Origin of the sequence: Saccharothrix xinjiangensis, assembly GCF_039527585.1 — a bacterium.
Taxonomy (GTDB): Bacteria; Actinomycetota; Actinomycetes; order Mycobacteriales; family Pseudonocardiaceae; genus Actinosynnema; species Actinosynnema xinjiangensis.
The window spans coordinates 1-55,891 of sequence record NZ_BAAAKE010000036.1; the positions used below are offsets into that span (position 1 = coordinate 1).

The window sequence follows — 55,891 nt, forward strand, 5'->3', positions numbered from 1 at the left end:
TCGACGGCGATCTCCTCGACCCAGTCCGCGCGACCCCCTTTTTTCCGGGCTCCGGCGGCGGGCCGGCGGGCCCGGACACTCATGGAATCGACACTGAGCCTTGTTCATCGTGGTTGGCGGCGGGTTTCGGTGTGGTGCAGGACGAGGATGGCGGAGATGATCGCGGTGGCTCGGCGTGGGCAGCAGCGCAGCTTGGTCAGGACTTTCCAGTCCTTGAGCAGCGGGACGGCGCGTTCGCCGAGTGCTCGGATGCGGGCGTGCGCCCGGTTGACCGCCTCCTGACCGCGTGACAGCCGGGGGCGTGTGGCGTGGCGCTTGAACGGGGTGCGCACCGTTCCGCCCGCGCCTTGATACGCCTTGTCGGCGGAGGTCGTGACCTCGTTGGCGGTCAGCACTTCGACCAGGCCGTGAGCCCGGGCCGCGGTCAGGTCGTGGACGGCGCCGGGCAGTGCGGCGGAGGCCCGCCCCAGCCGCCCGGCCGGGTCGGCGAGGATCTGGACGTTGGCACCGTGGCGGCGGTGTTTGCCCGAGTAGCAGGGCTTCTGGTCGGTGACGCGGTCGACGGGGACGAGGGTGCCGTCCAGGATCGCGTAGGCCGGTCGCGCGGCACGCTCGCCGGCGGCGCGGACGTCGTCGGCCAGGGCCGCGAGACGGTCCACCGCTTCGCGGACGTAGCGCCAGGCGGTACTGCAGGAGACCCCGAACCCGGCGGCGAGTCGGGCAAAGGTGTCGCCGTTGCGCAGGTGGGCGGGAACGAGCAGCGCCTGGCGGCCGGGATCGAGCCGCCGCCAACGGGATCGACGGCGCACGCGCTCCGCACGGATCAGGTCGCCCAGGCGGACGAGGGTGTGGTTGGACAGCGGAATCGCGGCAGGGCAAGACGGCACGGCGAGGCTCCCGGTTTGGGCATCGGATCTTGGTCGACTGCTGCCTTACCGGGAACCTCGCCCACCTGCGTACATCCTCAATCTGCGCTGTGACCTGCACCGTCACGATGGAAAAGGCTCCTTGTTCCTCCCGGGAGGTTCGTCCGCGTCCCTCACAGGATTGCCGATCGGCGACGGGAGAGCGTCGTACTGGCGCAGGCACTTCCACTACCGCAGCCGCAATATATGCAGAAGATCGCCGGCGAAATAAGCGAAGGCAGTTGCACGCCGGTAAATCGACACTTGACCACGACGCACTTGCTTTTGCCGACCCGCCCTGGCCCAACACCCTCCGCGCGCCAAGGCTTTCGAACGCACCTCCGCTTCACGGAAATATCCGGTTTTCCCCGTGATCGAGTAGTGGAGATGACGGGTGTGGCAGTGCCCCGGCCAGTTCCGGCGCCGCCGCCGGGTCGCGGTCGGCGATGGGCGGTCCAGGAGCCCGCCGGCGGGCAGCACGGACCACGACATGGCCGACATCGCTCCACATTGGACCGCCAGCCGCGCCGCGCACTCCTCGACACGGCGGCGGGGTGCTCCCCGCGCGAACGGGGTGGACCCGGTGCGGAGCAGAATTCAGGCGAGGTCACCGCTCGGGTGACCGGCGCGGTTGAGGAGCGACGATGGCGCGACCAGGCGAGCTGCGGCGGGAACCGCTGATCACCGCGGCGGTGCTGTGGGCGTCGGGAGGCGCCTGGTACCTGGTTTCGGAGGCCGTCGCGGCGTCCGCCTTCCCCGGCTACGACTACGCGCACGACTACATCAGCGACCTCGGCGCCGTGCGGGTGGACCCGCTCGACGAGCGGCTGGTCGACTCGCCCCTGGCGGAGGTCATGAACCTCGGCTTCCTGCACCAGGGCCTGTTCTTCCTGCTCGGCGCGGTGTTCGCGGCCCGCGCCCTGCCCGCCGGCCGGTGGCGGTCGGTCTTCCTGGCGCTCGCGGTCGTGCACGCGGTCGGCAACGGTCTGGTCGCCACCTTCCACAGCGGTCAGCAGGCGACGGGCGCCGTCGCGGCCCTGCACCCCGTCGGCGCGGTGATGGCGATCCTCGGCGGCAACCTGGCGACCCTCGCCGCGGCCCTCCTGCTCCGCGGCCACGCCGCAGCCCGCTTCGCCCGGATCGCCGGCTTCGCGTTGGCGACCATCGGCATCGCCTCGCTGCTCGGGCTCGGCCTCAACACCGCCTCCGGGGCGCCCGTGCTGTTCGACGACGGCGCCTGGGAGCGCGGCTCCGTCTACGCGATCACCACCTGGCAACTCGTCGCCGCGATGGCCGTCTTCACCACCAGGTGCGCCCGGACGGGTGAGGCGGTCACACGATAGGTGGCGCACCGATCGGCGCGCGGCACGTCACCGGCCGGCGGAAGACCTGTTCGGCCCCGTTCACGTGACCTGACGGCGGGTACCCAGGACGTGCACGCCTCTCCGACATCGCGGGCGTGAAGGCCGTTCATCCAGAACCGGACCGGCATCCCGAGGTGACGCCTTGCCCGAATATATCGGAATAAATTTCATGTCCGGCGTGCCCGACCGGCCACGCCGACCTCCACCGGGGAGTCCGTCGCCCGCCCGGGGATCGGGCGCCGGGTGGGCGATGATAGCCGTGTTCGTCGTGGCCTCGGTGGTGCTGTTGCTGGTCGCCGCCCTGGTGCTCGCCCCCTTCGCGTTCACCGACCCCGACGTGCTCGACGGCCCGTTGCCGACGCTGCCGCTGCTGGCCCTGCTGATCGTGCCCCTGTCGCTGGCAGCGCTGACCGCGATCGCCGGCACCGCGCTGGTGGGCACCGGCCCGAAGGCCGGGCGCATGCGTCGCGAGCTGTCGCTGCGCTGGGACCCCCAGGCCGTCAAGAAGGGCGTCACGCTGGGTTTCGGCGGCCTGGTCCTCGCGATCCCCGCCGCGTTGGCGTGGACCGCCTGGAGCGGCGGCGACCGGACCGGCTCCGCCGTGGGCGAGGAGTTCACCGACCGGCTGCTCTCCCCCGGCCCCGCCCTCGTCGCGTTCGCAGCCCTGTGGCTGCTCGCCCCGCTGGCCGAGGAAGTCCTCTTCCGCGGCGTGCTCTGGAGGGCGCTGGAGCACTGGCGCTGGAACCGCTGGCTCATCTTCACCGCCACCACCGCGCTGTTCGCCGTCGCCCACCTGGAACTGCTGCGCACTCCCCTGCTGCTCCTGCTGTCGACCCCCATCGGCCTGGCACGGGTGGTCACCGGCAACCTGCTCGCCTGCGTGGTGGCCCACCAGGTCAACAACTTCCTCCCCGCCACGGCGCTCCTGCTCACCACCACCGGCGTGTGGTGACCGGCCCGGACCGATTCGGGTCGGCGAGCGGGTCGGGCAGGGTGATCCCTTGGTCCGGCCCGGGTTCCTCCGTCGCGTTCGACAAGGTCGGCGACGCTCGTGAGTCCCGGGGCGGAGGGGGTGCGGCGTGCCGGTGAAGTTGGCCAGGGGGCATGAGGCCGTGGTGCGCCATCGGGTGAACTTCTGGGCGCGCACCTCGCCGGGCGAGGCCTCGTTCGAGTACCGGGACGCCGTGTCGTGGGAGGTGCGGCGTCCTGCTGATGGAGAACCGGTCGTGCGGCACCGGCTCCGGTGCGTCGTGTGCGCGCGCGAGTTGACGTTCACCGTGCGCAGCGTCGAGGCGGCGGAGCGCAGGCGCGCGAGGTGGCGGTGGGGCGTGTGGGCGGGCGGCTCCCTCGTGGCGCTCGGGCTGGTGGGCCTGGTTTCGGAGGGCCTCGGCCTCGTGGTGGCGGGCGGCGCGGCGGCGGTCGTCGGGGTGCTGGTCGGCGTGCTCGCGTGGGCCGGCGGCCTCGGGGAGACCGGGGTGACCGGTCACGGGAACGGCCTGCCCGGCGTGCTGCCCAAGCACGCGGTCGTCCTGGACCCGCCGCGCCCGTGACCCGGTGCGCAGCCGGTCGATCCCGCCTTCGGCTCGGCGGCGGTCGGAGCAGGCGGGGATCGGGGCGGCGCCGGCGGCGAGGTCTTCGCGCGGCCGGCGCAGGCCGCGTTCCACGGCGTCGGGGTCTGTCTGCGCCGGTGCCGAGCAGGCGCGGTGGACTCGTGGATCCAGGTAGGCGGTCGGGCGCCGCCAGTAGACGGGATGACCACCGCTGGTGCGGGTCGACGCGCCCGCGCAGTTCGCGCGTCGACCACAGCGGGCCGCCCGGTCCGTGACGGCGACCATCGCGCGCCGCGTGCTCGACCGGGACGAAGTTGCGCTTCGCGCCCTCCACCACGCCGGGCGCGACCACGCTGCCGTCGGCCCCGACGACCTCCGGCAGCACCCGCAACGCGCTGCCCAGCGCGCGGGCCACGACGAGCAGCAGGTGCGCGGGAGCACCGGGGTAGCCGGGACGCCGGGTGATCAGGCCGCTGAGCCGGAACACCAGCGCGGTGCGCCGCTGCCGCTCGGTCCAGTCGAGGACCATCTCCTCGGAGTCGAACTTCGACCGGCGCAGACCCACCAGGAGGCCGACCGCTCCAACGGCGACCAGTTCGCCAAGATCGACCCCGTCCAACCCGGAGGAACGCCGCTGGGTGCGCCCAGCGGCACCGGCGGTGGGAGAGGTCCACCGCCTGGAGGACACCACGCAGGCCTCGAAGGTCACCGGCTCGGAAGCCCTCACCGGTCAGACAGCCGGGATCCCCGCTGGTCAGATGCCCCCGATGCCGACGATGTCGGGCGGCGAACTTGACGACAACGACAACGACAACGGCGAAGGCGAAGGCGTCGACGAGCACGGCTTACCCATCACCTCCGTGGACGGCGAGCACTGCCTCGACCTGCGCGACCTCCCGCCGGGCGCCGGCGAGCTCTGGCAGGAGAACATCCGGGACATCCTCGCCACCAGGAGCGAGCCGGTGCACACCGAGGTGGTCCAGCGGCTGCGCCGGTGGACGCGGCGGATCCAGTCCAGCAGGGCCCGGTTGCCCATGGCCCCGACCGTGCCCCGTTCGCCCGCGCCCGGGACGAGGACCACGTCCAGGTCGTCGACCTCGGCGATCGACCGGTCGGCCACGAGCGCCGCGTCGGCGGGTGCGGTCGCGGTGTGCGCCACGCCGGTGGCGACGAGTGCGGCGGTGGTCGCCTTGAGCAGGGTCCTGCGCGCTGTCGGTCGCGTCATGGCACCGGAGTGTCCCCACCGGCCGCCACCCGCGCCCGCGGCATGTCCGGCATCCTGCGGATCGCGTCCCCGCTCGCGCCGTAGTGGTCCAGCAACGCCTGCCGCAGCGCCTGCTCCGACCTGAACCCGCAGCGGCGGGCGATCGCGGCCGGCGGCAGTCCGCTGGAGCGCACCAGGTGCACCGCCGCCTCCGCCCGCGCGGACCGCACCGCGCGGGCCGGGGTGGTGCCCGGGTGGGCGGCGAACAGGCGGGTCAGGTGTCGGGTGCTCACGCCCGCGCGGGTCGCCGGCGCCGTGGGCGCCAGGTCCTCGGCCAGGTGGCCCGCGATGTGGCCGGCGAGGTCGCGGACCAGCCGATCGCCGGGCGGCGGGGCGGCCAGGAACGTGCTGATCCGGGCCTGGTCGGCGGGCCGGTGCAGGTAGGAGACCAGTTCGCGGGCCACGGCGCGGGCCAGCGTCGGGCCGTGGTCGTCCTCGATCAACGACAGGGTGAGGTCGAGCGAGCTGGTGACGCCGGCGGAGGTGCAGACGTTGCCGTCCCGGACGTAGAGGGTGCCGACGTCCACGGCCACGGCGGGGTGGCGAGCCGTTCGCCGTAGCCCCAGTGCGTGGTCACCCGCCGGTCGTCCAGCAACCCCGCCGCGGCCAGCACGTCCGCGCCGGTGCGCACCGACGCGATCCGCCTGCTGCGCGCGGCCAGCCGCCGCACCTGCGCCACCAACCGCCCGTCGGGCGCAGCCCGCTCGGACCCCGTGCCGCCCACGACGACCAGCGTGTCGAGGCGTCCGGTCACCGCCTCCAGGCCGCGCCCGGCGCCCAGCGCGACACCGGCCGAGCTGCGGGCCGCCCGGCGACCGAGGGTGCCCAGCTCGATGGTGCAGGGCGGGGTCGCGCCGCAGCGGTTGGCGATGTCCAAGGCCCCTGCCGGACAGGCGACGTCGAGGATCTGCACGTCGTCGTAGGCCACAGGAGGACACGCCGCCGATCATCCATGACGTGCGTCATCGGGCAACGCGAGCGGTGCGGGGAACCACGATTCCCCGCGCGGGAATCGAACCTGTCAGTCCACTGTGGAAAGAATATCCGCCGCGAGGCGCCTCACTGGCAGGAGAGCCGGAACTGGTGGACCACGAGCAGCTCCTGCGGCAGGGCGGCGCGGGCGGTCAGGTCCGCCGGCCAGGCCGCGGTCTCGTTGATCTCGGCGGCGTCCACCCCGCCGATCTGCTCCAGCGGCACCTGGTCCGGCCCGAGCTTCCACTCCGGGTCCACCGCCAGGCCCACGTGCGGCAGCTCCAGCAGCGACGCGTACCGCTTCGCCTGGTCGAGCAGGCGCGCCCGGCCGGGTTGCAGGTCGAGCACGACGTAGAGCCCTTCCCGGCCGGCGGCCTCGACCCAGGGCCGTAGCGACTCGACGGGGGCCTCGCCCGAGTAGTCGCCGTCGGGTCCGGGTGAGACCTGCGCGACGGTGGCGATGACCTCGAACGCCGGCACGGTCGTCGGCGGGTCGCCCCGCAGCGCCTCGACGGCGGCGCGGTCGGCCCGGGGGTCGGCGCCCCGCACGGTGACGACACGGGCTCCCGCGGCACGCGCCGCGACGGGCGCGTTCCGGAACAGCTCGGCGCTGGTCGCGATCGCCGACGCCTCGCCGTCGCCCACGTCGAGCACCGTGAGCGCGGTCGGGGGCGCGGCGACCTCCGCCGTCGCGGGGCCGGCCGGATCGGCGGTGCAGCCGGCGAGCAGCACCAGTGGCGCCACCACTGCCCAGAGCCGTGACGTCCACGCGGACGTCCGACCGCACAAGCGATTCCCCTTTCGCGGGCGTCGTCCCACCGTATCCGCACCGGGCGACCCCGGCAGGTCGGCGCACCCCGCCCTCAGACCGGGCACAGGGCGCAGAGGTGGGGACCGATCGCGCGGTCCCGGCCGCGCCACCCCGTGCCGATCGCCTCCGCCCACAGGGTGATCCAGGGCCGGCGCGACTCACCCTCGTAGGCACGGCCGCAGTTGTCGCAGATCAGGAGCAGCGCCACGGGGTCCTGGTCACCGGGTATGGCGGTCACGGTCACCAGCGATCCGAACGCGGCGGCCGCCCGCGCGCCGCCACCGGGTGACCGCCCTGGCCACCGCGCCCAGCCCCACGACCAGCACGACACCGCCGGTGACCGCGTCGCTGACGGCCGCGTGCCCCACCACCGGGGACATCCCCACGGGGGACATCCCCACCGACGACGTGACGACCAGCCACGCCCCGATCAGCGGCAGGACCGGCGCCAGCCACGGCGTCTCGCGCGGCGCCATGGCGTGGACCAGGGAGCACACCGCCACCGCGAACCCGGCGAACACGCTGTTCCAGCGGGGGTCGAAGTCGCCGTCCACGCCCTGGTGGCCCAGCGCGAAGGGGGCCATGAGCAGCCACAGGCCGGCCAGGAAGCTCATCGCGACCCCGAACGAGACCACCGCGCACCACCCGGGTCCGCCCCGTGCCCCCGCACCACGACCTGCCGCGGACCGCGTCCCCACGGGCGTCACCGCGCCTCCTCCCCCGACCCGAAGTCGCGGCCGCACGCCGTCGTGCGGCCTGCCTCGATGGTGGCACCGACTCCCGTGGGTGGACCTGACGCTTGTCTTGCGATCCGAGCGCGGGCCGCCAGGGCGGCAGGGCACCTCCGGGAGCGCCCCCGCCGCAGGTCGGGTAGGGTTCGGGACGTTGCCCGCGGGGGCATGGTGTGCCGGGAAGCCTGGTCGGCGACGTGATCCGACGACCCGAGGAGCCGCCCGTGCCGCGCACCACCGCCCTGTTCGACCGGGGATCCTGGCCCGAGGCCAAGCGCATCGCCGACATCCTCCGACTGGAAACCGTCGGCGGCGTGATCATGCTCGTGGCCGCCCTGCTCGGGCTGGTGTGGGCCAACTCGCCCTGGGCGCCCGCCTACGAGGCGCTGCGCGAGTTCGAGTTCGGCGTCGCCTCGCTGCACCTGGAACTGAGCATCGGCCACTGGGCCTCGGACGGGCTGCTGGCGATCTTCTTCTTCGTCGCCGGCCTGGAGCTCAAGCGCGAGTTCGTGGCCGGCGACCTGCGCGACCCGCGACGGGCCGCGGTGCCGGTCGCCGCAGCCTTCGGCGGGGTCGTGGTGCCCGCCCTGCTCTACGCGCTGATCAACCTCGGCACGCCGGGCGCGGCGTCCGGGTGGGCGATCCCCACCGCCACCGACATCGCCTTCGCCCTCGCCGTGCTCGCCGTGATCGGCCGGTGCCTGCCGACGGCGCTGCGGACGTTCCTGCTCACCCTCGCCGTGGTCGACGACCTGATCGCCATCGTGATCATCGCCGTGTTCTACACCGACGACCTCGCCGTGACACCGCTGCTGCTCACGCTCGTGCCGCTCGCGCTGTTCACCGTGCTGGTGCAGCGGCGGGTGCGCTCCTGGTGGCTGCTGCTGCCGCTCGCGGCGGCGACCTGGGGCTTCATGCACGCCTCCGGCGTCCACGCCACCGTGGCGGGTGTGCTGCTCGGCTTCGCGGTGCCGGTGATCCGCCGCAGCCCCGGCGAGGGCCCCGGCCTGGCGGAGCACTTCGAGCACCGCTTCCGGCCCCTGTCCACCGGCGTGGCGGTGCCGGTGTTCGCCTTCTTCGCCTCCGGCGTGGCCATCGGCGGCCTCGACGGCCTGACGTCCTCGCTGACCGACACCGTCACCCTCGGCGTGATCGCCGGCCTGCTGCTGGGCAAGCTGATCGGCATCACCGCCGCCACCTGGCTGGTGTCCCGCTTCACCCGCGCCCAACTCGACGACGACCTCGCCTGGATCGACGTGGTCGGCCTGGCCGTGCTCGGCGGCATCGGGTTCACCGTGTCCCTGCTGGTCGGCGAACTCGCCTTCGGGGAGGGCACCGCGCCCTACGACGACGCCAAGATCGGCATCCTGGCCGGCTCACTGCTCTCCGCCCTCGTCGCCACCGCCATCCTGCGCGCGCGCAACCGCGTCTACCGGCGCATCCACGAGGAGGAGACCCGCGACGCCGACCACGACGGCATCCCGGACGTCCACCAGCGGGACGGCGCCGACTGACCGGGTCGGCCACGGGCGCCACGGCTCGTGGCCGCCCGCCGCAGGCGGCCATTGACGTCGGGGGAACGGGCTCGTAGCCTCGCGGAAATCGCTTTCCACCAGCTTGGCGCGGAGTTCGAGCGGATTCGACACCGGGGGACGGCTCATGGGTGCGACGAGGCACTTCGGGAGAGTTGCGGCGGTGGCGCTGGTCCTGGCCGCCGCCCTGGCCGGTTGTGGTGACGACGGGGCTTCCGGGCCCGTCACGCTGAGGTACTCGTGGTGGGGCAACGCCGAGCGCGCCGAGCTGATGCAGAAGGCCATCGACCTCTTCCAGAGCAAGAACCCGGACATCAAGGTCACCCCGAGCTTCCAGGAGTTCGAGGCGTACTGGCAGAAGATGGCCACCGAGACCGCGGGCGGCAACGCGCCGGACGTGCTCCAGATGGACTTCGCCTACCTGCGCGAGTACGCCGACCGCGGCGCGCTCTACGACCTGTCCGAGCAGGAGTCGAACCTCGAACTCGGCGACCTGCTCGAAGGGCTCGAAGGGGCGGGCGAGGTCGACGGGAGCCGCTACGGCGTGCCGGTCGGGGCGAACACCTGGGGTTACGTCTACAACCCGGCGCTGTTCGCGCAGGCCGGGGTGGCGGCGCCGCGGGTGGGCTGGTCCTGGGACGACTACCGCGCCGCCCTGCGGCAGATCACCGAGCGGACCGGCGTGCACGGCGGCGGCAACTACATCGGCTCCTACTACAACCTGGAGTTGCAGCTGCGCCAGGAAGGCGGGCTGCTGTACACCGAGGACGGCCGGCTGGGGTTCGACCGGGACCGGTTGGCGAAGTTCTTCCAGGAGGGCGTGGACCTGGCCGAGGCGGGGTCCGTGCTGCCGGTCGAGAAGGGCGTGCAGATCAAGCCCTCGTTCGCCCTTGAGCTGGACCTGATCGCGGGCGACCTGGGCTGGGACAACTTCACCGCCCGCTACGCCGCCAAGGCCAAGGCCCGGTTGGAGCTGGGCCCGGTGCCCGGCGGCGACGAGCGCGCGAGCGGCCAGTACCTCAAGCCGGCGATGATGCTGAGCCTGTCGCGGCGCACCGAGCACCCCGAGGCAGCGGCCGAGCTGGTCTCGTTCATGGTCAACGACCCCGAGGTCGGGAAGGTCTTCGGCGCCAACCGCGGCCTGCCGCCGACCAACGCCCAGCGCGCCGCGGCGCAGCTGGAGGGGCCGCTCGCGGCGGTGGCGGCCTACGAGGACGCGGAGAAGGCCCGGTTCGGCCCGACGCCGCCCGCACCGCCGAAGGGCGCGGGCAGCCTGGAGCAGGCGTTCATCCGGATCGCGGAGGAGCTGCTGTACGAGCGGATCGGCGTGGACGAGGCGGTCGACCAGTTCTTCACCGAGGCCGACGAAACCCTCGGGTCGTGACGAGGGCGGACACGCGCCCGCCCGACGTCGTCGCGCGGCGGGCGTCCACGCGGGGCCGGTTGCCCGGCGACGGCGTGGCCGGCTACCTGTTCCTGTCGCCGTGGATCCTCGGGATCGTCGTGCTGACCCTGGGACCGATGCTGACCTCGCTGTACCTGTCGTTCACCGACTACGACCTGTTCGGCTCGCCGCGGTGGATCGGGCTGGACAACTACGAGCGGATGTTCTCCGACACCCGCTGGGTGAACTCGTTGAAGGTGACCGCGCTGTACGTGGTGCTCGCCGTGCCGGTGAAGCTGGCCGCGGCCCTGGCCGTGGCCGTGCTGCTGGACAACCGGCGGGGCGGGCAGGGCTTCTACCGGGCGGCGTTCTACGGGCCCTCGCTGATCGGCGGCAGCGTCAGCATCGCGATCGTGTGGAAGGTGGTGTTCAGCGACGACTCGGTGGTCGACCGGCTGCTGCGCTCGGTGGGCGTCGACACCGGCGGCTGGGCGGGCAACCCCGACTTCTCCGTGCCGATGCTGGTGCTGCTGGCCGTGTGGCAGCTCGGCGCGCCGATGGTGATCTTCCTGGCGGGGCTCAAGCAGGTGCCGCGGGACCTCTACGAGGCCGCCGAGGTCGACGGTGCGAGCAGGTGGCGGCGGTTCCGCTCGATCACGCTGCCGATGATCTCACCCGTGGTGTTCTTCAACCTGGTGCTGGAGGTGATCAACGCCTTCCAGGTCTTCACCTCGGCCTACGTGGTCGGCGGGCCGAACGGCCAGCCGGCCGGGAGCACCCTGTTCTACACCGTCTACCTGTTCGACCGCGGCTTCGGCGACTACCGCATGGGCTACGCGTCGGCCATGGCGTGGATGCTGCTGCTGGGGGTCGGGCTGGTGACGGTGTTCCTGTTCCGCACCGCACGCGGCTGGGTCCACTACTCGGGGGACGCGCGATGAGGCGACAGCGGGTGCACGGGGTGGTGTGGCACGCCGGTGTGCTGCTCCTGCTGGGAATCGTGCTGTACCCGGTCGCGTGGGTGGTGGCGTCGACCTTCAAGCCGTCGGCGGACATCCTGGGCGACCTGCGGCTGCTGCCGGACGCGGCCACCACGGCCAACTACGAGCGGGTGTTCGACGGCGTGGTGGGCATCGACGTGGCCCGCTTCTTCCTCAACTCCACCGTCCTGGCGGTGCTGTCGGTGATCGGCACGGTCGCGTCGTCCGCGCCCGCCGCCTACGCCTTCGCCCGGCTGCGCTTCCGGGGGCGCACGTCGCTGTTCGCGGTGATGATCGCGACCCTGCTGCTGCCCGTGCACGTGCTGATCATCCCGCAGTACGTGGTGTTCCAGCGCCTGGACCTGATCGACACCTACGCGCCGCTGCTGGTGGGCAAGTTCCTGGCCGCGGAGGCGTTCTTCGTGTTCCTGATCGTGCAGTTCATCCGCACCCTGCCGCGCGAGCTGGACGAGGCGGCCAAGATCGACGGCGCCGGGCAGTGGGGCACCTTCTGGCACGTCGTGCTGCCGCTGTGCCGACCGGCGCTCATCACCACGGCGATCTTCACGTTCATCTGGAGCTGGAACGACTTCTTCGGGCCGCTCATCTACCTCAGCACCCCGGACAAGTACCCGCTGCCGCTGGCGCTCCAGTTGTTCATCGACGAGACCACCGGCTCGGACTTCGGCGCGCTGATGGCCATGTCGGTGCTCGCGCTGGTGCCGGTGGTCCTGTTCTTCCTGTTCTTCCAGCGCTTCCTCGTCGAGGGCGTGTCCACCTCGGGGATCAAGGGGTGAGGAAGTTCGCGCTGCTGGGCGAGTGCCTGACCGCCGGGCTGCTGGTGCTGCTCGCCGCGCTGCCGGTGGTGACGCTGCTGCCCGCGCTGGCGGCCGGGTGCGCGCACGTCAAGGCCCACGTCGACGGCGAGAGCACCGCGGTCCGGGCGTTCTTCGGCCACGTGCGCGCGGCGCTGCCCGGCGGGTGGCAGCCGTCGCTGGGCGTGGTGGCCGCGTTCGGCGTGCTGGCCGCGGACCTGGTCCTGCTCGCGGCCGGGTTGGCGGGCGGCGTCCCGGTGGCCGCGGTCTGCGCCACCGCGGCGGTGTGCCTGGCGGTGGTCGTGCTGCGCGCGGCCGCCACGTGGGCGCCGGGCACGCCGTGGCGCGAGGTGCTGCGGGCGGCGTCGAGCCGCGGCGCGGCGGACGCGCGCGGCTCGCTGCTGCTGGCCATGGCGCTCGGCGTCCTGGCCGTGCTCACGTGGCAGCTGCCGGTGCTCTTCCTCCCCGCGTTCGGCTGCCTGCTGATGGCCGCGGTCGCGGTCGACCGCCGGCCCGGGGTCAGAAGTGGTCGGCCTCCGTCAGCGCGTGCTCGAACGCGTCCGCGTTCGCGACCAGCATCGTGAGCGGGCGCCCGAACTCCTCCTGGACGCTCAGGTCATCCAGCGGCACGGTGTGCTTGAGCAGCGCGACGCCGTCCACCACCGCCGCGCCGCCGACCAGCGAGGCGCCGGCCAGTTCGAGCAGCCGCCCCTGGTCGATCGCGTCGGCCCGGCCGACCGGCGAGGAGATCTCCAGCCAGCCCTTGCCACCCTCGTCGGGCACGTGGTGCACCGAGACCTGCTGGGTGCGGTCGCCCTCCGCGTCGAGCCGGAAGCGCAGCCAGCCGTCCGTCTCCTCCAGCACCTCGTAGCGCGTGCGGACGTAGTTGATCACGTCGGTCCAGCTGGTCACCCTCGTCGCCTCCTGCGTTCGGCCGCCATCACCGTAGTACCAGGCGGCGGGCTCCACCGGGTGCGGAACGGTCGGGGCGGCGCGTGCCGCCCCGACCTGGTCCGCCGGCGCCGGTCAGTGCTCGTCGCCCCGGCAGGCGCGCAGCTCGCGCCGCGACCGGCGGCGGTCGCGGCGGCGGTCCTCGCGGCGGAGGTGGTGCCACACCCACCAGGGTCGGGTCTTGTCGGTCCTGCTCATGCGGTCGCCTCTCGGCTCCGTGACGCCCCGGGGTGGGGCCGTCATGAGGACCGACGCACCGCGATCACCTCCGACGTCGAGCGGGAACCGGCCCCGACGTGACGCGGTCCCCGCCGGCGGCAGGGGCCGTGCGCCTGTTCCTCGCGCGGGGCCGCGCAGGAGCGCCTGCGCCGGCAGGCCGACCCGACGCCGTCGATTCGGGCCCGGGCCGCACACCGAGCGTGAGATCATGGACGCCGACCACGCGGCGCGGACCGTCATCGCCGTGGTCTTCGCCTGCGCCGACGTCGCGACCGCCACCCGGATCGCCGGCGGCGGCGCCGAGGACGTCGGCGACCTGCACGACCGGGCGCCGAGCCTCGCGCGCACCCCTGCCCGACCGGACCCGATGGAGGCGTCGAGTGGAGCTGGAACTCACCGATCAGCGGTGGGAGCACCTGAGGGAAGCGGTCGCCGGCGCGAGCACGCGGTTCGCGCGCCTGCTCGCGGACTGCCACCGGCCCGACCGGCGGGCGGTCGGCGACTGGTCGGTCGCCGAGACCGCCGCCCACACCGCCGTCGTCGCCCGGCTCAACGCGGGCCTGGTCTCGGCCGACCCGGCTCCGCTCGGCGTGCCGGACCTCGACGCCATGTGGCGGGAGGCGAGCTTCGGCGACTTCACCCGGATCAACTCGTTGTCGAACGAGCGCTTCCCGTACCGGGACGGGGGGTCGACGGGTCGCGACCTCGTCGAGCGGGTGGACGTCATGCTCGCGCGCAGCGCCGACCTCGACCCCCGCGAGCTCCGGACGTGGCTGGGCGGCGCGCGGCTCCCGGTCGCCACGATGGTGGCGCACCAGCTCAACGAGGTCCTGCTGCACGGGTTCGACATCGCCGAGGCGCTCGGCGCGCCGTGGCCGATCCCGCCGGAGGAGGCCGCGCTCGCGTTCGACCTGTTCCTCATGCCGCTGATCGGCGGCGACACCGGCGCCCTCTTCGGCGGCGGCGCGCACCGGGGACGCCGCGTCCTGATCGAGTTCCGGTCGGCGCACACGACACCGGTCCTCGTCGAGGACGGCGACGGCCGGATCGCGGTCACCGCCCCCGACCGCGCCGCCGACGCGACGATCACGTTCGAGCCGGCGGCGCTGCTGTTGCAGATCTTCCGCCGCACGCGCCTGCTCGCCACCCTCGCGAGCCGGGGGGTGTCGGTGTCGGGACCCCACCCCTGGGCCGCCCTGGACTACCTGCGGCGAACCCGGACGCCCTGAGCCCGTCGCCGCCCTCGGCCGGGTGGTTGACGCATCGGATTCGTGCGCTCGGTGTCGCGGAATGTGTCGATCGGGGGAGGGGCGGGTACCCGGTTCGGGTGAACCCGGAACAGAGGGGTCCTCGTTACGGGCCCGCACCCTCTCCCGAGCAGGTCGCCGCCGACATGCGCTTGGCGGTCGCCAGACTCCGGTTCCAGGTCGCCTCCACCGCCAACCACGCCGTGGCCGCCGCCCGAGCGGGTTTCCCGCCCCCGCCCGCGACCGGCAGGTCCGACCGGAACGGCCGGCCCCGAACGCGGTGACGCCGAGGGCTTGGTGAAGGCGGAGGACGCGACGAAGCCGGGCTGATGAGGCGGAGAACGCGGTCGAGCCGAAGCTGGTGAAGCGGAGAACTCGACGAAGCCGGGGCTGGTCAGGCGGAGACCGCAATGGAGCCGAAGCGGTGGAGCCGAGGTCCGCCGGACGGCCCGGCGCCGTTGCGCCACACGGCACCATTGGTGACCATGAGTGATTCCCTAGCTCTTCTCGGTGACGACGTGACATGATGAGCGGCCACAGGCCTCGCTCGAAGCGGGCGAAGGCCGGAGTCGGCGCGCTGCCCCACGGCGCCGGAGGACGTGCTCATGGTTGATCAAGTCGAGTTCGACGAGCCGATCGCGGTGCGGACGGTGCGGCACGGCGACGCGTTGGTGATCCAGGTCGAGGGCGAGGTCGGCATGGACACCTGCGACCAGGTGCGCGCGGAGGTCGTCGAGCGCCTGGAGGAGCGGCCGGGAACGCTGGTGCTCGACCTCAACGGCGTGGAGGTGTTCGGCTCGATCGGCCTGTCGCTGCTGGTCGAGGTCCGCCACCGCGCGGAGGCGCGGGGAGTCCCGTTCGCCGTGGCCGCCGGGCGGCGCGTGGTGCTGCGCCCCCTGACCGACACCGGTGTCGCCGACCTGCTCGTGCTGCGCCCCGAGGCGGCCGAGGCCGTGGTCGCGGCGCGCGAGGCCGGGAGGATCCTGCTCGGTGGCGCTCCTCGCGGCCCGGGGTGATCGGGGGGCCGGCTGAACCCGCTGGTCCGACCGCTGAATTCCGAACGACTGTTTGCACGCTCCGTCATCAGGGCACTCGATAGTGGTCCCCTGGTGCGACCGGAGGTAGGTCCGTGTCACAGTCGGTAAGCGAGAACGTAGTAGCCGGTCGGTACCGGCTCGTCGAGCCGATCGGGTTGGGCGGAATGGCCGAGGTCCACCGCGCCTGGGACACCCTCCTGCGACGGCACGTCGCGGTCAAGCTGTTCCAGCCCGGGTTCGACCCCGAAGCCGCTCGGCGGTTCGACAACGAGGTCCGCGTCCTGGCCGGGCTCTCCCACCCCGGGCTCGTCTCCGTCTACGACGCCGACACCGGCGCGGACGCGCCGTTCGTCGTGCTGCGGCTCGTGGAGGGCGAGACGGTGCGCGAGCGGATCGCCCGCGGGCCCCAGCCGCTCGACCAGGTGCGCCGGCTCGGCGCCCGGCTGGCCGACGCGCTGGCGCACGTGCACTCCCACGGGCTGGTGCACCGCGACGTCAAGCCCTCCAACATCCTGCTCGACCACGAGGACAACCCCTACCTCGCCGACTTCGGCCTGGTCCACCTGACCGGCGCCACCCGGCTGACCCGCACCGACCAGCTGGTGGGCACCGCCGCCTACCTCGCCCCGGAACAGGTGCTCGGCCAGGACGTCGACGACCGGGCCGACGTCTACGCCCTCGGGCTGGTCCTGCTGGAGTGCCTGACCGGGCGGCGCGAGTACGGGGGCGGCGAGGTCGAAGCCGCGATCGCCCGCCTGCACCGCCCGCCGGTCCTGCCCGAGCACCTGCCCACCGACGTCGAGCAGCTGCTGTCGAGGATGACCTCCACCTCGGCGGGCGAACGGCCCGCCGCGCACGACTGCGCGGAGGTGCTGGGCGCGGAGATCCCGGGAACGGAGATCCCGGTCGTGCTCCCCGTCGGCGGCACCGTCCCGATGACCACCGACACCACGGCCGACAGCGCAGCCGATGGCGCGATCGACGGCACGGTCGCCGCTGCGGTCGGCGCCACGGCAAACGCCTCAACCGGTGCCGCAGCCAGTGCCCCAGTCGATGTCCCAGTCGATGCCGAAGCCAGTGCCCAGGCGGACGACGCAGCCGACACCGCGGCAGCTCTCGCAGCCGGCCCTGCGGCCAGTGCCGCAGCAGCTCCCGCAGCAGGCACCGCGACCAACACCGCGGCCGCCGACACCATGGCCGACACCGTGCCGAACACCGTGGCCTACGCGCCGAAGGGCGCGCCCCGGCGCGAGCGGCGCATGCCGCGCAAGACGCTCCTCGCCTCGGCGGGCGTGCTGCTCGGGGCGGTCGCCATCACCACGGCCGCGACCTCGGTGCAGGACCCGGCGACCTCCTCCCCCGCCTCCTCCACCGCGCCCGCCGCCCCGCAGCAGCAGCAGCACTCCTCCGCGCCGCCCGTCCAACCCGGCGCGCCGCAGCAGGTGGTCGACCACCGGCAGGTGGCGGTCACCACGCAGGTGACCGGGGCACCGCAGCCGACCACCACGTCGCAGGGCACGCCGCTGCCGACGACGACACCGGCCACCACGCCGCCGCCCGTCACGGGAACCAGTGCCGAGCTCACCTCGGAGCCGCCGGCCGCCACCACCACCCCGCAGCAGACGTCGGCCACCGTCGTCCCCACCACCGACGACTCCGGGAGCAACACCGGGACCGGTGAGCCGACCGCACCGAGCCAGGGCGACTGACCGGCGGGTCCGAACTACCCGCGGTACAGCGGTACAACGGAATCGGTTCCGCGCACCCAACTTTTCCCTTGTAACACCGGGGTTTCCGGAATCACTTACGGTAGAGGGGTATGGTACTTTCGGTGACCGAGGTTCTTTCGGGCACCACCGCAGGGGAGTCGATGTGAGTCGATGTCCGCGACCCACGACCGCGAACCGGACCGCCTGCGGCGGCTCACGTGAAGTGGCGTCCCCATCACCCCCGCGGGCGTGGTGGACGTGACGGGCCATGGGTGGACGGGGTGAAACCGAGCACCCGGCCGTAGAAGGCGAGTTCGGCCTCCAGGCACGCCCGCACGGTCCTCGCGTCCTTGAAGCCGTGGGACTCGTCCGCGAAGGCGATGTACTGGTGGTCGATGCCGTGCGCCACCAGTTCGCTGATCAGGGCGACGGCCTGGCCCGGCGGCACCACCGGGTCGCGCAGGCCCTGGAGCAGCAGCAGGGGGCAGGTCTCGGCGGTGACGTGGCCGAGGGGCGACCGGCTCCGGTAGAGGTGCGCGCTGGCCTGCGACGGCCCGATCAGCGAGTCGAAGTAGCCCGCCTCGAAGTCGTGGGTGTGCTTGGCGAGGGATTCCACGTCGGTGACGCCGAAGTAGGACGTGGCCGCGGCGAACACGGGCCCGTTCCGGGCGATCCCGCTGGTGACCGCGACCAGGGCGGTCCACCCGCCCGCCGAACCGCCGCGGACGGCGAGGCGGTTCGCGTCGGCGACACCCTGCTCGACCAGCGCGCGGGCGGCCGACACCACGTCGTCGGCGTCGACGACGCCCCAGTTGCCCCGCAGCCGGTCGCGGTAGGCGCGGCCGTAGCCGCTGGAGCCGCCGTAGTTGACGTCGAGGACACCGATGCCCCGGCTGGTGAAGTAGGCCTTGGCGAGGTCGAGCGCGCCGGTCTCGTGGCCGGTCGGCCCGCCGTGCGCCCACACCACGTAGGGCGGCAGCTCGTCGTCCGGGCCGCGGAAGCGGGGGTTGGCCGGTGCGTAGCGGAAGGCGTGCACCGGCTGCCCGGCCGCGTCGGTCAGCTCCACGGCCTCGGCCCGGGGCAGGTAGGCGGCGTGTGGCGAGGGGGCGGATTCCGCGCGCACCAGCTCGTGCCCGCCCCGGTCCACGTCGACCACGACCACACCGCCGGGCGCGTCGAGCCCGTGCGCGACGGCGCACACCGACCGCCCGGACACCGACAACGCGGGCACGAAGGAGTGCTGCGGCACGGGGACGTCCCGCAGCCGCCCGCCGTCCGGGTCGAGCACGCCGAGCCGCAACGCGCCCCGGCCGTGCAGCACGGCGAGGTCCCCGCCCTCCAGCACGGCGAACGGCCGCCCGCCGAGGGTCCACAGTGGATCGGCGAACTCCTCCTCCGCCGGGAGCAGGTCCCGCACCCGCCCGTCGAGGTCGACCAGGTGGAGGTTCCACCAGCCGGAGCGGTCGGAGGCCGCGAACAGCGAACCGGCGTCCCGCCACACCGGGGCCAGCACCGACTCGGCCGGTCCGCCGAGCAGGCGGCGGCCGCGCACCGGCCCGTCCGGGTCGAGCCGCGCGACGTGCAGGCCGGCCGCGTCCCAGGGCATGTCCGGCCTGTTCCAGCCCGTCCACGCCAGGTGCTCGCCGTCGGGCGAGGGGGTGGGGAAGGCCAGGAAGTCGGTGTCGACGACCAGCTCCCGCACCGCCGCGCCGTCCTCCGCCGCGGCGCCGTCCAGCGGAACCGCCACGATGGCCCGTCGCGGCAGCAGGTCCGGCGCGTGCGCCTCCCGCACGCACCAGACCTCGGCGCCGTCCGGCGACAGCGCGAAGTCCGCGTAACGCGACTCCGAGGTCGCCTCCGGTCGGGGGGTGAGGGGTACCGCCACGTCGGCCACGTCCGACTCGACCAGGTAGAGGCGCTGGTCGTCGTGGTTGGCGAACACCACCGCCCACTCGCCGCCCCCTCGGGGCGGCACCGGCAGGTAGGACCGGCCGCCGTACTCGTGGACCCTGGTGCGCGCCTGGAAACCGACGGGCAGCACCGGCGCGCACGTGCCGTCCGGCCCTCGGCGCACCACCGCGGTCCGGCCGCCGTCGACCGGTGCGTTCTCCTGCCACCAGACCACCGGGCCCTCGATCACCGGGAAGGCCACGCCGACCCTCGCGCGGGCGACGTCGGCGGCGGTGATCGGCGATTCCCATTCACCGTGCGAAACGATCTCGCGTTCTGGCACCTGCTGCTCGCTTTCCTCTGACAGCCGTCCCACCACGAAATCGAGAATACCGCGGAATCCGTTCGAGGGGGATAACAAATGATCTTGAGTCCGCGCCAGGAGCAGATAGTCGTGTTGATCGCGGAAGGGCTCCAGGACAAGGCCATCGCCGAGCGGCTGGACATATCGGTGCGCACGGTGGATTCCCACCTCCAGCGGCTCTACCAGCGCTACCAGCTGCACAGCAGGGCGGCGGTGGTGGCCAAGTGGTTGCGCGAGGGCGGGCAGGTCCGGCCGGACGACGACGCCCGGGACCGGGGCTGAGCGGTGCCCGGGACCAGGGCCGGGCGCGCCCGGAACCGGCCGCCGCTCCACCCGTCGGGCGGAACGGCGGCCGGTCGGCGGGGACCTCGATCAGCAGAGCGCCATCACGGTCGCCTGCACGAACTTGTCGCCGGAGAAGGACGCCAGCACGGGGCCGAAGGCCTCGGCCGCGGTCTTGGGCGCGGGGGTGGGCGTGCCGACCGTGAACTCGTGGTCGGTGGCCAGCTGGGCCTTGACCTGCTCACCCGGGCAGTGCGCGCCGCCGTTGCCGACCAGCACCTCGGTCAGCCGGGAGACCATGTCGCCCAGCTTGTGGTCCGACCAGGTGGCCACGGTGCCCTCGTCGTCCTCGAAGGCGAACCGCTCGTACAGGTGCGCCTCGGCGCGGTCGTCGCCCTGGACCATCAGCATGTAGACGCGGCGCTCGACCAGGCTGTCGGAGATGGTGGCGAGGTTCGTCGCGACGTTCTCCGGCGAGCCCATGTAGGTGTGCATCTGGCAGTCCCACGCCGCCGGCTTGCACGCCGCCACGGCGGACGGGCTCTGGGTCTGCTCTGCGTGTGCGGTCTGGGTAACCAAGATGAACTCCTCGGTGTCGTCGGAGCGCCTGTGAATTCCTGGGGCCTTCCCGATATTAGGACCCGGAATTTGGCGAGTCGACTGGAGATTTTCCCCGTAAGGGGTTCTACTGTCACCCGAACGCGCCAGAACGCGAAACGCGTTGACCACCCGCACGACTGCCATTAACGTCCGGACCACGGTCCGCGTTGACCACTGCGGAGACAGAATGCGCACACTGCTGACCCGGTATCGAACGGCCCTGCGCTCCCCCGGCATGGCCCGGGTGATCACCGCCGCGTTCGCGGCGTACCTGCTGTCCGGCATGATGAGCCTCAGCCTGCTGCTGACCGCGGAGCGGACCACCGGCAGCTACGCCACCGCCGGCCTGGTCGCGGGCGCGTACGCGGCGGCGCTGGCCTTCGCCGCGCCGGCGTGGGGCCGTCTCGTCGACCGCCGGGGTCCCCGGACCCCGCTCGCGCTGGCCGTGGCGTTGCAGGCCGTGGCGGTGAGCACCGTCGTCTTCGCGGCGAACTCCGGGACGCCCGCGCTGCTCGTGGCCGCCGCGGGGTTGGCCGGCGCGTGCTCGCCGCCGACCTCCACCATCGCGTCGCGGGTGATGGCGGGGGTGCCGGACGAGGCGGTCCAGCGCACCCTCTTCGCCCTGTCGGGTTTCATCACCGAGTGCGTGTTCGTCGTCGGCCCCCTGGTCGTGGCGGCGCTCGTGCTGCTGTTCCACCCGCTGTGGGCGGTCGGCCTGGCGGCGGTGGCCTCCGCCGCGGGCGCGCTGCTGCTGCGGGGCTCGACCGCGGTGCGGCGCCTGGAGGAGGAGACGGCGCGCACCGCCGCCGGCGGGTCGTCGGGCTGGAACGCCGCCCAGGTCCGCGTGCTGACCGTCGTCGCCCTGGGCGCGTTCGCCATCGGCGGCGTGCAGGTGTCGATCGTCGCCCACGCGCAGGGGTCGGGCAGCAGCGAGGGCGTGTTCGTCGCCCTGGTCGCGACCGGCGGGGTGGTGGCCAGCTTCCTCTACGGCGGGCTGTCGCTGCCCGGTTCGCTGCCCGCGCAGCTCGCCGCGTGCCTCGGGCTCTACGGCCTGCTGATCCTGGCGCTGGCGTTCGAGCCGGGCCTCCTCGTCAGCGCGGCGCTGCTGCTGCTCATCGGCGCGGCCACGGGGCCGGCGGACGGCATCGAGGCGATGCTGATCGGGAAGTGCACGCCCCCGGCGGCCCAGGCCCGCGCGTTCGCGGTGCTGGTGACGGCGAACTGGATCGGCTTCGCGCTCGGCAGCGCCGTCGGCGGCGCGCTGGTCGAGCGCGCGTCGCTCGCCGCGGGCGTGGTCGCGACCGGGCTGGCGGCCCTCGCGGCGGCGGCGCTGGCGCTGTTCTCCCGCGTTCCCACCGGTCCCACCTCGGCAGCGGCCCGGTGAGGCCGGTGACCAACCCACCCGGAGGTCTGTTCGCGATGACGTGGTACCAGGGGTTCTTCGGCTCTCCGCGTGAGGTCGCCAAGCAGCTCTACGGGCTCCCGGCGTCGGTGGTCGCCGACCCGTACTACGCGCTGCTGCTGCACAGCGGCGCGGGCGCGGACGTGCGGGTGTTCGTCCGGGCGCGACCGGGTGACGCCGACGGCGAGGTCCGCGACTGGCGGGGCGACGCGCTCGGTGACCTGCCGGAGAGGCTCGTCGCCGCGTGCTGGGCGGAGCCCGGGGACGGGCGCCGGGTGAGGGGCGTGGTCGACGGCTTCGCCGACTACTCGGTGCGCGCCGGCCTCAGCTGCCCGCCCACCGCCCGCGGCGCGTTCGGGCACCAGCTGCGCCGCCACGAGGGGCAGGACCTCGTCCGGGCCCTGGTCGTGTCCTGCCCCGCGGAGGTGGGTGGCCGATGAGCGCGCAGCCCGTCGGCGTTCCCGCGTTGTGGCGGTTCCACTGCCTCACCGGCTCCTACCGGCAGGTCGCCGTGGGGCTGTTCGGGTTGCCGCCGGCGGTGGTCGCCCACGACTGGTACCTGCTGCTGCTGGCCACGGACGGCGGCACGGGCGCGTACCTGTTCACCAGGACGGGGGACGGCTCGCGGGTGCTGTGCCACGAGTGGTCGGGCCAGGGGTTCGGCGACCTGCCCGCCGCCGTGGTGCGGGAGGTGTGGGAGACGGGCGCGACCGACCGCGCCGAGGAGGTCCTGCGGTCGCGGTGCGCCCTGGTCGCCTCGGGCCCGTCGCTCGCGCCGATCTCGCCGCGCGGCGCGTTCGGCAGGCCTTTCGACGACCTGCGCGGCCGATGGGCCCACGCGCTGGTGCTGGCCCGCTGAACGACCCCTCGGCCCGCCGGCGACCGCCCCGGCGGCCTGCCGGCCTGGGCGCCGCTCCCCCGGCCCGCCGACGACCTCGTGCCCCGGAGCCGGTCGGCCGCGGGGCACGAGGTCGTCACCCGGTCAGGCCACGCCCGCGGGCACCTTCTCCGCGGTCGGCTCGGCCCCGGCCCGCGCCGCGGTCGAGGTGGTGGCGCGGAAGCCGCGCAGGCGCAGGCTGTTGCTGACCACGAACACGCTGGAGAACGCCATCGCGGCCCCGGCGATCATCGGGTTGAGCAGGCCGGCGGCGGCCAGGGGCAGGCCGGCCACGTTGTAGGCGAAGGCCCAGAACAGGTTGCCCTTGATGGTGCTCAGGGTGCGCCGCGCCAAGCGGATGGCGTCCACGGCGGCCAGCAGGTCGCCGCGCACCAGCGTGAGGTCGCCCGCCTCGATGGCGGCGTCGGCGCCGGTGCCCATCGCCAGGCCCAGGTCGGCCTGCGCCAGCGCGGCGGCGTCGTTGACGCCGTCGCCGACCATCGCCACGACCCTGCCCTCGGCCTGGAGGCGCGCCACGACGTCGACCTTGTCCTTCGGCAGCACCTCCGCGATGACCTCGTCGATGCCGACCTCGGCGGCGACGGTGCGGGCGACGGCCTCGTTGTCACCGGTGAGCAGGACCGGCGTCAGGCCCAGGTCGCGCAGGCGCCGGACCGCTTCGGCCGAGGTGGGCTTGACCGCGTCGGCGACCGCGAGGACGGCCTTGGCCTCGCCGTCCCAGGCGACCAGGACGGCGGTGTGCCCGCGCTGCTCGACCGCCCGCTTGGCCTCGGCCAGGGCGTCGCCGGGGTGGACGGACCACTCGGCCAGCAGCCGTTCGCGACCCACGACGACCGCGTGCCCGTCGACCACGCCCTGCACGCCCGCGCCCTCGTGGTTGCGGAAGCCCTCGACCCCGGGCAGGTCGCCGACCCGTTCGGCCGCGCCGGCGGCGACCGCCCTGGCGACGGGGTGCTCGGAGGCGTGCTCCAGCGCGCCCGCCAGCCGCAGCACCTCGTCCTCGTCGACCCCGTCGGCCGGGTGGACGGCGACCAGGCTCATCCGGCCGGTGGTGACGGTGCCGGTCTTGTCCAGCACCACCGTGTCCACCCGCCGCGTCGACTCCAGCACCTCGGGGCCCTTGATCAGCACGCCGAGCTGGGCGCCCCGGCCGGTGCCCACCAGCAGCGCGGTCGGCGTGGCCAGCCCGAGGGCGCACGGGCAGGCGATGATCAGCACCGCCACCGCCGCCGTGAACGCCGCCGACACCCCGCCGCCCGCGCCCAGCCAGAACCCCAGCGTGCCGACGGCCAGGGCGATGACGATCGGCACGAACACCCCGGAGACGCGGTCGGCCAGGCGCTGGGCCTCGGCCTTGCCGCTCTGGGCCTCCTCGACCAGCCTGGCCATCTGCGCCAGCTGCGTGTCCGCGCCGACGCGGGTGGCCCGCACGACCAGCCGCCCGCCGGCGTTGACCGTCGCGCCGACCACGGCGTCGCCGGGAGCGACCTCGACCGGCACCGCCTCGCCGGTCACCGTGCTCGCGTCCACCGCCGAGCTGCCCTCGTCGACCACGCCGTCGGTGGCGATCTTCTCCCCCGGCCGGACCACGAACCGGTCGCCCACCGCCAGCTCCTCGACGGGGACGCGGGTCTCGCGGCCGTCGCGCAGCACCACCACGTCCTTGGCGCCCAGTTCCAGCAGCGCCCGCAGCGCGGCGCCCGCCCGGCGCCTGGCGCGCGCCTCGAAGTAGCGGCCCGCCAGGATGAACACCGTGACGCCGGCGGCCACTTCCAGGTAGATCGCGCCCGCGCCGTCGGTCCGCTGCACGGTCAGCTCGAAGGGGTGGGTCATGCCGGGCCGCCCGGCGGTGCCGAGCAGCAGCGCGTACAGCGACCAGCCGAACGCCGCGATCGTGCCCATCGAGATGAGCGTGTCCATGGTCGCCGCGCCGTGCCGCAGGTTGACCCACGCCGCCCGGTGGAACGGCCACGCGCCCCACACCAGCACCGGCGCGGCCAACGTCAGCGAGATCCACTGCCAGTAGGTGAACTGCCACGCCGGGACCATGGCCAGGACGACCACCGGGACCGCGAGCGCCGCGGAGCCGATCAGCCGCTGCCGCAGGGACCTGATCGGGTCCTCCTCGGCGGCGCCGGCGCGCTCGGGCTCGGCGGCGGGCAGGGTGGCGCCGTACCCGGCCGCCTCGACCTGCTCGACCAGGGTCCGCGGGTCCACCTCCGGGGGGAAGGTGACGTGCGCCTTCTCGGTGGCGTAGTTGACCGTCGCGGTCACGCCGTCGAGCTTGTTCAGCTTGCGCTCGATCCGGTTCGCGCACGAGGCGCAGGTCATGCCGGTGATCGCCAGCTCCAGCCGGGTGTCAGCCATGGCCGTGCCCTTCCTCGTGCCCTTCGTCGTGCCCTTCCGCGTGCCCGGCGGTCGCGGTGAACTCCGCGGTGCGCACGGCACCGCCGTGCCGGAAGTTCAGGAACAGCCGGTACGCGCCCGCGGTCGGCAGCTCGGCGACGAACACCAGCTCCGGCCCGGCGGGGGTCTCGCCGTCACCGGGCCTGCCCCGCGGCCGGAGGTGCGTGGAGACCAGGTCTTCCTGGCGCAACGCCACCAGGGCGCCGTAGGAGCCCAGGTGGGGTTCCAGGTCGGTGACCGGCCGGCCGTCCCGGCTCACGGTCAGCCGCACCGGGGACGCCCCACCCGCCTCCAGCTCGCCGTCCAGGCGCACCTCGTACTCGTCGACCCGGGCCACCCGCGACGGAGCCCCCCTGTCCCGCCCGGCTGCCGCGTCGGCCCCGTCGCGGCCCGCCGCCTCGACGGGCAGCGGGCCGACGGCGCTCCCGACCGCCCAGCCGACACCGGCGACCAGGGCGAGCGCCACGCCGTAGGCGGAGAGCCTCGCTGCTGTGTTCATGTGGATGTCCTTCATGGTGGTGGAGGCCGGAGGGCCGGCACATCCCCGCCCCTCTCGCCCTGCGCCTCAAACATACCCCTAGGGGGTATTAGAACTCAAGCTGGCCACCCCTCCGGCGAGGCCGCCCGCGTATCGTGATCCCCGTCGACCTGCGGAGAGGACTCGCCATGCCCGGTTACGCGGACCGCCGTGACGACCACCTCAAGCGGTTGCGCCGCATCGAGGGACAGGTCCGCGGCCTCCAGCGGATGATCGGGAACGACGAGTACTGCATCGACGTGCTCACCCAGATCGCCGCCGCCACCAAGGCGTTGCAGGCGGTGTCGATCAACCTGCTCGACGAGCACCTCCGGCACTGCGTGGCCGAAGCCGCCGCGGAAGGCGGCGAGGTGGCCGAGGCGAAGATCGCCGAGGCCAGCGCGGCGATCGGGCGACTCGTGCGCTCCTGACCTGCCGGACGACTCCCCTCCCGGACCCATGCCACCGGGGTTCCACCTCGGCGGTATCCGCACACCCTTCTTCAACCCGGGAGCGGTAGCGCCAATTCCACAATAATATGATAATCGTTTCCACTATGACTCGACCGGCCGATGACCACCCCGATGTGAGGTTGACGCCGCAACGACGAGCCGTGCTGGACGCCCTGGGCGATTCCGCCGAGGGGTGCACCGCGGCGGAGCTGTTCCGGCGACTCCACGAGCAGGGCAGCCCGGTGGGGCTCTCCACCGTCTACCGGGCACTCGCGTCCCTGGTCGACGCGGGCGTGGTGGACGCCGTCCGGGACGAGGAGGGCCGGCAGCTCTTCCACGCCGGCCCCGTCAACCGGCCCGGTCACTACCTCGTCTGCCGGCAGTGCGGTCGGCACCTGCCCATCGAGGCCCGCCCGGTGCTGCGCTGGGCGGCGGACAAGGCGGCCGAGCACGGCTTCGCCGCCGGCGAGCCGCTGGTCAGGCTCACCGGCAGGTGCCCGCGGTGCGCGGGCGAAGGCCTCCCGACGACGTTCCGGACCTGACCGGGCCATGCGCCCGCGGCTCCACCCGGAGGATTCCTGTCCACTTCACCAGGAATTACTTCAACATCTTTTCACAAATCCACACCCTTTTCCAATTGAACACGATGATCATTCATTTGTACACGTAGATCAAGTACGCCGATTCGCCGCAGTTCAGATTCCACAGCATTCGTCCGATTGACGTTTCCGCAGGTCGGATCGATCAGGAAAGAGTGCCAGTCGAAAACGGTTTTCGTTATCTAAAAATAGCGGAAGAATCCCCCTGGAATGTCTTCGGGAAAGTGCTACTGTTCTTACAGCGGCCGCCCTTGAAGAACGACTCCGCAAGGCAAACCAAGGAGGCAAATCCCATGGCTGACGAACTCTGCACCGATTGCGCCGGGTGCCCGGAAGGTTGCGTGCACAGCACCTGTCCGCAGCACGCCTGCACCTGCCCGGGTTGCCCCCCGCACAGCTGATCGGCCGACGACCTGGGGCAAAGCCGCGCCGTGCTCCGGCGACCACTGCCGGAGCACGTGCGTCGCGCTACGCCGGGGAACCGCCGCGCAACTCGGCCAGGCGGACCGCGATGCCGTCCAGGACGCGCTCGACGCGGTAGGTGTAGAGGTCGTCGTACTTCCGGTGGTCCTCGCACGCCACCGCCATCAACGCCAAACCGCGGTGGTCGACCGAGTCGCGGTACTCGGCGATCATCCGCTCCGCCTCCTCGCACGGGTGCGAGGGCGAGTCCTTGCCGTCCTCCGCGGCGATCTGCTGCACCGCGGCGTCCACCAGCGTGGAGTAGACGAACGGCGACTCGTCGCCGAAACCCGCCGCGGTCAGCAGGAGCACACCGCGGTCGATCAACCGGAGCATGGCGGGCACGGCGGGTCCGTTGACCGCCAGCCACTGCGCCACACCGGTGTGCTGCCGCAACACCTCCCGCAACCGGTGCAGGACGACCTCGAACCAGTCGCGCCACTCCTTCTCCGGCACCACGTCCAGGGCCTCGTGCAGCACGTGGTCCACCACCGCGGCGATCACCGCCTCGCGGTCCCCGACGTGGTGGTAGACAACGGCCGGCCAGGACTCCAGCTCGTCGGCGAGTTGGCGCAGCGTCCACGCGCCCAACCCGTGCAGGCGGGTCAACCGGACGGCCGCCGCGACGACCTGCTCGGCGTCCAGCGGTCGCTGGTTGCGCAGAGACCTGGGGCCCCTCCCGGAGCCTCCCTTGAAGGTCATCAGCCGCCTCCCCCTCCATGACCAGCGGCGGGCATCGTCCCCGGTGCCGGCTCGGATCCTTTGCACCCCAACGATCCTCCGGAGCACGCCCGCCTGTCCGATACCCCTCATGCGTATATTACGCACAACGATTTTCATGTCAGGGAGAGGTGTTCGCCGCGGCGGCCGGCCGGTCAGCCGCGGTGCTCAGCAGGTCAGCCGCGGTGCTCAGCCGGTCGCCCCGCCGAGCAGGCGGGTCAGGGCCCTCCGGTCCACCTTCCCCACCGGCGTCAACGGCATCTCGCCCAGCACCCGCATCTCGTCGGGCACCTCGTGCGCGGCCAGCCCGCGGTCGACCAGGTAGACCGCCAGGGTCTCCCGGGTGGGCGCGATCCGGCCCGAGGGGACGACGAAGGCCACCGAGCGCTCGCCCAGGACCGGGTCGGGCGCGGGCAGGAGCGCCGCGGACCGGATGCCGGGGTGCGCCCGCAGGTGCCCCTCGACCTCGGGCGCGGCGATCTTCTCCCCACCTCGGCGGATCTGGTCCTCGCGGCGTCCGACCACGACCAGGTGGCCGGACGGGAGTCGCCGGACGAGGTCTCCGGTGCGGTGGAAGCCGTCGAGGAACGCCGCCGGGTCGTGCTCCGCTTCCCCGTGGTACCCCCGTAGGGTGTAGGGCCCCTTGGCGAGCAGCTCACCCACTTCGCCCGGCGGCACATCGACGTCGCGCTCGTCGACGACGCGGATCTCGTCGGCGGGCGAGATCGGCCTGCCGCAGGTGGTGCGAACGGCCTCGGCGGGATCGTCCGACCCGGTCAGGCAGATCAGCCCCTCGGCCAGGCCGAAACCCCGCTGGACGGCGCAGTCGAAGCCGTCGAGGACCTGCCGGGTGAGGTCGTCGGGCAGCCGGGAGCCGACGACCTGCACCACGCGGAGGGTGGACAGGTCGGCGTCGGTGACGCGCGACTCCTCCAGCCACAGCGGCGCGAGCCGCGGGTCGATCGCCGTGACCGTCACGCCCTCCCGCTCGACCAGCTCGAAGCAGCGGGCGGGATCGGGGTCGTCCGCGAGCACGACCGCGCCGCTGGCGCCGAGCGCGCCGAGCACCCCGGGGCAGGTCGTCGTGTGGTGGAGCGCCACCGGCAGGGCCGCCAGGTAGACCGAGTCCCCGTCCAGCCCGGACGCCTCGGCGACGGCCCTGGCCGCGCACTGGTGGTCGTCGTGGGTGCGGGGGACCAGCTTCGGCAGCCCGGCGCCCTCCTCCGAGACCACGAGCAGCGCCAGGTCCTCGGAGCCCGCCGGGCCGGTGACCGGTTCGGCGGACGGGTCGGCGGCCAGGTCGTCGAAGGCGGTGAAGCCGCTGTCGCCGGGGTCGCCGACGACGACGACGTGCTCGACCGCGGGACCGGCCGCCCGCACGGCGGCCGCCAGTTCGCGGTGGTCGAACCGCGCGCGCACGTCCGGGACGACGTAGGCGACCGCGCCGGACAGCCGGGCCAGGTGGACCACCTCGGCGTACCGGTGGTCGACCCGGAGCAGCACCGGCACCGCGCCGAGTTCCAGCAGCGCGAACCACAGCACCAGGAACTCCGCCCGGTTGGGCAGCTGGACCAGCACCCGGTCCCCCGCCGCCACACCGAGGTCGCGCAGGCCGCGGGCCACCCGCCCGGCGCGCTCGGCGAGTTCGGCGTAGGACAGCCGCACCCGGTCGTCCACCACGGCCGTCCGGTCCCCGAACGCCGCGACCAGCCGGTCCAGGAACTCCGGGTAGGTCTCGCCGCGCCAGTACCCGGCCACCCGGTACCGGGCGGCGTCGTCGGCCGGCCAGGGGACCACGTCGGCAGCCATCCCAGCACCTTCCTCGTCCGGTGCGCCCAGGGCGCATTCGACGCCGACGCCATTTGAGCGCGAAAAAGCGAAGCCACCGGTCATCCCGCCGGACCCACCTGATCGACGCCCCATCTATACGGGTGCGTATTGCCATTGTCAAGACCCTCCAGGCCCAACCCCACACGAATTGCCATTGCCATATGTGCATGTGTTCATGTGTCGCCCGTGGGCGACGTCACACCAGGTCCTGGCAGGTGGAGCCCGCTCCGGGGGTCGGTGGGCCCGCGCTCGCGGAAAAGCGCCGGACGATCTCGCGGCACCGCCGCCGGCAGGAATCCGGAAAATGGCCGGGACGTGCCGGGGAAAGATCCGGTTTCTATTTTCCACCCCGCTCGCCCCAGGCCGAGCCGAACCCGGGACAAGATTCCCGTCGACGTGCCATGGTCATTTTGCCGCCACCGGGCCGCTGACCCGACCAGGTGACCGGTGCCGGCGGACGGGTGAAAGGGCTTCACGCCTTTCACCTCGGCGCGCACCGTGGCAATGACGCCCTTGACCGTTCCCGCCACGGAGGCAGACATGACCACGGAAACCACGTCCTCGCCGCAACCGCACGCGGGTGGTTGCAGTTGCTGTAGCGGCTGTACCGGACCGGGCTGCGGGTGCTGCTCCAGCTGCTGACGGACCGACCTCAGGCCGCGCGGCCGCGCCCAGGCCCGGCCGCGCGCCGAACCGCCCGCGCCGAGCACCGCTCACGCCGAGGCCGCCCGCGTCGGGCACCGCTCACGCCGGAGCACCGCCCGCGTCGAGCGATTCACAGGTGATGACAATCGTTTCCGGCTAGGCTCGCGGCCACCCCTCGGGACCACCGGAGACCGCCGAACGATGAGCCACGACACCACGGACCACGACACGACCGGCCAAGGCTCGACCGGCCGGGGCCCGACGAGCCACGACGCGCTGCGCACCGACACCTCGGGCGCGACCGGCTACGCCGTCAACGCCCAGTACTACGACCTCATCTTCCCCGCCGCCCAGCGCGACGCGATGCGCGCGGCGCTGACCACCCTGCTGGCCGGGGCGCGGCGGGTGGTGGAGATCGGCTCGGGCACCGGCCAGTTCACCGAGACCCTGGTCGCGAACCTGCCGGCGGGCGGCGAGGTGTTCGCCGTCGAACCGGCGCCCGTGATGCGCGCGGCGCTGACCACCCGCCTGGCGGCGCTGGGCGACCCGCCGGTGACGGTGTTGCCCGAGGAGGCGCTGACCGCCGAGGTCGACGGCCCGGTGGACGCCGTGGTGGCGCTGCACGTGCTCACCCACTTCTCCCCCGCCGACCGCGCGGCGCTGTGGGACCGCTGGGCGCCCCGGCTGAACCCCGGCGGCGTGGTCGTGGTGGACGTGCAGGCGCCGCAGACCCCGGTGGCGGTGCCGGCGACCACCGTCCCCGGTCGCACCCTCGGCCGCCGCCGCTACGACAGCGTGAGCGAGGCCGCGGTGGACGGCGACGGTCTGGTGTGGACGGTGACCTACCGGGTGCACGAGGGCGACCGGCTCGTGTCGCGGGAATCGGTGTCGTTCCCCTCGTTCGTCGTGCCCGACGAGGTGTTGCACGCGGAACTGCGCGGGGCCGGGTGCGAGCCGGTGCCCGAGCCGCCGCCCGGCGTGCTGGCCTGGCGCGCGAACCGATCCCGGCCGGGCGTCGCGTGACGCCACCACCTCCCGGACCGGCGGCCGGTCGGGGATTTCAGGCGACCGCGCCGGCGATGTGGCCCGTTCGGCCGCATCGAAAACGATAGTCATGTGCAAGGCTCCGGACGCGGTCCGACCGGGCCGCAGCACCGCACGATGGGAGTCCACCGCCTTGCGCACGACTGCACGCATCGCCCTGCTCGCCGTAGCCGCGATCGGCCTGTCCGGTCTGGCCACCGCGCCCGCCACCGCCGCGCCGATCACCGTGATCGACAGCGGGCACGTCGACATCTTCGGACTCGGCTACGAGGAAGGCGAGTTCCACTTACACATCCACGACGACACCGCCGGGGCCGAGCTCGAACCCTCCGAGGCGCTGCTGGTGGCCAAGTCCGAGTCGCGGACCACCGTGCCCGCCGACCCGGCCTACGCCTTCCTCGGCGCACCCGGCCGACCGGTCTGGGTGCTGCCGCAGGGCCGTCCCACGGCCGACATCCTGTGGCCCAGCATCGCGGCGGAGGAGATCGAGCCCGGCGTCTTCGTCGACGGCACGCTGCGCCTGAGGGTCGAGTGCGTCCACGGCCCCGGCGACTTCAACATCTACACCACCGACGCGGCGGGTGTGCCGACCGTGCTGGTGAACAGCGGCAACGGCCTGCCCGACCGCATCGGCCTGGTCGCGGGCGAGCACCAGCACGCGAACTGGGCGTTCGAGGCGCCCGGCTACTACTCCGTCACCGTGCGGGCCTTCGGCACCCTCGCCGAGACCGGCGAGCGGATCTCCTCCGAGCCCGCCACCTACCACTTCAAGGTGAACCGGTGACCGACCGCACCCCGTCGACACCCGCGCGGCCCTGATCGGCCACGAGGTCGCGGCGCCCGTCTTCGCACGGGCGCCGCGACCTCGTGGCAGTGGAGCCCGAGCGAGCTTGAAATGAAAATCGTTCCCACTTATGGTGTGCGACATGGAGACCCCTGTCGTCCTCGTGGCCGGGTTGGGCGAGCGCACCGCCGCCGAGCAGGTGTGGCAGGCGCTGCCCGGCTCGCTGCCGGTCCGCCACGACCTGCACGGGTTGGCCGACGGGGTGGTGGGGCAAGACCTGCACGGGTTGGCCGACGAGGTCGTGGGGCACGATCCGCACCGGTTGACCGGCGGGGTGGCGCGGCACCGGGTCGACGGCGTGACCGACGGCGTGACCCGCGGCGAACTGCTCGCCGACCCGTTCCCCGGGCCGCGCGAAGAACCGGCGTGACCGCCGGCCCGGCGACCGACGCGGGACGTCGCGCCGCCCCGGTCCCCGGCGCGCCGACGTGACCCGGTTCCCGTTGCCGGTGCGCCTGCTGCTGGTCAACCAGTTCGCCGTGAACACCGGGTTCTACCTGCTCATCCCCTACCTCGCCGGCCACCTGGGCGACCTGGGCATGTCCGCCGCGGCGATCGGCGTGGTGCTGGGCGTGCGGACGCTGAGCCAGCAGGGGCTGTTCCCGCTCGGCGGCGCGGTGGCGGACCGGGTGGGCCCGCGGGCCGCGATCCTCGCCGGCTGCGGCCTGCGCGCGGTGGGGTTCGGCCTGTTCGCGGTCGGCGAGTCGCTCGGCGTGGTGCTGGCCGCCTCGGCGCTCAGCGGCCTGGCCGGGGCCCTGTTCAACCCGGCCGTGCGGGCCTACCTCGCCCTGGAGGCCGGCGAGGCGCGCACCGAGGCGTTCGCCCGGTTCGCCGTCCACGCCCAGGCGGGCGCGCTGGTCGGTCCGGTCCTGGGCAGCGTGCTGCTGCTGTGGGACTTCCGCGCCTCCGCCGCGGTGGCGGCCGGGATCTTCGCGGTGCTGACCGCCGCCCAGGCCGTCGTGCTGCCCGCGCGGCCGCCCGCCCGTCGCGGCGGCTCGGTGCGCGGCGACTGGCGCGAGTGCCTGGCCGACCGCCGGTTCGTCGCGTTCACCTGCGCGCTGAGCGGCATGTTCGCCCTCCAGAACCAGCTGTACCTGCTGCTGCCGATCCAGGCCCGGTCGGCGACCGGGTGGGCGGGGGTGGTGGCCGTGCTGTTCGTGGTCTCCGCGGTCGTCACCGTGCCGCTCCAGGTCCCCGTCACCCGCCGGCTGACCGACCGGGACCGGGGACCGGTGATCGCGACCGGCCTGGCCGTGGCCGGCGCGGGCTTCGCCGTGCCCGCGGTGTGGTCCGGCCTCGTCCCGGTCCTGGTGGCCACGCTCGCGCTGGCGGTCGGCGTGCTGGTCGCGCAGCCGTTCGTGCACGACCTGGTCTCCTCCTTCGGGCCGCCGAGCCTGGCGGGCACCCGCTTCGGCGTCTTCTCCCTGGGTTCCGGGGTCGCCGCCGCGCTGGGCAACGCCGCGATCGGGTGGGTCAGCGGGTTCGACGACCGGATCGCGTCGCTGCTGTGCGTCGCGATCGGGTTGGCCTGCGCCGGGGGCGTGGTCCGGCTGCACCGCCGCGGCGCGCTCACCCCACCGCGGCCGGAGGCGACCCGCTGAACCCCACGTCGTGGCCCGTCCCCCGGGGCGGGCACCAGTGAAAGGAATGAGCATGTCCCTCAACCGCCGCGGCTTCATCGGCCTCACCGCGGGTCTGTCCGCCGCCGCCCTCGCCGGGTGCGGCGGCGGCACCGCCGCCACCGCTCCCACCGCGCCCCGCGCCGGCGGCAGGCTGCGCGCCGCGTTCGCCGGCGGCGGCGCCAAGGAGGTCCTCGACCCGCACCTGGCCAACCTGTTCGTGGAGGCCGCGCGGTCCAAGGCGGTGTTCGACAAGCTCGCCGACCTGGGCGGCGACGTGTCGCCGCGGCCCCGCCTGGCCGAGCGCTGGGAGTCGAGCGCCGACCTGACCCGCTGGCGGATCACCCTGCGGCAGGCCGCGTTCCACGACGGCAGACCGGTGCGCGCCCAGGACGTGCTCGCCAGCTACGCCCGCATCCTCGACCCGAACCGCGCGTTCCGCGCCAGGTCGAGCCTGGCGCTGATCGACCTGCCCAACAGCCGCGCCGTCGACGACCGCACCGTGGAGTTCGCGCTCCGGCGCCCGTTCGTCGAGTTCCCCAACGCGCTGGCCGCGTTCGGCGCCTACGTCGTCCCCGAGGGCGCGGAGGACTTCACCGCACCGGTCGGTTCGGGACCGTTCAGCTTCGTGTCGTTCGAACCCGGCAGGTCCGTGCTGCTCAAGCGCAACCCCGACTACTGGGAGGGCGCGCCGCTGCTCGACGAGCTGGAGTTCGTCATCGCCAACGAGGAGTCGGCGCGCACCAACGCGCTGCTGGGCGGCCAGGTCGAGTACGCGCACGACCTGACGCCCACCACCGCCCGCAGCCACGCCGGCGGCGACCGCATGACCGTCCACCGCTCGCCCAACAGCGCCGTGCAGGCGTTCGCGATGAAGGTGGACCGGCCGCCGTTCTACGACCCCGACCTGCGCGAGGCGATGTTCCTGCTCGCCGACCGGCCGCAGCTGGTCGAGTCGGTGCTGGCGGGCAGCGGGCAGGTCGGCAACGACCTGTTCGGCAAGGACTACCAGCACTACGCCGCCGACGTCCCCCAGCGGGAGCGGGACCTGGACCGGGCGAAGTCCCTCATCCGCAAGGCCGGCGCGGAGGGCCTGCGGGTCCGGCTGGACACCTCCACCGCGGCGGCCGGGATGGTCGAGGCCGCCACGGTGTTCGCCGACCAGGCCAAGGGGTCCGGGCTGACCGTCGAGGTCGTCACCGGCAACAAGGACAGCTACTGGTCGGACACGCTGAAGGGCGGTTCGCTGTCCAGCTTCCGCTCCGGGGCCATGCCCATCGAGACCCACATCGCCCAGCGCCTGCTGAGCGGCTCCGGCACCAACGTGACCAAGTGGGCCCGACCGGAGTTCGACGCCCTGTACGAGAAGGCCGTGTCCACCTCGGACGCGGCGCTGCGCGGCGAGGTCTACCGCGAGATGCAGCGCTCCCTGCACGCCGAGGGCGGCTACCTGATGTGGGGCTTCGCCGACTGGATCGTCGGGACGACCCCGAACGTGGGCGGCATCTCCACCGCGCCCGCCAACACCCTGGACTGGGCGCGGTTCGACAAGGTGTGGCTGGGGTGAGCCTGGCCGCCTACGCGTGGCGGCGGCTGGCGCTGGGCCTGGTCCAGGTGCTCGCCGTCGTCACCGGTGTCTTCCTGCTGGTGCAGGCCCTGCCGGGTGATGCCGCGGTGGCGCTGGCCGGCGACAACCCCGACCCGGGGCGCATCGAGCGGATCCGCGCGGCCATGGGTTTGGACCGGCCCGCGCCGGAGCGGTTCGCCGAGTGGCTGGCCGGCCTGGCGCGGCTGGACCTCGGCGAGTCGCTGGTCTCGGGGCGGCCGGTGGCGGAGTTCCTGCTCGACGGCGTCGGCCCGACAGCCGTGCTGGCGGTGCTCACCCTGGTGCTGCTGCTGCCGATCTCGGTGCTGGTCGGGGTGCTGGCGGCGCTGCGCGAGGGCAGCGCCCTGGACCGGGTCCTCACGTCGGTGAGCGTGGGGCTGCACGCCATCCCCGAGTTCGCGCTGGCGGTGGTGCTGATCGCGGTGTTCGGCGTCCAGCTGGGGTGGCTGCCGCCCACCGCGGTCGGCGTCGACCTGCTCGCCGAGCCCGCGGCGCTGGTGCTGCCGCTGCTGGTGCTGCTCGCCCGACCGATCTGCTCGATCAGCCGCCTGGTGCGCGCGGGCATGGTCGACGCGCTCGCGTCGGACTACGTGCGGCACGCCCGCCGCCTCGGCATCGGCGAGAGGCGCGTGCGGCTGGCCCACGCCCTGCCCAACGCGCTGGCGCCGGCCGTGCAGCAGGTCGCGCGGACCGCGGACTGGCTGCTGGGCGGTGTCATCGTGGTGGAGGCGGTGTTCGTCATCCCCGGCCTGGGCACGACCCTGGTCGACGCCGTGGCGGGGCGCGACCTGCCGGTCGTCCAGGGCCTCGCGGTGGTCTTCGCGGTCACCACGGTGGTGGTGAACCTGCTGGCCGACCTGGTGGCGTTCCGCCTGTCGCCGCGAGCGGAGGTGGCGGCGTGAAGCGCGTCGGCGTCGGCGCCCTGCTGATCGCGGCGCCCCTGGCCCTGGCGCTGCTGGGGCCGCTGTTCGTGCCCGAGGAGGCGACCCGGCACGCGCCGTTCGTGCCGGGAGGCCTCCTGGGCACCGACTTCGTCGGCCGCGACACCTGGCACCAGGTCCTCGCCGGCGGCCGGACCGTCGTGCTGGTGGCGCTGCTGGCCACCGCCGCCTCCTACCTCGTCGGCGTGCCCTACGGGGTCCTCGCGGCCACGGCGCGACCGCGGCTGGTCGACGAGGTCCTGATGCGCCCGCTGGACCTGCTGCTGGCCGTGCCGTCGCTGCTGGTGCTCATCCTCGTGGCCGCCATCACCGGACCCGGGCTGCCGGTGCTCGTCGCCGTCGTGGCGCTGGTGAACTTCCCCGACGTGGCCCGCGTCGCGCGCGCCGCGGCCCTGGAGGTCGCCGGGCGCCCGGCGCTGGAGGCGATGCGCATGCAGGGCGAGTCGTGGTGGCGGACCTCGGTCGTCTACACCGGCCGGTCCGTGCTGCGCACGCTGGCCGCCGACCTCGGGGTGAGGCTGACCGGCGCGCTGTACCTGGTCGCCTCCGCGAGCTTCCTCGGCGTCGGCGTGCCGCCCGACGCGGCCGACTGGGCGGTGATGGTGGACCGCAACCGCGGCGGGCTGTTCCTCCAGCCGTGGGCCGTGGTGGTGCCGGCGGTGCTGATCGTGTGCCTGTCCGTCGGGGTGAACCTGGTGTTCGACCGCGCGCTGAGGCAGGTGCGGACGTGAACCCGGTGGTGCGGGTGGAGGACCTGCGCGCCGAGGCGGGCGGGCAGCGGCTGGTCGACGGCGTCGGCTTCGCGGTGCCCGCCGGGCGGGTGCTGGCGCTGGTCGGCGCGTCGGGCAGCGGCAAGACCACCACCGGCCTGGCGCTGCTCGGCGAGCACGCCGCCGGGGTGTCGGTCAGCGGGCGGGTGGAGGTGCGCGGCCGGGTGGGTTTCGTGCCGCAGCAGCCCTCCTCCGCGCTCAACCCGGTGCGCCGGCTGGGCGCGGTGTTCCGCGAGATCGCCGCGTCGCACGAGGGGGACCCCGACGAGCTGGTCGCCACGGCCCTGCGCCGGGCGCGGGTGTCCGCCGACCTGCTGCGCCGCTACCCCCACCAGCTCTCCGGCGGCCAGCAGCAGCGCGTCGTGCTGGCGCAGGCCCTGGTGGGCGACCCGGCGGTCCTGGTGGCCGACGAGCCGACCACCGGGCAGGACGCGCTGACCCGCGCCGAGGTCGTGGCGGAGCTGGCCGCCGTCGTCGCCCACGGCACGGCGCTCGTGCTGCTCACCCACGACGTGGAGGTGGTGCGGGCGCTGGCCGACGAGGTCGTGGTGCTGCGGGACGGGCGCGTCGTCGAGGCCGGGCCCGCGCACGAGCTGCTGACCGACCCCCGCCAGGACTACACCCGCGCGCTCCTCGACGCCGTGCCGCCGGTCGCCGCCGAGGTGCCCGAACGGGCTCCCCGCCTGCGGGTCCGCGGCCTGACGGCCCGGCACCGCGACGTGGCCGTCCTGCGCGACGTGGACCTCGACGTCGGCGAACGCCTGGCCGTCGTCGGCCGCTCCGGCAGCGGCAAGACCACGCTGGGGCGCTGCCTCGCCGGTCTGCACCGGCGGTCCACCGGCGAGGTGCTGCTCGGCGACCGGCCGCTGGCCCGGTCGCTGCGCCGCCGCCCGCGCGCCGACCTGGCCGCCGTGCAGTACGTGTTCCAGGACGCGCGCGCCTCGTTCGACCAGCACCGGTCCGTGCTGGACCAGGTGGCCAGGACGGCGGTGCGCCTGCGCGGCGCCCGGCCGGAGCACGCCCGCGCCGACGCGCTCGCCGCGCTGGGGCGCGTCGGGTTGGACGAGCACGCGGTGCTGCGCCCGCCGCGCGGCCTGTCCGGCGGCGAGCTCCAGCGGGCCGCCCTCGTGCGCGCCCTGCTCGCCGAACCGGAGGTGCTCGTGTGCGACGAGATCACCTCGGGCCTGGACGCGGTGACCCGCGCCGGGCTGCTCGACCTGCTCGCGGGCGTGCCGTGCGCGCTCGTGCTGATCAGCCACGACCTCGACGCCGTGGCCCGACTCGCCGACCGGGTGGTGGTGCTGCGCGCGGGACGGGTCGTCGCGCACGGCCCGGTGACAACGACCCTGGACGGGGTGAAGGAGAGGATGCAGTGAACGACCGCAGCCAGGCGGTGGGCCGCTACCAGGTGAGGCCGGCGACCAGCGCCGACCTGCCCGGCGCCCGCAGCGTCATGCTGGACACCTTCTACCACGAGTTCGGCCACGGCTACCGGCCCCGGTGGCACGCCGACGTGGTCGACCTCGCGGGCACCTACCTGGAGCCCGAGCGGCACGCGCTGTTCGTCGCCGTCGACGGCGACGAGGTCGTGGGCACCTCGGCCGTGCGGGCGCAGGGACCGGCCAGCCCGCCCCACCCTGCGTGGATCGCCGAGCGGTACTCCGGCGCGGCGACCGCGCAGCTGTTCCGCGTGTACGTGCGGCCCGCGCACCGGCGGCGGGGGTTGGCGCGGGCGCTGGTGGACGCCGCGGTCCGGTTCGTCGCCGAGGCACCGGGGTACGAGCGGATCTACCTGCACACCGACACGCGGGTGGCCGGCGCGGAGCCGTTCTGGCGGTCCGTGGCGGTCGAGGTGTGCGACGCCCGGGACGGCGACCCGGAGCGCCACCAGACCGTGCACTTCGAGATCCCCGTCCCCGCCGGGGCGGTGCGGTCGGGCTGACACCGGTCCGGTGGGCCGGACACCCCTCGGGTGTCGGCCCACCAGGTGGTGGCGACCGTCAGCTCCCCGGTTCGCCCGAGCGATTCGCCCGTGCCGGGCCGTAGCACCGCAGCAGTTCGCCGACCTGGTCGGCCAGCGGGCCGTCGTGGTCGCGCAGCCAGGCCGGCGGCGCGGCCGAGCCGGCCTCGGACAGGAAGAACACGGTGTGCCGCCAGGCGTCGCGGGCGAGCTTCGCCGTCGCCTGCGGTCGCGTGCTCGTGGGCGCCCGGCCGGCGAACCGGACGGCGGTGTCGAACGCGCGCCGGGCGAGCGCGGGCCAGTCGCCGCGCACCCCGACGCGGGCGACGAGCGTGACGAGGTTGTGCGTGGTGAGGACCTGGGCCTGCTCGATGATCGCGTGGTTGCCCGCCACCGACCACCCGGACACGCCCGATCGCCCCCGGCACAGGGCGTCGAGGTCGCCGACCGGGCCTTGGCGGAGGGCGTAGTGGCGCGCGTAGAGGCTGCCGCGCAGGTGGTCGCCCGCCTGTTCCGCGGCGCGGGAGAACTTCGGGGAGAAGCGCCCCTCGTAGATGTCCGCGGCCAGCTGCTCGACCCACGGCAGGTCGACCTCGGCCTCCCGGCCCAGCTCGGCGAGTTCGCGCACCAGCGTGTTGGGCAGGGTCGTGCCGGGGAACGCGTCGAGGGCGAGTTCGCCCAGCCTGCGCAGCGCGGCGAGCGCGTCGTGGCGGGTGCCCTCGCCGCGGGCGCGGTGCCGGGCGATGGCGCGCACCCACGGCAGCTCGTCCACCCGGACCTGGTGGCGGAGGTCGAGCAGCAGCAGCGACCGCCGGTTGCGGAAGGCGAGGCAGGTCGCCGCCACCAGGGTGCGCAGCGCCTCGTCGGGGTAGGCGGCGGCGGTCGTGGTGGCCGCGATCCTCGGCACGAGCCGGGCGAGCACCTCGGCCGAGGGCACCACGCCCGCGTCGACCAGCTCCTCCACCGTGCCGGCCAGGGCGCGGGCGACGACGCGGCGGATCGCGGCCGGCACCGGGACGCCGTCCACCGGCGCGCACAGCTCCGCCACGTCCGGCACGCCCCGGTCGGGCGGCAGGGAGGCCAGGCGGCGCACCACCTCCCGCGCGGTGGTGTGGTGCGCGGGCACGTCGAGCTGCGCCGCCTGCCGGGACCGCAGTTCGCCGTGCCGGGCCGAGCCGGGCTCGCCGCGGCGGCGCACCATCGACGCGACCGCGTGCCGCAGCAGGCCCCGGGCCCTCGGCGTCAGCTCGCGACCGGCCACGACCTCCTCCAGCGCGTGGCGCAGGACGGCGAGGTTCTCCTTGGGCCTGCGGTGCTTCGCGCAGCGGGTGTGGTTCGCGGCCAGCAGCCGGTAGCGCTCCAGCAGCGCGACGCCGCGCTCGTGCCAGGGCTCGTCGGCCGACTCGCCGAGATCGCCGTCCAGCCACCACCGCAGCAGGTCGTCGGCGAAGGGGTTCCACACGGCCAGCGCCTCGCGCATCGCCTCGACCCGCCCGTTCGGCTCGCGCGCGGCGAGCGCGGCGGCCGCCTGGCCCGCGGTGCCGCGCCACACCACGGCCGGGTCGCCCGCGGGCGGGGCCGGGGCCGGTGCGAACCCGAGCCGGTCGGCGAACGGCGCGATCTCGGCGAACAGCTCGCGGGCGGCGTCCTCGTCACCGGCGCGCAGGAGCCAGGCGAGCACCGGCAGCGCCGCGTGCTCCGGCAGGTCGACCCGGTACTCGCCGGTGTCGAGCATCCGCAGCAGCTCCGCCAGGCCGTCCCCGGCGAGGTGGTGCGCCATGAGCGCGCGCCGCCGCTCGGGCAGGCCGAACCGCTCGCACACGGCGAGTTCGTGCGCCCGCAGCGGGCCGCCCGCGGCGGCCTCCCCCGTGGCGAAGCCGCCGTGCACGACCACCGGCGTGACCCACGCCGGCAACCCGGCGACCGGCGCGCGGGAGCCCGGGGTCAGGCTCCCGCCGGCGATCCCGCGCACCACGTCGCGCCAGCGGCGGACGCGTTCGTCCGCACGCCGGCGCGTGGCCTCGTCCTCGTGCGTCAACGCCGTCACGAAAGCGCGTGCCCACTGCTCGACGGCGTAGCCGCCCCGGATGTCCTCGCTCATCGCCGGCGTGGCGGGATGCGACCCCGCGCCCTCCAGGGTGAGAGCCTGGTGCTCTTCGCTGAGCTACACGCCGTCGCGGTGGCGCGCACCGCGAGCGAACCCTACGTCATGCCGGGAACGGTGTCCGCCGATATCCCGATCGCGTTCCTCGTGGTCAGCGGCTCGCGCAGGTGAGGATCGGTGTGGCCGAGCCGCTGCCGGCGGCGAGGTAGCCGAACGTCGCCGAGGCGCTCGGCGCCAGGCGGCCGTTCCAGTCGGCGTTGCGCACCGAGGCCGTGGTCCCGGCGCCGGTGGACACGCCGCCCCAGACCTGGGTGACGGTCTGCCCCGAGGCCGGGGTCCAGGTGACGACCCAACCGGGGATCGACGTCGCGCCGGCCGTCACGGTGACCTCGGCCTGGAAGCCGCCCTGCCAGGAGTTGACCGTGCGGTGCGTGGCCGTGCACGCGCCGGGAGGCGGCGTGGTGGTGGTCGTGGTCGTGGTGGTCGTGGTCGTGGGTGTTGTCGTCGTGGTGGTGGTGTCGTCGCTGATGCTGCCCGGGACCGACCGCAGGGCGTTGAACCAGGTGGTGGCCATCTTGCTGTAGCCACCGGCGTTGGGGTGCACGCCGTCGGCCAGGTCGGCGGTGGTCAGCGCCCGGTACATGTCGACCAGGTGCACCTTCTTGCCCGCGTTGGCGTTGTTCTGCACGATGCCCGGGATGGTGGCGTTGAAGGCGCGCACGGTCTGGTCGCCGGAGGACAGCGGGACGATGGTGGCGACGAACAGGTGCGCGTCCGGGGCCTGGGCGGTGATCTTGTCGATCAGCGCCGACAGCCGCCGCGGCGCGCCGCCCGGGTCGCCGCCGTACATGTCGTTGGTGCCGATGTGCAGCAGGATCGTCCGCGGGGTGTAGGTGCGCAGCCAGTTGACGACGTTGCCGTCGACCTGGGCGATGGTCCACCCCGAGTGGCCCTCGTGGTCGCGGTCGCCCAGGCTGCTCGGGCCGTTGGCGCCCGAACCCACGAAGTCGACGGCGTAGCCGCCGGCGGTGAACTTCTGCCACAGGTCGACGCGGTAGCCGCCGGGCACGTTGAAGCCGTCCGTGATCGAGTCGCCCAGCGGCATGACCCTGACCGCCGCCGCGGGCGCGAGGCCGGGGCCTGCCTGCGCGGCGTTGATCGCGGGCGTCGCGACGAGCGCCGCCGCGGCCGTGAGCGCGGCGACGGCGGCGGACAACCTGGTTCTACCGGCCATGGTCGTTCCTTCCCTGCTGTCGGTCTGGTCCGGCACGGCGGCAGCGCCGAAGTCGTCCTCTGTGGACCGCAGGGGCTGGTTCCCCGTCTGGTCGAGGCCGATCCGAAGCCTACGGAAAGTTTCGACGAAATCAACGTTCCTTTCGAAGTGCCCGTCTCGCCGTTGCGCCTCCCGGCGCAGGGCGTCCCCCCGGGCGAGGGAACGGGCGGTCGACCGGCCTCCCGGGCGGAGACCGGTCACCCGACTGATTCGGGCCCGCCGCGCGCGGACCTAGCGTCGTGGGCATGGACCTCGACCGTGACGATGCCCGAGTGATCACCCTGCACCACGACCGCGCGCCCTTCGAACCTCGCCCGGACGGCCTGCTGGACCTGCGCCGGCTGGAGGGCGTGGAGGACGGGCACGCGGTCACCCTGGCGCAGTGGGCCGCCCCCGTGGACCTCCCCGGCGCGGTGGCCTACCGCCGCTACCGCTCCGGCGGCCTGGGCAGCGACCGGGAGGTGGGGTGCGTGGTGCTGGTGGAGGTCCGGTTCGACCGGCCGGGCGTCGCCGAGCGGTGGGTGGACCTGGTGTTCGAGGCGCTGGCCGGGAACAGCGCCCCCGGTGGCGTCTCGGCGCGCTTCCACGTGTCGCTCGACGGCACGCGGGTGCTGAACTACGCGGAGTGGGAGACCGCGCGGGCTCACCGGGACGCCCTGGCGGCCGGCGACGGCTCGGTGGGGACCGGTGAGGCGTGGCGGCGCGTGCGGTCGTTCCCCGGCTTCGGGGCCAGTGATGTCCGGCGCTACCGGGTGGTCACCGATGAGGCCGGATCGCAGCGGGGGTGAGGCCGGTCCGGGTCACGGGCAGGGCTGGTCGGCGAGGTTCGGCGGCAGCCCCGGGTTGTCGCCCAGCCGGGCTCGGCAGAGCGCCCGGCCGACCGCGGCGCCGGTGAAGTCGGCGCCCTCGAAGTTCGCGTCCGCCCCTGTCGCCCCGGCCAGGTTGGAGTCGACGAACAGCGCGCCGCGGAAGTCGCCGCCGAGGAAGTCGACGTGGTGCAGGTCCGACCGGCTGAGGTCGAGCTTCCGGCCGCTCCGGTCCGGGGCGCGGCCCAGCACCCGGACCGCCGCCTGCACCACCGGGTCCGCGAACGCGCCGGGGGGTCGGGCCGCGGTCGAGCCCCCGTAGGGGAACTTGGAGCGGATCATGGCGGTCAGCATGTCGTCCATGACGGGGTAGTAGAGGTCGTCGGACCTCGCCACGCTCTCCAGCGAGTAGACCGCGCCGATCCGGACGGTGGCGTCCTCCCCGCCCAGCAGTTCGATGGCCTGCGCGAACCTCTCGCTGTCCTGGCGCTCCTTCGTCGTCTGGTACTCGCTGAGCGCGACCCACGAGCCGACCAGGAGGAGCACGGCGGCGGTGGCCTCCACCACGAGCCGGCGCAGCTCGGTCGTCGCGGTGAACTCCTCGTGGGCGCTCGCCGGCGGATTCGCCCGGTCGCGCAGCCGCCTCCGCGAGTACCGGGGGGCGAGGACGACGGCGAGCGCTCCGACGACGATCACGACGAGGGCGCCGATGGCAACAGTGGACAAGGTTCAACTCCCGACCGGACCCGTGGTGCGCCCCGCGCGCCGACCCGCCGGCGCGGACCCGCGGCAGCGGCTCACCGGGATCAGGCGCACCCGAGTTCCTCTGCGACGTTGCGGGCGTTCCACCGCATCCCCTCGATGTAGTCCATGGTCGTGCCGTCGCTCTTCAGCACCGCGGGTTCCCGTTCGAGCGAGTCGAGGCTGCCGGGCGTCGCGAAGTGCTCCGTCGCGAGGTTCGTCAGCTGCTCGCGGCTGGATTCGAGCTGTTCCGCGTCGATCGCGTAGAAGAACGCCGGCTTCAGGTCGCCCTTGAACAGGGTGGCGAGTTCTTCCTTCTGCTCCTGCAACTCCAACGGGCCCAGCTCGCCCTTGAGCATCCTGGTCACGGGCAGCTGCCTCAACCCGTAGGTCTCGGCGAAGTACCCGAACGCCGGGTGCTCGGGCACGATGACCCTGTCCTTCCCGGCGCACTTCCGGAGGATCACCTTCAACTCCTCGTCCAGGGCCGCGAGCCTGTTCACCACCTCGGTCATCCGGTTGACGAGGTGCTTCCGGTGCTCCTCCGCGTCCTGCTTCAGGGCGTCGTCGAAGGCCACGGCGGAGACCAGCTGGTTCTTGACCCACTCGGCGGCGATCCGGATCCGGTCCCGGGGGTCGGTCCAGAAGTGCGGGTCCAGCTCGCCGTTGATCAGGTCGTCCTCCAGGTCGGGCGGCCCCTTCCTCAGGTCGAGCGCCGACAGCGAGGAGATGTCGTACACGGCGGGGTCGCCCTGCTTCCGCTCCGGGTTGCCGGTGCGCCACGCGTCCAACGCGTCGTGCAGGTCCTTCGACAGGTTGAGGGCGAACAGGTTCGCATCGGCCCTGCCGATCAGGTCCCGGTCCGCCTGGGACAGCTCCTCCTCGTGCGGGTCGGCCTCGATCATCCGCACGTCGACCAGGTCACCGCCGATCTGCTCGGCCAGCCAGCGCAGCGGGAAGATGTTCACGACGACGTCGAGCCGCTGCGACTGCCGCTCCGGTTCGCCCTCGTCCGTGCAGGCCGCGCCCGTCATGGCGAGGGCGGCGACGAGGAGCGCCGTCAGGCGCCGGCGATGTCTTCGGGACACGGGGCTTCACCCTCCCGGGGACCCGGCGTGCCCACTCACGCGGGTCCTGTCAGGGGTCGAGCCTATCCGAAATCGATAATCATCTCCAGTAACGCGGTGGAACCCGCCCGCGCGAAGGGGAACTTCGACCGGGCGCAGGAACTTCGGCGACGCGCCGGCCGACCTCTTCGGAAACGGAGAGCTGCGGAGGTCATCGTGGAGCGTCGTACTTTCCTGCGTGCTTCGGCGTTGTCGGCGGGTGGGCTGGGGGCCGTGGCGGCCGGTGCGCCGGCGGCGTCGGCGGCGGCCGGTGCGCCGGCGGCATCGGCGGCGGACCCGCTGCGGGTGCAGGTGCTGCTGTTCGACGGGGTGGAGGAGCAGGACTGGGTCGCCCCGGTGGAGGTGCTCGGGCTGGCGGGGCGGGCCAGTGGCGGCGCGGTGACCACGACGCTGGTCACCACCGGCCGTCCGGGCGCGGTCACCTGCAACTTCGGCACGCGGGTCGAGGTGGCCCAGGGCTGGTCGCCGCGCGAGGCGGACGTGCTGGTGGTGCCCGGCGGCGGCTACGCCAACCAGACCGGGCCCGGTGTCCGCAGGCTGATGGCCGACCAGGGCTTCCTGCGCCGCCTGGCGGGCACCGACCTGCTGCACGTCGGCATCTGCACCGGCGTCATGGTGCTGTCCGCCGCCGGGCTCACCAGGGGCCGCAACGCCACCACCCACACCAACGCCCGAGCCGACCTGGCCACCCAGGGCGCCACCGTCGTCAACGCCCGGGTCGTCGACGACGGCGACCTGGTCACCGGCGGCGGCGTGACCTCCGGCCTCGACGTCGCGCTGTGGCTGGTGGAGCGCTTCCTCGGCGCGCAACTGGCCAACCGCGTGGAAACCATCCTGGAGTACGAGCGGCGCGGCACGGTCTGGCGCGCCTGACCCGTGCCGCGGTCCGGCGCGCCTGACCACGGCACCGCCTGGCGCGCCCGACCCGCGGCACCGGGCGAACGGGGAGCCGTCCCGGCCGGAGCGGCTCCCCGTTCGCCGCCCGGGACGGGTCCCGGGCGGCGGGCACCGGCGGCGGGCGGCATCGCGCCGCCGGTGCGGGCGCGGCGACCACCAGGGCCACCGCGCCGCGGACCCGTCAGCCCTCGTGGTCGCCGCGGTGGTCGATCAGGTCCGAGGTCTGCCCGGCGAGCAGCCGCGCGTACTCGCCGCCCGCGTTGATCAGCTGCGCGTGGGTCCCCGTCTCCACGGCCCGGCCGTCGCGCAGCACGACGATCCGGTCCGCGGTGCGGATGGTGGACAGGCGGTGCGCGATGAGCAGCGTGGTGCGGCCCTCGCGGGCCATCCGGATGGCCGACTGCAACGCCTCCTCGTTCGCGCCGTCCAGGTTGGACACCGCCTCGTCGAGCACCAGGATCGGGCTGTCGCGCAGCAGGGCCCGCGCGATCGCGATGCGCTGCCGCTGGCCGCCGGACAGCTGGATCGCCTGTTCGCCGGCCATGGTGTCGTAGCCGTCGGGCAGGGCCGTGATGAAGTCGTGCGCCCTGGCCTGGCGGGCGGCCTCGAACACCGCCTCGTCGGGCGCGTCCGGGTTGCCGAGCCTGAGGTTGTCCAGGATGGAGCGGTTGAACAGGTAGACGTGCTGCGGCACCACCGAGACCAGGTCGCGGACCGCGCGCTGCGGCACGTCCCGCAGGTCGTGCCCGCCGATGGTGATCGCGCCTTCGTCCACGTCCCAGAACCGCAGCAGCAGGTTGGCGCAGGTCGACTTGCCCGCGCCGGAGTGCCCGACCAGCGCGACGGTCTCGCCCCGCTCGACGGTGAACGACGCGCCGTCGAGGGCGTAGCCGCGCTCGGCCTCGTAGCGGAAGCGCACGTCGTCGAACACGACCCGCGGCTCGGGTGCCGGCGGCGCCTCGGTCGTGCGGTCGACCACGTGCGCCCGCTGGCGGGCGACGGTGAACACGCGGCGGGCGCTCGCCCGGATCTGGCCCAGGCTGCGCGCGGTGCCCGACACCTCGATCACCGGGCCGAACGCGCTCGCGGCGAGCACCACCGCGACCGGCAGCATCGCCCGGTCGAGCGAGCCACCGGTCACCAGGACCGCCGAGATGACCAGCACGACGGTGATCCCGGCGGCGGTGAGGGCGTCGGAGGCGACGGCCTCGACGCTGGAGCGGCGCGCGTAGGCCATCTGCCGGGACTGGAGCTCCCTGGTCCGGCGCCGCAGGCGTTCGAGGTAGTCCTCGCCGCGGCCGAACGCGACCAGCTCGCGCAGGCCCTGCACGCCGTCGATCACCTCGGCGCCCAGCGCGCCCAGCTCGCCGCGCAGCTGCGAGCCCTGCGCGTCGGCGCGGCGGGCCAGCCACACCGGCACGGTGGCCAGCAGGAGCAGGAACAGCAGCAGCGCCAGGGCCAGCCACGGGTCGACGAAGGCGATCGCCACCACCGCGCCGCCCGAGACAACCACGGTGACCAGGTAGTCGGCGATCGTGTGGGCGTAGAACCACTCGATGGTCTCGACGTCGGACATCACCGTGGTGGCCAGGTCGCCGGTCCGGCGGCCGAGCAGGTAGCGGGGCGCGCGGCGCTCCAGGCCGTCGAACAGCCGCACCCGGAGGTCGGCGAGCAGCTGGTAGGCCAGGTCGTGCGCCACCCACATCTGCCACCACCGCGCCAGGGCGGCCACGATCACGAACCCGAGCAGCCAGGGCAGCAGCGCGCGCAGCTCCTCGGCGGGCGCGCCGGTGACGGCGCTGCCGACCAGCCACGCCCCGATCACCGCCGCGCCCACCACGGTCACGTGGTAGACCAGCCCGGACAGCACGGTCCAGGCGAACGTGCCGAGGTGGCCGCCGACCAGCGGGACCAGCGCGGCGATGGGCCGGGACGGTGTCGCCTCGTCGACGGGGGGCCGGTCGGCGGCGTCGGCCGCCGAGTCCGGTGCCGCGGTCAGGGTCATCACTCGCTCCACTCCACGGTTCGGGGCTCGTCCCGGTCAGTTGTCGGCGCTCTGCGCGGCGACCAGGCGGGCGTAATCGCCCCGGCGGCGCATCAGGTCGTCGTGCACGCCCACCTCGCGGATGCGGCTGTCGCCCAGCAGGATGATCTGCTCGGCGTCGCGCACGGTGGACAGCCGGTGCGCGACGACGAGCGTCGTGCGCCCCCGGGCCGCCCGGCCCAGCGCCTGCTGGATCGCCGCCTCGCTCACGGAGTCCACGCTCGACGTGGCCTCGTCCAGCACGAGGATCGGCGCGTCCTTGAGCAGCGCCCGCGCGATGGCGATGCGCTGGCGCTGGCCGCCGGACAGGGTCAGCGCCCGCTCGCCCAGCTCCGTGTCGTAGCCGCCGGGCAGCTCCTCGATGAACTCGGCGGCGTTGGCGGCCAGCGCGGCGGCCCGCACCTCCTCGTCGGTGGCGTCCGGCTTGCCCAGCCTGATGTTGTCCGCCACCGTGCCGGTGAACAGGTAGGTGTCCTGGGACACGACCGCGATCAGCGACCGCAGGTCCTCCACGGGCAGGGCGCGGATGTCGTGGCCGTCGACGGTGATGCGGCCGTGCGAGGGGTCGAAGTAGCGCATCAGCAGGCCCACCAGCGTGCTCTTGCCCGACCCGGACTCGCCGACGACGGCGACCGTGTGCCCCGGCTCGACGGTGAAGTCGATGTCCTGGACGGCGGGCACGTCGCGGCCCGGGTAGGTGAACGAGACGCCCTCGAAGGCCACCACCGGGCGCAGCGACCGCGCGTCCACGGCGGGGCCGTCGGGGCGGTCGCCGATCAGCGGCGGCGCGGTGAGCAGCTCGTCGATCTTCTTGGCCGCGGCGACGCCGAGGTAGCCCGCGTGCCAGTACTTCGACAGGTCGCCCAGCGGGCGGAAGCACTCGCGGCTGAGCAGCAGCAGGACCAGCAGGGTGAACAGGTCCAGGGAGCCGGAGGCGAAGCGCAGCACGCCGAGCGCGATGGCCAGCGCCGGACCCGCCAGCAGGCCGAAGGTGGTGATGCCGCTGTCGAACAGCGACAGGCCCAGGTGCCGCATCGACGCCTTGTACAGCTGGTTCGCGCGGGCGCCGAGGGTGGTGCGCTCCCGTTCGACCGCGTTGAAGCTCTTCAGCGCGGTCATGCCCTGCATGGCGTCGATGTAGTCGGCGTTGAGCCTGCCGAAGGTGCCCCAGTGCTCCGCGCCGGCCTTGCCCAGCGTGCGGTCCCACAGCCGTGGCAGCACCAGCACGACGAGCACGCACAGCGCGATGACCACGGCCGACAGCGGGTCGCGCGCGGCCAGGTAGACGAGGATGCCCGCGGGACCCAGCAGGCACACCGCCACCGTGGGCAGGTAGCGGCTGTAGTAGGTCTCCAGCGATTCGACGCCGTCCACCAGGGTGGACTGCACGTCGCCGCTGCGCCGGTCGGTCAGGTAGCCCGGACCCAGCGCGAGGAGCTTGGTGAACAGCCTGCTCCGGATGCGCAGCTTCACCGCGTGCGCGGTGCGCTGCGCCGCGATCTCGGCGGCGATCACCAGCCCGGCGCGCAGCAGCACGACCGCGGCCAGGCCGACCAGGGGCCACTGCACGCCGGCGAGGTCCGCGCCGGTCAGCAGCCTGGCGAAGACCAGGGCGGTCAGCAGGCCCTGGCCGACGTTGGCCAGGGTGATCAGCAGGCCCAGCCCGACGTTGACGCCCAGGTGACCCCGGATGTCACCGGCGAGCGCGAGCAGTGCGCGGTGGAGCATCATGGCGGCTTCCCCCCGGCCGTGTCAGGTGTAGAGCTCTTCGTCGTGCTCGTTGACCTGGATGTGCGCGCCGTCCGGGTCCGCGAGCACCACGGACCGGCCGAACGACTCGTCGGCGATGCCCCGCACCGGTTCGTGGCCCGCCTGGGCGACCGCCTCGACGAGCTTCTCCAGGGGCTCGGTGGTGACGAAGCCGAGCATCACCACCCCCGGCCCCACGGGCTCGTCCGCCTCGGGCAGCGCGGGCGCCCTGCGCGCCCGCGACTCGTGCAGGCCCAGGCGCCCGCCGGGGCCGTCCAGCTCCACCCAGGCGCCGCTGCGGCTGCGGTTGCGCTCGACGAAGCCCAGCGCGGCGTAGAAGGCCACCGACGCGTCCACGTCGGACACGTAGACCACGGGCATCAGGATCATCGCGCGCCCTCGGCGTCGAGCCGGCCCAGGTACTCTCGCAACGCGGTCTCCACCAGGCCGGACAAGGTCTGCCTGGTGTCGACCGCCGCGTGCTTCGCCTCTCGGACGAGGTCCTTGGGCAGGTACACGTTGAACTGCTGCCTCTCGGTCACGGTTACTAGGCTACTAGCATGCTAGCTTCCGTGCGAGGGGTTGCGCGCGTCGATCGCGAGGAGCTTCGGGTCCGGTCGGTAGGTGTGGAAACCGGGCCCCGCCACCGCGTCGTTCGCGCGGAAGACGAGCACCGAGGCGTACCCGCGCTCGACCGCCAGGCGCTCGGCCTGCCGCAGCAGGTCGTCGCGGTCACCGGGCGTGGCCGCGGCGCCCAGCCGGTCGACGAGCGCGTTCAGCTCGGCGTCCTGGACACCGCCGAAGTTCTGCCCGCCGGCGCCGAACCAGTTCAGCAGGACCTGACCCGGGTCGTTGCCCAGGCCTTCCATGCGCAGCGGGTTGACGTTGAGGTTCCACTCCTGCGGCCAGTCGGTGTTGTCGTAGTGCGCCTCGACCTGCCGCAGCTCCACGTCGAAGCCGACCGGGCGCAGCTGGTCGCGCAGCAGCAGGCCGATCCGCTCGTAGGTGGGGTCCTCCGACCACAGGTAGGTGATCTTCAGCGGCGCACCGCCGCGGACCCGGACGCCGTCCGGGCCCGCCTGCCAGCCCGCCGCGTCCAGCAGCCGCCCGGCCTCGTCCGCGTCGGTGCGCTGGAGGGACTGGTGCCACGGCACGCTCCGGGGGTACAGGCCCTCGGCGCGCTCGGCCAGCCCGTCGGGCAGGTCCGCCGCGAGCTGGTCGTAGTCGACGGCCAGGAGGAAGGCCCGGCGCACCTCGACCTGGTCGAAGGGCGCCCGGTTCAGGTTGAGCTGGAGGCACGCCGCCTCGGTGGCGACCTCCGCGCGCACGTGGCGCAGCCGGTCGTCGCCGCGGACGACGTCCGCGACGCCGGTCGGCGGCCCGAACGCGAGGTCAACCTCGCCCGCGCGCACCGCGCCCAACCTGGCCTGCGCGTCGGCGACGCACCGCAGCTCGTACTCCTCGTACGGCGCGCGGTCGCCCCAGTAGCCCTCGTGCCGCTGGGCGGTGATCCGGTCGCCCTCGATCGCGGTCGGGCGGTACGGCCCGGTGTAGACGCCGGCCTCCACCACCTTCCGCTCGTCGTCGCCCGCCTGCTCCAGGGCCTCCGCGTCGTAGACGGGGTAGGAGAAGATCGACGCGAGCGCGTTGGGCCCGGTCGCGGCGGGCTCGGTGGTGGTGAGGGTGAACTCCATCGGCCCCGCCACCTCCAACTGCCCCACCGTGACCGCGTCGGAGACGAACGAGTTGGCCGCGTGCCGCTTGAGCCCGGCGACCACGGCGGCGGCGTCCACGTCCCGGCCGTTGTGGAACTTCACCCCCGACCTGAGCTTGAACCGCCAGGTGGTGTCACCGTCACGGCTGAACGATTCGGCGAGCCACGGTTCCAGCGAACCGTCGGGCTTCGGCCTGACCAATAACTCCGCGAACCCGTAGGACACCGACGACAGGTTCGTGAACCCGCCGGGCCGGACGCTGCACACGGACTCCGCCGCGGCGACGCGCAAGGCCCGAGGCCGTTCGGTGGTCTGCTGCGGGGCCGCCGCGCAACCGGCCAACAACGCGACCGTGAGCGGGGCCGCCAGGGCACGACGCGACAACACACCCTCCAAAGCTGGAAATGAAAACCATTTCAGCGGGAGTGTAGCCGCGCTTCCGTTGCCGCGACAGGGTTTTCGACGAGCTTCCCGGCGCCGGTCGGCTCGACCGCAAGACTGCGGTCGGCCAGGCGCAGCACCCGGTCCGCCAGCACGTCGAGCACCGCGCCGTCGTGGCTCACCAGGACGATCGCCGTCCCGCCGTCGGCGACCGAGCGCAGCAGGTGCAGCACGCCCGCCGCCGTGGTGACGTCCAGGGCGCTGGTCGGCTCGTCGGCGAGCACCACCGCGGGCTCGGCCGCCAGCGCGCGGGCGATGGCCACGCGCTGGCACTGCCCGCCGGACAGCTCCGTCGGCCGCGCGTCGAGGTCGATCCCGGGCAGCCCGACCCGGTCGAGCAGGTCGCGCGCCCGGTCGCGGCGGTCGGGCGCGCGCAGCATCGGCTCGCCCACGGTGCGCCAGATCGGCCACCTCGGGTCCAGGCTCGCGCGCGGGTGCTGGAAGACCGGCATGACGAAACCGGGGCGCGGCACGCGGCGGCGGCGCTTCACCCACGCGGGCCGCCCCGCGAACTCGACCTCGCCCGAGTCCGGCCGCTCCACCGCGGCCAGCAGGCGCAGCAACGTGGACTTGCCGGTGCCGGACGGCCCGCGGATGCCCACGACCTCCCCCGCGCCGACCTCCAGGTCCACCCCGGACAGCACCTGGCGGGGGCCGTAGGCCTTGGACACGGCGCGCGCCGCCAGCACGGGCCCGGTCACCGGTCCACCGCCCAGCAGGCGACGCCCGCCACCAGCGGCGGCTGCTCGGCGCACCGGTGGTCCGCCAGCGGGCAGCGGGCCGCGAACGCGCAGCCCGCCAGGTCCTCGGTCGCCCGGGGTGGCGCGCCGGGCAACGGCGTGGGCAGACCCCCGCCGGGTGTGGGGATCGCCGCCACCAGCGCCCGGGTGTAGGGGTGCGCCGGGCGGGACAGCACCTCCCGGGCGACGCCGGTCTCCACCACGCGCCCCGCGTAGATGATCGCCACCTGGTCGGCGTGCTCGCGGACCACGCCGAGGTCGTGGCTGATCAGCAGCACCGCGTCCGCGGCCGACCGGAGCACGTCCAGCGCCGTGCGGGCGTGGTCGGCGTCGAGCGAGCCGGTCGGCTCGTCCGCGACCAGCAGCGGCGGCCGGTGCGCCACCGCGGCGGCGATCGTGGCGCGGTGCAGCATCCCGCCGCTCCACTGGTGCGGGCGCTGCCGCAGCCGCGCGTGCGCGTCGGTGATGCCCAGCCGCCCCACCAGTTCCGCCGCGCCGCCCGGCGGTCCCGGCTCGCCGTGGACGCGCCACGACTCGGCGACGTGGTGGCCGACGCGGCGCAGCGGGTCGCAGGCGGACACCGGGTCCTGCGGCACCAGGCCGACCGCCTTGCCCCGCACCGCCCGCAGCTCCTCCGGTGAGGCGCCGACCACCTCCGCGCCCGCCACGCGGATCGAGCCGCGCACCCCGGCGCGCCGGGGCAGCAGGCCCAGCACCGCCAGCGCCACCGTGCTCTTCCCGCACCCGGACTCGCCGACCAGCGCCGTCACCGCGCCGCGCGGCACGCTCAGGTCCAGCCCCCGCAGCGCGTGCGCGCCGTTCGGGTAGACCACCTCCAGGCCGCTGACCTCCAACGCGTGGCTCACCGGTCACCGTCCCCGTGCGCACCGGCCAGCGACTCGCCGACCAGGTTGGCCGCGAGCACCGTCAGCACGATCGCGACCCCCGGCCCGAGCAGCAGCCACGGCGCCTGCCCCAGGTACAGCCGGGCGTTGGACAGCATCGCGCCCCACTCCGCCGCGGGCGGCTGCACGCCCAGCCCGAGGAAGGACAGCCCGGCGATGGACGTCACCATGTACCCCACGTCCAGGGACACCAGCACCAGCAGCTGGCCGAACGCCGCCGGCACCAGGTGGCGCCGCGCCGCGCGCAGCCACCCCACGCCGGCCAGCCGCGCGGCCAGCACGTCCGGCCGGTCCCGACCGGTCATCACGTAGCTGCGGGCCATCCGCGCGTAACCGGGCCAGGTGCCCGCGGTCAACGCGATGATCATCGTGCCGAACCCGGGGCCGAGCACGCCGAGCAGCGCGAGCGTCAGCACCATCGCGGGCAGCGCGAGGAAGACGTCCACCACGCGCATCAGCACGGTGTCCACCACCCCGCCCAGCACCCCGGACACCACGCCGACCACCATGCCGACGGCCAGGCCCAGCGCCAGCACCGCCGCCACCGCGAGCAGCGAGTTGCGCCCGCCGACCAGCAGCCGCGCCAACTGGTCGCGGCCGAGGTGGTCGGTGCCCAGCAGGTGCTCCGCGCCGGGCGCGACCAGCACGGCCGTCCGGTCCAGCGCGTCCGGGTCGTGCGGGACCAGCCACGGCCCCACGACCACCGCCAGCACCACCGCGGCGAGCAGCGCGAGCCCGATCCGACCGGCGCCGCCCGGCGCGACCCCGGACACCCGCTGCGCGACCCGGACCCTGGCGGCCCTCGTGCCCATCACCGCCGTCATCGAGCCCGCACCCCCGGCGTCACCACGCGGTCCCCTCCCTCAGCCGCGAGTCGACCGCGGCGGCCAGCGCGCCCGTCAGCAGGCTCACCCCGACCCACATCAGGGTGGCGACGAGCGCGAAGCCCTGCACCACGGCCAGGTCCCGCGCGGTGATGGCCTGGACCACCACCAGGCCGATGCCCGGCCACGCGAACACGCCCTCCACGATCACCGCCCCGCCCAGCATCCACCCGAAGGTGAGCGCCACCGCGGTCAGCACGGGCACGGCCGCGTTCGGCAGCCCGTGCACCACCAGCACCCGCGCCCGGCTCGCGCCCCGGGACGCGGCGGTGAGCGCGTAGCCCGACCGCAGGGCCGACAGCAGCCCGGAGCGCAGCAGCCGCGACCACATCGCGGCGGGCAGCCAGGCGAGCGTGGCCGCGGGCATCCACACCGCCGACCACGACCCGTCGGTGATCACCCGGCCGAAGCCCCACTCCACGACCACCACCTCGATCAGCACCAGGCCCACCAGGAACGCCGGCACCGCGACGCCGCCCAGGGCGACGGCGCCGGTCGCCTTGTCGGGCCAGCGGCCGGCGAACGCCGCGCCGACCAGGGCCAGCACCACGGCGGCCACCAGCGCCAGCGCCACCGTGGCGACGGCCAGCCGGACGGTGGCCGGCAGGTGGGTCGCGATGACCTCGGTGACCGGGCGGTCCCACCTCGTCGAGGTGCCCAGGTCGCCGCGCAGCACACCGCCCAGCCACGCCAGGTACTGCTCGTGCAGCGGCCGGTCCAGGCCCAGCTCGGCGCGCGCCGCCGCCAGCTGCGCCTCCGTGGGCGCGATCACCCGTTCCTGGTTGAGGTAGCGGCGCGCCGGGTCGCCGGGGGTGAGCGGGAGCAGGCCCCACACCAGCAGGGTGGCGCCGAAGACGGTCACCACCACGTGCCCGAGCCTGCGCGCCGCTCCCCTCACGGGTCCAGCCACTCGTCGGACGGCGCCAGCAGCAGCGCCATCGGGTCGGCCGGGAAGTCGGGGTGCCGCGGGCCGACCACCAGGTCCGCGCCCTGGAAGGCGAGCACGCCGCCGTACCCGCCCGCGGCCACCTCGTCCTGCACCTGCCCGAGCACCTCGTCCTGCCGCTCCGCCGCGCGCAGGCCGGCGATCAGCTCGGCCAGCCGGGGACTGGTCGCCTTCCCGGCGTTGGCCCAGCCGTCGCC

The 55,891-nt window shown here is 74.0% G+C and carries 56 protein-coding genes, 1 tRNA gene and 1 pseudogene (1 of these 58 cut by a window edge); 29 read left to right on the forward strand and 29 right to left on the reverse strand.

All coding sequences use genetic code 11. The features are described 5' to 3' along the window. Positions 1-104: 104 nt before the first annotated feature. On the reverse strand, positions 105-887 hold the full coding sequence (locus ABD223_RS39285; RefSeq protein WP_344042650.1) for a transposase family protein: 783 nt from the start codon (positions 885-887) through the stop codon (positions 105-107). Positions 888-1,549: 662 nt separating this feature from the next. Here ABD223_RS39285 and ABD223_RS39290 point away from each other — a divergent pair. The 3 genes from ABD223_RS39290 (at position 1,550) to ABD223_RS39300 (ending at position 3,819) form a co-directional block, all read left to right on the forward strand. Next, positions 1,550-2,248, forward strand: a complete 699-nt coding sequence (locus ABD223_RS39290) for a DUF998 domain-containing protein (protein WP_344042652.1) — start codon at positions 1,550-1,552, stop codon at positions 2,246-2,248. Between the two features lie 271 nt (positions 2,249-2,519). Beyond that, the gene (locus ABD223_RS39295; RefSeq protein WP_344042654.1) at positions 2,520-3,221 is read left to right on the forward strand and encodes a CPBP family intramembrane glutamic endopeptidase; all 702 of its coding nucleotides are present in this window, start codon (positions 2,520-2,522) and stop codon (positions 3,219-3,221) included. Between the two features lie 127 nt (positions 3,222-3,348). Then, complete coding sequence (locus ABD223_RS39300) at positions 3,349-3,819, forward strand: hypothetical protein (RefSeq protein WP_344042656.1); 471 nt, start codon at positions 3,349-3,351, stop codon at positions 3,817-3,819. A 754-nt stretch (positions 3,820-4,573) separates the two neighbouring features. On the opposite strand, the gene ABD223_RS39305 is transcribed toward ABD223_RS39300, so the two are convergent. From ABD223_RS39305 to ABD223_RS39325, 5 genes and pseudogenes are all read right to left on the reverse strand, one after another. Further along, positions 4,574-5,044, reverse strand: a complete 471-nt coding sequence (locus ABD223_RS39305) for a type 1 glutamine amidotransferase family protein (protein ID WP_344042658.1) — start codon at positions 5,042-5,044, stop codon at positions 4,574-4,576. Further along, positions 5,041-6,011: pseudogene (locus ABD223_RS39310) on the reverse strand (GlxA family transcriptional regulator). The gene ABD223_RS39305 and the pseudogene ABD223_RS39310 overlap by 4 nt, the downstream one beginning before the upstream one ends. 131 nt (positions 6,012-6,142) lie before the next feature. Further along, a complete protein-coding gene (locus ABD223_RS39315) occupies positions 6,143-6,802 on the reverse strand; it encodes a hypothetical protein (RefSeq protein ID WP_344042660.1) in 660 nt (219 codons plus the stop codon). Positions 6,803-6,918: 116 nt separating this feature from the next. Then, positions 6,919-7,110, reverse strand: coding sequence for a hypothetical protein (locus tag ABD223_RS39320; RefSeq protein WP_344042662.1), 192 nt, complete (start codon positions 7,108-7,110; stop codon positions 6,919-6,921). Next, positions 7,085-7,501 (reverse strand): SPW repeat domain-containing protein, encoded by a 417-nt coding sequence (locus tag ABD223_RS39325; RefSeq protein ID WP_344042664.1) that lies wholly within the window; start codon positions 7,499-7,501, stop codon positions 7,085-7,087. The genes ABD223_RS39320 and ABD223_RS39325 overlap by 26 nt, the downstream gene beginning before the upstream one ends. Positions 7,502-7,821: 320 nt before the next feature. Between ABD223_RS39325 and nhaA the strand changes: the two genes are divergently transcribed. From nhaA to ABD223_RS39350, 5 genes are all read left to right on the forward strand, one after another. Further along, on the forward strand, positions 7,822-9,111 hold the full coding sequence (nhaA, locus tag ABD223_RS39330; RefSeq protein WP_344042666.1) for a Na+/H+ antiporter NhaA: 1,290 nt from the start codon (positions 7,822-7,824) through the stop codon (positions 9,109-9,111). 145 nt (positions 9,112-9,256) lie between these two features. Continuing rightward, the gene (locus ABD223_RS39335) at positions 9,257-10,513 is read left to right on the forward strand and encodes an ABC transporter substrate-binding protein (protein WP_344042668.1); all 1,257 of its coding nucleotides are present in this window, start codon (positions 9,257-9,259) and stop codon (positions 10,511-10,513) included. After that, positions 10,510-11,454 carry a carbohydrate ABC transporter permease gene (locus ABD223_RS39340; RefSeq protein ID WP_344042670.1) on the forward strand — a complete coding sequence of 315 codons (945 nt, stop codon included), beginning with the start codon at positions 10,510-10,512 and terminating at the stop codon, positions 11,452-11,454. The genes ABD223_RS39335 and ABD223_RS39340 overlap by 4 nt, the downstream gene beginning before the upstream one ends. Beyond that, a complete protein-coding gene (locus ABD223_RS39345) occupies positions 11,451-12,290 on the forward strand; it encodes a carbohydrate ABC transporter permease (RefSeq protein ID WP_344042672.1) in 840 nt (279 codons plus the stop codon). The genes ABD223_RS39340 and ABD223_RS39345 overlap by 4 nt, the downstream gene beginning before the upstream one ends. Further along, complete coding sequence (locus ABD223_RS39350; protein WP_344042674.1) at positions 12,287-12,892, forward strand: hypothetical protein; 606 nt, start codon at positions 12,287-12,289, stop codon at positions 12,890-12,892. The genes ABD223_RS39345 and ABD223_RS39350 overlap by 4 nt, the downstream gene beginning before the upstream one ends. Here the strand turns inward: ABD223_RS39350 and ABD223_RS39355 are convergent. Further along, on the reverse strand, positions 12,828-13,220 hold the full coding sequence (locus tag ABD223_RS39355; protein ID WP_344042676.1) for a hypothetical protein: 393 nt from the start codon (positions 13,218-13,220) through the stop codon (positions 12,828-12,830). The genes ABD223_RS39350 and ABD223_RS39355 overlap by 65 nt on opposite strands. A 114-nt stretch (positions 13,221-13,334) precedes the next feature. Beyond that, positions 13,335-13,457: a hypothetical protein gene (locus ABD223_RS39360; protein ID WP_344042678.1), complete on the reverse strand. Its 123-nt coding sequence runs from the start codon at positions 13,455-13,457 to the stop codon at positions 13,335-13,337. Between the two features lie 401 nt (positions 13,458-13,858). On the opposite strand from ABD223_RS39360, the gene ABD223_RS39365 reads away from it, so the two are divergent. The 3 genes from ABD223_RS39365 to ABD223_RS39375 all read left to right on the forward strand — a co-directional run bounded on the left by ABD223_RS39365 (position 13,859) and on the right by ABD223_RS39375 (position 17,471). Further along, positions 13,859-14,707: a maleylpyruvate isomerase N-terminal domain-containing protein gene (locus tag ABD223_RS39365; protein ID WP_344042680.1), complete on the forward strand. Its 849-nt coding sequence runs from the start codon at positions 13,859-13,861 to the stop codon at positions 14,705-14,707. A 623-nt stretch (positions 14,708-15,330) separates the two neighbouring features. Beyond that, positions 15,331-15,741, forward strand: coding sequence for an STAS domain-containing protein (locus tag ABD223_RS39370; protein ID WP_344042682.1), 411 nt, complete (start codon positions 15,331-15,333; stop codon positions 15,739-15,741). Positions 15,742-15,854: 113 nt separating this feature from the next. Beyond that, a complete protein-coding gene (locus tag ABD223_RS39375; RefSeq protein ID WP_344042684.1) occupies positions 15,855-17,471 on the forward strand; it encodes a serine/threonine-protein kinase in 1,617 nt (538 codons plus the stop codon). A 235-nt stretch (positions 17,472-17,706) separates the two neighbouring features. Here the strand turns inward: ABD223_RS39375 and ABD223_RS39380 are convergent, their stop codons facing one another. Then, a complete protein-coding gene (locus ABD223_RS39380; protein WP_344042686.1) occupies positions 17,707-19,704 on the reverse strand; it encodes a dipeptidyl-peptidase 5 in 1,998 nt (665 codons plus the stop codon). A 78-nt stretch (positions 19,705-19,782) separates the two neighbouring features. Between ABD223_RS39380 and ABD223_RS39385 the strand changes: the two genes are divergently transcribed. After that, positions 19,783-20,007: a response regulator transcription factor gene (locus tag ABD223_RS39385; protein ID WP_344042688.1), complete on the forward strand. Its 225-nt coding sequence runs from the start codon at positions 19,783-19,785 to the stop codon at positions 20,005-20,007. Between the two features lie 90 nt (positions 20,008-20,097). Here ABD223_RS39385 and ABD223_RS39390 read toward each other — a convergent pair whose 3' ends face one another. Beyond that, positions 20,098-20,586: a hypothetical protein gene (locus ABD223_RS39390; protein WP_344042690.1), complete on the reverse strand. Its 489-nt coding sequence runs from the start codon at positions 20,584-20,586 to the stop codon at positions 20,098-20,100. Positions 20,587-20,794: 208 nt separating this feature from the next. On the opposite strand from ABD223_RS39390, the gene ABD223_RS39395 reads away from it, so the two are divergent. Genes ABD223_RS39395 through ABD223_RS39405 form a run of 3 tightly spaced genes read left to right on the forward strand, consistent with a single transcriptional unit; the run spans position 20,795 to position 22,868 of the window. After that, positions 20,795-21,991, forward strand: a complete 1,197-nt coding sequence (locus tag ABD223_RS39395) for an MFS transporter (protein WP_344042692.1) — start codon at positions 20,795-20,797, stop codon at positions 21,989-21,991. A gap of 35 nt (positions 21,992-22,026) precedes the next feature. After that, positions 22,027-22,449 (forward strand): hypothetical protein, encoded by a 423-nt coding sequence (locus ABD223_RS39400; protein WP_344042694.1) that lies wholly within the window; start codon positions 22,027-22,029, stop codon positions 22,447-22,449. Then, on the forward strand, positions 22,446-22,868 hold the full coding sequence (locus ABD223_RS39405; protein ID WP_344042696.1) for a hypothetical protein: 423 nt from the start codon (positions 22,446-22,448) through the stop codon (positions 22,866-22,868). The genes ABD223_RS39400 and ABD223_RS39405 overlap by 4 nt, the downstream gene beginning before the upstream one ends. A gap of 123 nt (positions 22,869-22,991) precedes the next feature. On the opposite strand, the gene ABD223_RS39410 is transcribed toward ABD223_RS39405, so the two are convergent. Then, positions 22,992-25,274, reverse strand: coding sequence for a heavy metal translocating P-type ATPase (locus tag ABD223_RS39410; RefSeq protein WP_344042698.1), 2,283 nt, complete (start codon positions 25,272-25,274; stop codon positions 22,992-22,994). Further along, positions 25,267-25,812, reverse strand: a complete 546-nt coding sequence (locus tag ABD223_RS39415) for a hypothetical protein (protein ID WP_344042700.1) — start codon at positions 25,810-25,812, stop codon at positions 25,267-25,269. The genes ABD223_RS39410 and ABD223_RS39415 overlap by 8 nt, the downstream gene beginning before the upstream one ends. 167 nt (positions 25,813-25,979) lie before the next feature. On the opposite strand from ABD223_RS39415, the gene ABD223_RS39420 reads away from it, so the two are divergent. Then, the gene (locus ABD223_RS39420) at positions 25,980-26,261 is read left to right on the forward strand and encodes a metal-sensitive transcriptional regulator (RefSeq protein ID WP_344042702.1); all 282 of its coding nucleotides are present in this window, start codon (positions 25,980-25,982) and stop codon (positions 26,259-26,261) included. A gap of 125 nt (positions 26,262-26,386) precedes the next feature. Next, entirely contained in the window at positions 26,387-26,824 is a 438-nt protein-coding gene (locus ABD223_RS39425; protein WP_344042704.1) for a Fur family transcriptional regulator, read from the forward strand. A 525-nt stretch (positions 26,825-27,349) separates the two neighbouring features. Here the strand turns inward: ABD223_RS39425 and ABD223_RS39430 are convergent. Together ABD223_RS39430 and ABD223_RS39435 are read right to left on the reverse strand one after the other, a co-directional pair. Beyond that, positions 27,350-28,045: a TetR/AcrR family transcriptional regulator gene (locus ABD223_RS39430; protein WP_344042706.1), complete on the reverse strand. Its 696-nt coding sequence runs from the start codon at positions 28,043-28,045 to the stop codon at positions 27,350-27,352. 207 nt (positions 28,046-28,252) lie between these two features. Continuing rightward, a complete protein-coding gene (locus ABD223_RS39435) occupies positions 28,253-29,872 on the reverse strand; it encodes a (2,3-dihydroxybenzoyl)adenylate synthase (RefSeq protein WP_344042708.1) in 1,620 nt (539 codons plus the stop codon). A gap of 867 nt (positions 29,873-30,739) precedes the next feature. Between ABD223_RS39435 and ABD223_RS39440 the strand changes: the two genes are divergently transcribed. From ABD223_RS39440 to ABD223_RS39480, 9 genes are all read left to right on the forward strand, one after another. After that, positions 30,740-31,561 (forward strand): class I SAM-dependent methyltransferase, encoded by an 822-nt coding sequence (locus tag ABD223_RS39440; RefSeq protein ID WP_344042710.1) that lies wholly within the window; start codon positions 30,740-30,742, stop codon positions 31,559-31,561. 154 nt (positions 31,562-31,715) lie between these two features. Continuing rightward, positions 31,716-32,366 carry a choice-of-anchor M domain-containing protein gene (locus ABD223_RS39445; protein WP_344042712.1) on the forward strand — a complete coding sequence of 217 codons (651 nt, stop codon included), beginning with the start codon at positions 31,716-31,718 and terminating at the stop codon, positions 32,364-32,366. A gap of 142 nt (positions 32,367-32,508) precedes the next feature. Beyond that, complete coding sequence (locus ABD223_RS39450) at positions 32,509-32,796, forward strand: hypothetical protein (RefSeq protein WP_344042714.1); 288 nt, start codon at positions 32,509-32,511, stop codon at positions 32,794-32,796. Between the two features lie 58 nt (positions 32,797-32,854). After that, the gene (locus ABD223_RS39455) at positions 32,855-34,027 is read left to right on the forward strand and encodes an MFS transporter (RefSeq protein WP_344042716.1); all 1,173 of its coding nucleotides are present in this window, start codon (positions 32,855-32,857) and stop codon (positions 34,025-34,027) included. 52 nt (positions 34,028-34,079) lie between these two features. After that, entirely contained in the window at positions 34,080-35,612 is a 1,533-nt protein-coding gene (locus tag ABD223_RS39460) for an ABC transporter substrate-binding protein (RefSeq protein WP_344042718.1), read from the forward strand. Then, positions 35,609-36,553 carry an ABC transporter permease gene (locus ABD223_RS39465; RefSeq protein WP_344042720.1) on the forward strand — a complete coding sequence of 315 codons (945 nt, stop codon included), beginning with the start codon at positions 35,609-35,611 and terminating at the stop codon, positions 36,551-36,553. Before ABD223_RS39460 ends, ABD223_RS39465 begins: the two co-directional genes overlap by 4 nt. Beyond that, entirely contained in the window at positions 36,550-37,323 is a 774-nt protein-coding gene (locus tag ABD223_RS39470) for an ABC transporter permease (protein WP_344042722.1), read from the forward strand. Before ABD223_RS39465 ends, ABD223_RS39470 begins: the two co-directional genes overlap by 4 nt. Continuing rightward, positions 37,320-38,738, forward strand: coding sequence for an ABC transporter ATP-binding protein (locus ABD223_RS39475; RefSeq protein WP_344042724.1), 1,419 nt, complete (start codon positions 37,320-37,322; stop codon positions 38,736-38,738). Before ABD223_RS39470 ends, ABD223_RS39475 begins: the two co-directional genes overlap by 4 nt. Continuing rightward, the gene (locus tag ABD223_RS39480; RefSeq protein ID WP_344042726.1) at positions 38,735-39,304 is read left to right on the forward strand and encodes a GNAT family N-acetyltransferase; all 570 of its coding nucleotides are present in this window, start codon (positions 38,735-38,737) and stop codon (positions 39,302-39,304) included. The genes ABD223_RS39475 and ABD223_RS39480 overlap by 4 nt, the downstream gene beginning before the upstream one ends. Positions 39,305-39,362: 58 nt before the next feature. Here the strand turns inward: ABD223_RS39480 and ABD223_RS39485 are convergent, their stop codons facing one another. Then, positions 39,363-41,423, reverse strand: coding sequence for a hypothetical protein (locus ABD223_RS39485; RefSeq protein ID WP_344042728.1), 2,061 nt, complete (start codon positions 41,421-41,423; stop codon positions 39,363-39,365). A 2-nt stretch (positions 41,424-41,425) separates the two neighbouring features. Then, positions 41,426-41,496 (reverse strand) — tRNA-Glu (locus ABD223_RS39490). Here ABD223_RS39490 and ABD223_RS39495 point away from each other — a divergent pair. After that, on the forward strand, positions 41,472-41,597 hold the full coding sequence (locus tag ABD223_RS39495; RefSeq protein WP_344042730.1) for a hypothetical protein: 126 nt from the start codon (positions 41,472-41,474) through the stop codon (positions 41,595-41,597). The two genes, ABD223_RS39490 and ABD223_RS39495, sit on opposite strands and share 25 nt — an antisense overlap. Here the strand turns inward: ABD223_RS39495 and ABD223_RS39500 are convergent. Beyond that, positions 41,578-42,660, reverse strand: a complete 1,083-nt coding sequence (locus tag ABD223_RS39500) for a GDSL-type esterase/lipase family protein (protein WP_344042732.1) — start codon at positions 42,658-42,660, stop codon at positions 41,578-41,580. The two genes, ABD223_RS39495 and ABD223_RS39500, sit on opposite strands and share 20 nt — an antisense overlap. A 284-nt stretch (positions 42,661-42,944) precedes the next feature. Here ABD223_RS39500 and ABD223_RS39505 point away from each other — a divergent pair, with 284 nt between their 5' ends. Continuing rightward, positions 42,945-43,487 (forward strand): hypothetical protein, encoded by a 543-nt coding sequence (locus ABD223_RS39505; protein ID WP_344042734.1) that lies wholly within the window; start codon positions 42,945-42,947, stop codon positions 43,485-43,487. Between the two features lie 12 nt (positions 43,488-43,499). Here the strand turns inward: ABD223_RS39505 and ABD223_RS39510 are convergent, their stop codons facing one another. Both ABD223_RS39510 and ABD223_RS39515 read right to left on the reverse strand, forming a co-directional pair. After that, positions 43,500-44,231: a pentapeptide repeat-containing protein gene (locus tag ABD223_RS39510; protein ID WP_344042735.1), complete on the reverse strand. Its 732-nt coding sequence runs from the start codon at positions 44,229-44,231 to the stop codon at positions 43,500-43,502. Between the two features lie 80 nt (positions 44,232-44,311). Beyond that, positions 44,312-45,334 carry a metal ABC transporter substrate-binding protein gene (locus ABD223_RS39515; protein ID WP_344042736.1) on the reverse strand — a complete coding sequence of 341 codons (1,023 nt, stop codon included), beginning with the start codon at positions 45,332-45,334 and terminating at the stop codon, positions 44,312-44,314. Positions 45,335-45,529: 195 nt separating this feature from the next. Between ABD223_RS39515 and ABD223_RS39520 the strand changes: the two genes are divergently transcribed. Continuing rightward, a complete protein-coding gene (locus tag ABD223_RS39520; protein ID WP_344042737.1) occupies positions 45,530-46,246 on the forward strand; it encodes a DJ-1/PfpI family protein in 717 nt (238 codons plus the stop codon). A gap of 205 nt (positions 46,247-46,451) precedes the next feature. Here the strand turns inward: ABD223_RS39520 and cydC are convergent, their stop codons facing one another. The 10 genes in view from cydC to ABD223_RS39570 are tightly spaced (at most 36 nt apart) and all read right to left on the reverse strand, a layout consistent with a single transcriptional unit that may run on beyond the window. Beyond that, a complete protein-coding gene (cydC, locus tag ABD223_RS39525; RefSeq protein ID WP_344042738.1) occupies positions 46,452-48,275 on the reverse strand; it encodes a thiol reductant ABC exporter subunit CydC in 1,824 nt (607 codons plus the stop codon). A 36-nt stretch (positions 48,276-48,311) separates the two neighbouring features. Beyond that, positions 48,312-50,045 carry an ABC transporter ATP-binding protein/permease gene (locus ABD223_RS39530; RefSeq protein WP_344042739.1) on the reverse strand — a complete coding sequence of 578 codons (1,734 nt, stop codon included), beginning with the start codon at positions 50,043-50,045 and terminating at the stop codon, positions 48,312-48,314. Between the two features lie 21 nt (positions 50,046-50,066). Then, a complete protein-coding gene (locus ABD223_RS39535) occupies positions 50,067-50,453 on the reverse strand; it encodes a VOC family protein (RefSeq protein WP_344042740.1) in 387 nt (128 codons plus the stop codon). Beyond that, positions 50,450-50,605: a type II toxin-antitoxin system CcdA family antitoxin gene (locus ABD223_RS39540; RefSeq protein WP_344042741.1), complete on the reverse strand. Its 156-nt coding sequence runs from the start codon at positions 50,603-50,605 to the stop codon at positions 50,450-50,452. Before ABD223_RS39540 ends, ABD223_RS39535 begins: the two co-directional genes overlap by 4 nt. Positions 50,606-50,626: 21 nt before the next feature. After that, on the reverse strand, positions 50,627-52,162 hold the full coding sequence (locus ABD223_RS39545; protein ID WP_344042742.1) for an ABC transporter substrate-binding protein: 1,536 nt from the start codon (positions 52,160-52,162) through the stop codon (positions 50,627-50,629). A gap of 32 nt (positions 52,163-52,194) precedes the next feature. Then, positions 52,195-52,920: an ABC transporter ATP-binding protein gene (locus tag ABD223_RS39550; protein WP_344042743.1), complete on the reverse strand. Its 726-nt coding sequence runs from the start codon at positions 52,918-52,920 to the stop codon at positions 52,195-52,197. Next, positions 52,917-53,825, reverse strand: coding sequence for an ABC transporter ATP-binding protein (locus ABD223_RS39555; protein WP_344042744.1), 909 nt, complete (start codon positions 53,823-53,825; stop codon positions 52,917-52,919). Before ABD223_RS39555 ends, ABD223_RS39550 begins: the two co-directional genes overlap by 4 nt. After that, positions 53,822-54,688, reverse strand: a complete 867-nt coding sequence (locus ABD223_RS39560) for an ABC transporter permease (protein ID WP_344042745.1) — start codon at positions 54,686-54,688, stop codon at positions 53,822-53,824. The genes ABD223_RS39555 and ABD223_RS39560 overlap by 4 nt, the downstream gene beginning before the upstream one ends. Before the next feature lie 19 nt (positions 54,689-54,707). After that, on the reverse strand, positions 54,708-55,646 hold the full coding sequence (locus ABD223_RS39565) for an ABC transporter permease (protein ID WP_344042746.1): 939 nt from the start codon (positions 55,644-55,646) through the stop codon (positions 54,708-54,710). Next, positions 55,643-55,891, reverse strand: partial view of an ABC transporter substrate-binding protein gene (locus ABD223_RS39570; protein ID WP_344042747.1) — the 3' portion only. 1,281 nt of this gene lie beyond the right edge of the window; the window shows 249 of its 1,530 coding nt (coding positions 1,282-1,530); its start codon lies beyond the right edge, outside the window; it ends in the stop codon at positions 55,643-55,645. The genes ABD223_RS39565 and ABD223_RS39570 overlap by 4 nt, the downstream gene beginning before the upstream one ends.

Coding starts and splice junctions, on each gene's coding strand:
- ABD223_RS39290 (WP_344042652.1), top strand. CDS start 1,550: ATGGCGCGACCAGGCGAGCTGCGGCGGGAACCGCTGATCACCGCGGCG.
- ABD223_RS39295 (WP_344042654.1), top strand. CDS start 2,520: ATGATAGCCGTGTTCGTCGTGGCCTCGGTGGTGCTGTTGCTGGTCGCC.
- ABD223_RS39305 (WP_344042658.1), bottom strand. CDS start 5,044: ATGACGCGACCGACAGCGCGCAGGACCCTGCTCAAGGCGACCACCGCC.
- ABD223_RS39335 (WP_344042668.1), top strand. CDS start 9,257: ATGGGTGCGACGAGGCACTTCGGGAGAGTTGCGGCGGTGGCGCTGGTC.
- ABD223_RS39345 (WP_344042672.1), top strand. CDS start 11,451: ATGAGGCGACAGCGGGTGCACGGGGTGGTGTGGCACGCCGGTGTGCTG.
- ABD223_RS39360 (WP_344042678.1), bottom strand. CDS start 13,457: ATGAGCAGGACCGACAAGACCCGACCCTGGTGGGTGTGGCACCACCTC.
- ABD223_RS39370 (WP_344042682.1), top strand. CDS start 15,331: ATGGTTGATCAAGTCGAGTTCGACGAGCCGATCGCGGTGCGGACGGTG.
- ABD223_RS39385 (WP_344042688.1), top strand. CDS start 19,783: ATGATCTTGAGTCCGCGCCAGGAGCAGATAGTCGTGTTGATCGCGGAA.
- ABD223_RS39395 (WP_344042692.1), top strand. CDS start 20,795: ATGCGCACACTGCTGACCCGGTATCGAACGGCCCTGCGCTCCCCCGGC.
- ABD223_RS39400 (WP_344042694.1), top strand. CDS start 22,027: ATGACGTGGTACCAGGGGTTCTTCGGCTCTCCGCGTGAGGTCGCCAAG.
- ABD223_RS39405 (WP_344042696.1), top strand. CDS start 22,446: ATGAGCGCGCAGCCCGTCGGCGTTCCCGCGTTGTGGCGGTTCCACTGC.
- ABD223_RS39410 (WP_344042698.1), bottom strand. CDS start 25,274: ATGGCTGACACCCGGCTGGAGCTGGCGATCACCGGCATGACCTGCGCC.
- ABD223_RS39415 (WP_344042700.1), bottom strand. CDS start 25,812: ATGAACACAGCAGCGAGGCTCTCCGCCTACGGCGTGGCGCTCGCCCTG.
- ABD223_RS39420 (WP_344042702.1), top strand. CDS start 25,980: ATGCCCGGTTACGCGGACCGCCGTGACGACCACCTCAAGCGGTTGCGC.
- ABD223_RS39425 (WP_344042704.1), top strand. CDS start 26,387: ATGACTCGACCGGCCGATGACCACCCCGATGTGAGGTTGACGCCGCAA.
- ABD223_RS39430 (WP_344042706.1), bottom strand. CDS start 28,045: ATGACCTTCAAGGGAGGCTCCGGGAGGGGCCCCAGGTCTCTGCGCAAC.
- ABD223_RS39435 (WP_344042708.1), bottom strand. CDS start 29,872: ATGGCTGCCGACGTGGTCCCCTGGCCGGCCGACGACGCCGCCCGGTAC.
- ABD223_RS39440 (WP_344042710.1), top strand. CDS start 30,740: ATGAGCCACGACACCACGGACCACGACACGACCGGCCAAGGCTCGACC.
- ABD223_RS39450 (WP_344042714.1), top strand. CDS start 32,509: ATGGAGACCCCTGTCGTCCTCGTGGCCGGGTTGGGCGAGCGCACCGCC.
- ABD223_RS39460 (WP_344042718.1), top strand. CDS start 34,080: ATGTCCCTCAACCGCCGCGGCTTCATCGGCCTCACCGCGGGTCTGTCC.
- ABD223_RS39485 (WP_344042728.1), bottom strand. CDS start 41,423: ATGAGCGAGGACATCCGGGGCGGCTACGCCGTCGAGCAGTGGGCACGC.
- ABD223_RS39500 (WP_344042732.1), bottom strand. CDS start 42,660: ATGGCCGGTAGAACCAGGTTGTCCGCCGCCGTCGCCGCGCTCACGGCC.
- ABD223_RS39505 (WP_344042734.1), top strand. CDS start 42,945: ATGGACCTCGACCGTGACGATGCCCGAGTGATCACCCTGCACCACGAC.
- cydC (WP_344042738.1), bottom strand. CDS start 48,275: ATGACCCTGACCGCGGCACCGGACTCGGCGGCCGACGCCGCCGACCGG.
- ABD223_RS39530 (WP_344042739.1), bottom strand. CDS start 50,045: ATGATGCTCCACCGCGCACTGCTCGCGCTCGCCGGTGACATCCGGGGT.
- ABD223_RS39535 (WP_344042740.1), bottom strand. CDS start 50,453: ATGATCCTGATGCCCGTGGTCTACGTGTCCGACGTGGACGCGTCGGTG.
- ABD223_RS39560 (WP_344042745.1), bottom strand. CDS start 54,688: ATGACGGCGGTGATGGGCACGAGGGCCGCCAGGGTCCGGGTCGCGCAG.